Annotated in this window: 51 protein-coding genes (1 of these 51 cut by a window edge); 32 read left to right on the plus strand and 19 right to left on the minus strand. The window is 74.7% G+C overall.

Annotated features, from left to right (window positions below; translation table 11 throughout):
• Positions 1-219: 219 nt before the first annotated feature.
• The 3 genes from AB0M03_RS17200 (at position 220) to AB0M03_RS17210 (ending at position 3618) form a co-directional block, all read left to right on the plus strand.
• Positions 220-1860: a hypothetical protein gene (locus AB0M03_RS17200; RefSeq protein ID WP_363492347.1), complete on the plus strand. Its 1641-nt coding sequence runs from the start codon at positions 220-222 to the stop codon at positions 1858-1860.
• A gap of 619 nt (positions 1861-2479) precedes the next feature.
• Complete coding sequence (locus AB0M03_RS17205; protein WP_363492348.1) at positions 2480-3022, plus strand: SMI1/KNR4 family protein; 543 nt, start codon at positions 2480-2482, stop codon at positions 3020-3022.
• Positions 3010-3618 (plus strand): SMI1/KNR4 family protein, encoded by a 609-nt coding sequence (locus AB0M03_RS17210; RefSeq protein WP_363492349.1) that lies wholly within the window; start codon positions 3010-3012, stop codon positions 3616-3618. Before AB0M03_RS17205 ends, AB0M03_RS17210 begins: the two co-directional genes overlap by 13 nt.
• A 66-nt stretch (positions 3619-3684) precedes the next feature.
• On the opposite strand, the gene AB0M03_RS17215 is transcribed toward AB0M03_RS17210, so the two are convergent.
• Complete coding sequence (locus AB0M03_RS17215) at positions 3685-4128, minus strand: VOC family protein (RefSeq protein ID WP_363492351.1); 444 nt, start codon at positions 4126-4128, stop codon at positions 3685-3687.
• Between the two features lie 180 nt (positions 4129-4308).
• Here AB0M03_RS17215 and AB0M03_RS17220 point away from each other — a divergent pair, with 180 nt between their 5' ends.
• Together AB0M03_RS17220 and AB0M03_RS17225 are read left to right on the plus strand one after the other, a co-directional pair.
• Positions 4309-5442: a hypothetical protein gene (locus tag AB0M03_RS17220; protein WP_363492352.1), complete on the plus strand. Its 1134-nt coding sequence runs from the start codon at positions 4309-4311 to the stop codon at positions 5440-5442.
• A gap of 209 nt (positions 5443-5651) precedes the next feature.
• Complete coding sequence (locus AB0M03_RS17225; protein ID WP_363492353.1) at positions 5652-7103, plus strand: alkaline phosphatase PhoX; 1452 nt, start codon at positions 5652-5654, stop codon at positions 7101-7103.
• Between the two features lie 62 nt (positions 7104-7165).
• Here AB0M03_RS17225 and AB0M03_RS17230 read toward each other — a convergent pair whose 3' ends face one another.
• Positions 7166-8779 (minus strand): helix-turn-helix domain-containing protein, encoded by a 1614-nt coding sequence (locus tag AB0M03_RS17230; protein ID WP_363492354.1) that lies wholly within the window; start codon positions 8777-8779, stop codon positions 7166-7168.
• Between the two features lie 213 nt (positions 8780-8992).
• On the opposite strand from AB0M03_RS17230, the gene pruA reads away from it, so the two are divergent.
• Together pruA and AB0M03_RS17240 are read left to right on the plus strand one after the other, a co-directional pair.
• On the plus strand, positions 8993-10621 hold the full coding sequence (gene pruA, locus AB0M03_RS17235) for an L-glutamate gamma-semialdehyde dehydrogenase (RefSeq protein WP_363492355.1): 1629 nt from the start codon (positions 8993-8995) through the stop codon (positions 10619-10621).
• 90 nt (positions 10622-10711) lie between these two features.
• Entirely contained in the window at positions 10712-11641 is a 930-nt protein-coding gene (locus AB0M03_RS17240; RefSeq protein WP_363492356.1) for a proline dehydrogenase family protein, read from the plus strand.
• 112 nt (positions 11642-11753) lie between these two features.
• Here the strand turns inward: AB0M03_RS17240 and AB0M03_RS17245 are convergent, their stop codons facing one another.
• Positions 11754-12947, minus strand: a complete 1194-nt coding sequence (locus tag AB0M03_RS17245; protein WP_363492407.1) for a TerD family protein — start codon at positions 12945-12947, stop codon at positions 11754-11756.
• 164 nt (positions 12948-13111) lie between these two features.
• Between AB0M03_RS17245 and pepN the strand changes: the two genes are divergently transcribed.
• Positions 13112-15598: an aminopeptidase N gene (pepN, locus tag AB0M03_RS17250; RefSeq protein WP_363492357.1), complete on the plus strand. Its 2487-nt coding sequence runs from the start codon at positions 13112-13114 to the stop codon at positions 15596-15598.
• 142 nt (positions 15599-15740) lie between these two features.
• On the opposite strand, the gene AB0M03_RS17255 is transcribed toward pepN, so the two are convergent.
• Positions 15741-16679: a hypothetical protein gene (locus AB0M03_RS17255; RefSeq protein WP_363492358.1), complete on the minus strand. Its 939-nt coding sequence runs from the start codon at positions 16677-16679 to the stop codon at positions 15741-15743.
• 277 nt (positions 16680-16956) lie between these two features.
• Here AB0M03_RS17255 and AB0M03_RS17260 point away from each other — a divergent pair, with 277 nt between their 5' ends.
• On the plus strand, positions 16957-17451 hold the full coding sequence (locus tag AB0M03_RS17260; protein WP_363492359.1) for an SsgA family sporulation/cell division regulator: 495 nt from the start codon (positions 16957-16959) through the stop codon (positions 17449-17451).
• A gap of 271 nt (positions 17452-17722) precedes the next feature.
• Here the strand turns inward: AB0M03_RS17260 and AB0M03_RS17265 are convergent, their stop codons facing one another.
• The 3 genes from AB0M03_RS17265 to AB0M03_RS17275 form a co-directional block, all read right to left on the minus strand.
• Positions 17723-19042, minus strand: coding sequence for a GAF domain-containing protein (locus AB0M03_RS17265; protein ID WP_363492360.1), 1320 nt, complete (start codon positions 19040-19042; stop codon positions 17723-17725).
• A 219-nt stretch (positions 19043-19261) separates the two neighbouring features.
• Positions 19262-19894, minus strand: coding sequence for a response regulator transcription factor (locus AB0M03_RS17270; RefSeq protein WP_363492361.1), 633 nt, complete (start codon positions 19892-19894; stop codon positions 19262-19264).
• Complete coding sequence (locus AB0M03_RS17275) at positions 19891-21141, minus strand: sensor histidine kinase (protein ID WP_363492362.1); 1251 nt, start codon at positions 21139-21141, stop codon at positions 19891-19893. The genes AB0M03_RS17270 and AB0M03_RS17275 overlap by 4 nt, the downstream gene beginning before the upstream one ends.
• 171 nt (positions 21142-21312) lie before the next feature.
• On the opposite strand from AB0M03_RS17275, the gene AB0M03_RS17280 reads away from it, so the two are divergent.
• The 5 genes from AB0M03_RS17280 to AB0M03_RS17300 all read left to right on the plus strand — a co-directional run bounded on the left by AB0M03_RS17280 (position 21313) and on the right by AB0M03_RS17300 (position 25932).
• Positions 21313-22389: an FtsX-like permease family protein gene (locus AB0M03_RS17280; RefSeq protein WP_363492364.1), complete on the plus strand. Its 1077-nt coding sequence runs from the start codon at positions 21313-21315 to the stop codon at positions 22387-22389.
• Positions 22386-23069: an ABC transporter ATP-binding protein gene (locus tag AB0M03_RS17285; RefSeq protein WP_363492365.1), complete on the plus strand. Its 684-nt coding sequence runs from the start codon at positions 22386-22388 to the stop codon at positions 23067-23069. The genes AB0M03_RS17280 and AB0M03_RS17285 overlap by 4 nt, the downstream gene beginning before the upstream one ends.
• Before the next feature lie 56 nt (positions 23070-23125).
• Positions 23126-24016, plus strand: a complete 891-nt coding sequence (locus AB0M03_RS17290) for a PhzF family phenazine biosynthesis isomerase (RefSeq protein WP_363492366.1) — start codon at positions 23126-23128, stop codon at positions 24014-24016.
• Positions 24017-24121: 105 nt separating this feature from the next.
• Positions 24122-25243 (plus strand): TIGR03364 family FAD-dependent oxidoreductase, encoded by a 1122-nt coding sequence (locus AB0M03_RS17295; RefSeq protein ID WP_363492367.1) that lies wholly within the window; start codon positions 24122-24124, stop codon positions 25241-25243.
• An 11-nt stretch (positions 25244-25254) separates the two neighbouring features.
• Entirely contained in the window at positions 25255-25932 is a 678-nt protein-coding gene (locus tag AB0M03_RS17300; protein ID WP_363492368.1) for a phosphonatase-like hydrolase, read from the plus strand.
• 16 nt (positions 25933-25948) lie between these two features.
• Here AB0M03_RS17300 and AB0M03_RS17305 read toward each other — a convergent pair whose 3' ends face one another.
• Complete coding sequence (locus AB0M03_RS17305; RefSeq protein WP_363492369.1) at positions 25949-27277, minus strand: hypothetical protein; 1329 nt, start codon at positions 27275-27277, stop codon at positions 25949-25951.
• Positions 27278-27478: 201 nt separating this feature from the next.
• On the opposite strand from AB0M03_RS17305, the gene AB0M03_RS17310 reads away from it, so the two are divergent.
• The 3 genes from AB0M03_RS17310 to AB0M03_RS17320 all read left to right on the plus strand — a co-directional run bounded on the left by AB0M03_RS17310 (position 27479) and on the right by AB0M03_RS17320 (position 29924).
• Complete coding sequence (locus tag AB0M03_RS17310; protein WP_363492370.1) at positions 27479-27898, plus strand: ATP-binding protein; 420 nt, start codon at positions 27479-27481, stop codon at positions 27896-27898.
• A 91-nt stretch (positions 27899-27989) separates the two neighbouring features.
• The gene (locus tag AB0M03_RS17315) at positions 27990-29222 is read left to right on the plus strand and encodes a glycoside hydrolase family 3 N-terminal domain-containing protein (protein ID WP_363492371.1); all 1233 of its coding nucleotides are present in this window, start codon (positions 27990-27992) and stop codon (positions 29220-29222) included.
• 54 nt (positions 29223-29276) lie between these two features.
• Complete coding sequence (locus AB0M03_RS17320; RefSeq protein WP_363492372.1) at positions 29277-29924, plus strand: hypothetical protein; 648 nt, start codon at positions 29277-29279, stop codon at positions 29922-29924.
• A gap of 106 nt (positions 29925-30030) precedes the next feature.
• On the opposite strand, the gene AB0M03_RS17325 is transcribed toward AB0M03_RS17320, so the two are convergent.
• From AB0M03_RS17325 to AB0M03_RS17360, 8 genes are all read right to left on the minus strand, one after another.
• Positions 30031-31983: a phosphocholine-specific phospholipase C gene (locus AB0M03_RS17325; protein ID WP_363492373.1), complete on the minus strand. Its 1953-nt coding sequence runs from the start codon at positions 31981-31983 to the stop codon at positions 30031-30033.
• A gap of 11 nt (positions 31984-31994) precedes the next feature.
• On the minus strand, positions 31995-33401 hold the full coding sequence (locus tag AB0M03_RS17330) for an endonuclease/exonuclease/phosphatase family protein (RefSeq protein ID WP_363492374.1): 1407 nt from the start codon (positions 33399-33401) through the stop codon (positions 31995-31997).
• A 148-nt stretch (positions 33402-33549) separates the two neighbouring features.
• Positions 33550-33870, minus strand: coding sequence for a multidrug efflux SMR transporter (locus tag AB0M03_RS17335; protein ID WP_363492375.1), 321 nt, complete (start codon positions 33868-33870; stop codon positions 33550-33552).
• Complete coding sequence (locus tag AB0M03_RS17340) at positions 33870-34535, minus strand: HAD family phosphatase (RefSeq protein WP_363492376.1); 666 nt, start codon at positions 34533-34535, stop codon at positions 33870-33872. Before AB0M03_RS17340 ends, AB0M03_RS17335 begins: the two co-directional genes overlap by 1 nt.
• A gap of 160 nt (positions 34536-34695) precedes the next feature.
• The gene (locus tag AB0M03_RS17345) at positions 34696-35778 is read right to left on the minus strand and encodes an ABC transporter ATP-binding protein (RefSeq protein ID WP_363492377.1); all 1083 of its coding nucleotides are present in this window, start codon (positions 35776-35778) and stop codon (positions 34696-34698) included.
• Between the two features lie 12 nt (positions 35779-35790).
• Complete coding sequence (locus tag AB0M03_RS17350; RefSeq protein WP_363492378.1) at positions 35791-36636, minus strand: ABC transporter permease subunit; 846 nt, start codon at positions 36634-36636, stop codon at positions 35791-35793.
• Positions 36624-37595 (minus strand): ABC transporter permease subunit, encoded by a 972-nt coding sequence (locus AB0M03_RS17355; protein ID WP_363492379.1) that lies wholly within the window; start codon positions 37593-37595, stop codon positions 36624-36626. Before AB0M03_RS17355 ends, AB0M03_RS17350 begins: the two co-directional genes overlap by 13 nt.
• Before the next feature lie 8 nt (positions 37596-37603).
• On the minus strand, positions 37604-38776 hold the full coding sequence (locus tag AB0M03_RS17360; RefSeq protein ID WP_363492380.1) for an ABC transporter substrate-binding protein: 1173 nt from the start codon (positions 38774-38776) through the stop codon (positions 37604-37606).
• A gap of 286 nt (positions 38777-39062) precedes the next feature.
• On the opposite strand from AB0M03_RS17360, the gene AB0M03_RS17365 reads away from it, so the two are divergent.
• From AB0M03_RS17365 to AB0M03_RS17410, 10 genes are all read left to right on the plus strand, one after another.
• A complete protein-coding gene (locus tag AB0M03_RS17365; protein ID WP_363492381.1) occupies positions 39063-39830 on the plus strand; it encodes a GntR family transcriptional regulator in 768 nt (255 codons plus the stop codon).
• 183 nt (positions 39831-40013) lie between these two features.
• A complete protein-coding gene (locus AB0M03_RS17370) occupies positions 40014-41225 on the plus strand; it encodes a hypothetical protein (RefSeq protein ID WP_363492382.1) in 1212 nt (403 codons plus the stop codon).
• Between the two features lie 47 nt (positions 41226-41272).
• Positions 41273-41653 carry a hypothetical protein gene (locus AB0M03_RS17375; protein ID WP_363492383.1) on the plus strand — a complete coding sequence of 127 codons (381 nt, stop codon included), beginning with the start codon at positions 41273-41275 and terminating at the stop codon, positions 41651-41653.
• Between the two features lie 51 nt (positions 41654-41704).
• On the plus strand, positions 41705-42796 hold the full coding sequence (locus tag AB0M03_RS17380; protein ID WP_363492384.1) for an amidohydrolase family protein: 1092 nt from the start codon (positions 41705-41707) through the stop codon (positions 42794-42796).
• 82 nt (positions 42797-42878) lie between these two features.
• Entirely contained in the window at positions 42879-43556 is a 678-nt protein-coding gene (locus AB0M03_RS17385; RefSeq protein ID WP_363492385.1) for a uracil-DNA glycosylase, read from the plus strand.
• Positions 43557-43786: 230 nt separating this feature from the next.
• The gene (locus tag AB0M03_RS17390) at positions 43787-44701 is read left to right on the plus strand and encodes an SCO1860 family LAETG-anchored protein (protein WP_363492386.1); all 915 of its coding nucleotides are present in this window, start codon (positions 43787-43789) and stop codon (positions 44699-44701) included.
• Between the two features lie 183 nt (positions 44702-44884).
• Positions 44885-45907: a glutamine synthetase gene (glnII, locus tag AB0M03_RS17395; RefSeq protein WP_363492387.1), complete on the plus strand. Its 1023-nt coding sequence runs from the start codon at positions 44885-44887 to the stop codon at positions 45905-45907.
• A gap of 105 nt (positions 45908-46012) precedes the next feature.
• On the plus strand, positions 46013-47167 hold the full coding sequence (locus tag AB0M03_RS17400; protein WP_363492388.1) for a M48 family metalloprotease: 1155 nt from the start codon (positions 46013-46015) through the stop codon (positions 47165-47167).
• Positions 47168-47276: 109 nt separating this feature from the next.
• Complete coding sequence (locus AB0M03_RS17405; protein ID WP_363492390.1) at positions 47277-48014, plus strand: polyprenol monophosphomannose synthase; 738 nt, start codon at positions 47277-47279, stop codon at positions 48012-48014.
• Between the two features lie 132 nt (positions 48015-48146).
• Entirely contained in the window at positions 48147-48710 is a 564-nt protein-coding gene (locus AB0M03_RS17410; protein WP_363492391.1) for a hypothetical protein, read from the plus strand.
• Positions 48711-48719: 9 nt separating this feature from the next.
• Here the strand turns inward: AB0M03_RS17410 and cobC are convergent, their stop codons facing one another.
• Positions 48720-50198, minus strand: a complete 1479-nt coding sequence (gene cobC, locus AB0M03_RS17415; RefSeq protein WP_363492392.1) for an Rv2231c family pyridoxal phosphate-dependent protein CobC — start codon at positions 50196-50198, stop codon at positions 48720-48722.
• Between the two features lie 235 nt (positions 50199-50433).
• On the opposite strand from cobC, the gene AB0M03_RS17420 reads away from it, so the two are divergent.
• The 3 genes from AB0M03_RS17420 to AB0M03_RS17430 are packed head-to-tail and all read left to right on the plus strand — an operon-like array spanning position 50434 to position 53695.
• Positions 50434-51330 (plus strand): alkaline phosphatase family protein, encoded by an 897-nt coding sequence (locus AB0M03_RS17420; protein ID WP_363492393.1) that lies wholly within the window; start codon positions 50434-50436, stop codon positions 51328-51330.
• Between the two features lie 5 nt (positions 51331-51335).
• Positions 51336-52646, plus strand: coding sequence for an MFS transporter (locus AB0M03_RS17425; RefSeq protein WP_363492394.1), 1311 nt, complete (start codon positions 51336-51338; stop codon positions 52644-52646).
• Complete coding sequence (locus AB0M03_RS17430; protein WP_363492395.1) at positions 52643-53695, plus strand: TolB-like translocation protein; 1053 nt, start codon at positions 52643-52645, stop codon at positions 53693-53695. Before AB0M03_RS17425 ends, AB0M03_RS17430 begins: the two co-directional genes overlap by 4 nt.
• Positions 53696-53708: 13 nt before the next feature.
• Here the strand turns inward: AB0M03_RS17430 and AB0M03_RS17435 are convergent, their stop codons facing one another.
• Positions 53709-54872, minus strand: a complete 1164-nt coding sequence (locus AB0M03_RS17435) for an FAD-dependent monooxygenase (protein ID WP_363492397.1) — start codon at positions 54870-54872, stop codon at positions 53709-53711.
• Between the two features lie 114 nt (positions 54873-54986).
• On the opposite strand from AB0M03_RS17435, the gene AB0M03_RS17440 reads away from it, so the two are divergent.
• Complete coding sequence (locus AB0M03_RS17440) at positions 54987-55565, plus strand: TetR/AcrR family transcriptional regulator (RefSeq protein WP_363492398.1); 579 nt, start codon at positions 54987-54989, stop codon at positions 55563-55565.
• On the opposite strand, the gene AB0M03_RS17445 is transcribed toward AB0M03_RS17440, so the two are convergent.
• Positions 55538-56014 (minus strand): MarR family transcriptional regulator, encoded by a 477-nt coding sequence (locus tag AB0M03_RS17445; protein ID WP_363492409.1) that lies wholly within the window; start codon positions 56012-56014, stop codon positions 55538-55540. The genes AB0M03_RS17440 and AB0M03_RS17445 overlap by 28 nt on opposite strands.
• 174 nt (positions 56015-56188) lie before the next feature.
• On the opposite strand from AB0M03_RS17445, the gene AB0M03_RS17450 reads away from it, so the two are divergent.
• On the plus strand, positions 56189-56259 hold the beginning of the coding sequence (locus tag AB0M03_RS17450) for an ABC transporter ATP-binding protein (protein ID WP_363492399.1). Its footprint extends 850 nt past the window's final position; the window shows 71 of its 921 coding nt (coding positions 1-71); it begins with the start codon at positions 56189-56191; the stop codon falls past the right edge of the window.

Here is a 56259-nt window from a genome sequence, read left to right on the forward strand (position 1 = left end):
GGGCCCGCGCGGGGTGTGCACGGCGCCCGCAGCAGTTTACGCGGTCGTGCACGGCCCTCCGCCCGCTCGAACCCCCGTCCACCGGCGGTTTTCCGTCACACCCGGGGCGGCGCGCGCCCCGGGGCACGGCGGCGGGGCGCGGCGACCGATACGCTGAGTGGATGGGCCGACACGCGACAGGCCCTGGCCGGAACACAGCCACACGGGAGATCGCCAACGATGGCCGGACGACGCCGCAACACCCCTGACCACCCGGCCCGGTCCGGGCCGCAGGCGGCACCCGCCGAGAGCCTGCTGCCGGCCGACTACGACCTGGCCGAGCTGTACGGGGCGGGTGGCCGCGACGAGGACGACGAGGACCTCGACGACACCGCGGTGCTCGTCCCGCCGATCGCGCTGCCGCCCGAGGAGGAGCTCGCCGCCGCCGCCATGGCCGTCCCGCTGGTCGCCCATGCGGTGAAGCTGGCCCGCTGGTCCGCCCCGCACCGCGTGGTCGACGAGTTCGGCGACCTGGTGGAGGAGGACCGCGCCCCGGCCGCCCGGCTGCTCGGCCTCGCCGCCGAGGACGGCGAGGTGACCGAGGAGGCCGCGGTCGAGGTGCTGCGGGCCTGGTCGCTCGCCTGCGACCTCGACCTGGTCGAGCTCGGCACCACCCAGGCCGGGGAGCACGTCGCCGTCACCATGGAGGAGGCGGCCGACGCCGAGGCCGGCGACCCCGCCATCGTCCTCGACCTGTGGCTCACCGCCGCCGGCATCGTCCGCGAGCTCGCCGTCGACACCGACTCCCTCGACACCGAGGGCGAGACCCCGGACACGGAGGAGGACGAGGACGCCGCCGAGACCGGCCTCGCCGAGGTGGAGGAGGCCAGCGAGGCCGCCGCCGAACTCCTCGACGAGGCGATGCAGGTCCTCTACGAGCTCACCGCCTTCGCCGAGCCCGGCGACGAGACCGTGCCGCTCGGCGTGCTCGCCGCCCTCCTCGTGGTGCCCGAGGGCGAGGAGCCGGACGAGGAGATGCTCGGCGAGATCACCGACATCATGGTCGCCCTCGACCCGATGCTCGCCGACCTCGCCGAACTCGGCGTCGTCGAGCACAAGCCGATCGACCCGGACCTCTTCGAGGAGGAGGAAGAGGAAGAGGAGCCCGTCGAGGCCGCCGTGCCCGAGCGGGAGGCGACCGCCGAGGACGCCGCCCGCTTCGGCCTCGTCCGCCTCACCCCGCTCGGCCAGTACGGCGTCCGCGAGTGGCTGATCGCCGACGGGTACGACGCGCCGCTGATCGGCGACCTCGCCAAGGGCGACGCCGCGGCCCTGCTGCGCGGCCTCGCCGAATCGCCCAACGTCATGCCGGACCGGGAGATCGAGGTGTGGCTGGCCCGCCGCGAGCCGGTGGCGGCCGCCCGTGAACTCCTCGCCGCCTCCCGCGGGCTGGACGCGTACAGCCCGGTGCGGCGGCTGTACACCATGGCCGCGGTGATCTCCCTCGGCGAGCCGGGCGACACCGCCCTGGCCGAGTTCGTCGACGACCCCGAACTCGGCGGGATCGCCCGGGAACTGCTGCGCAACCACGGCAAGGACTACCCCGCCCCCGAGCGCGCGGACGTCCTCTGGGGGACGGTCGACCACTTCGCCGCCGTCCTGCTCACCACCCGCGGCGACGCCGCCCAGCTCCGCGACCTGGTCGCAGGCCTCCCCGTCACCGACAACCCGGCCAGCTACTTCGGCGAACTCTGGCGGGTACCGCACCCCTACACCGCCCAGGTCCTCGACACCGTCGGCGAACTCCACCTCGACCGCCAGGTCGCCAAGGAGGCCCGCAAGGCCGCCTTCAAGGCGAAGTCCCAGAAGGGGCACGGCTGACCCGGAGCCGAACGGCGGCGGCCGGTGTCGGCACCGGGCGGTAGCTTGTGCGGCCATGACGCACGACTGGATCGTCCGGCTCGTCGACGTCTCCCGCCTCGAACGGGAGGCCGGGCAGGAGAGGGAAGCTCTCCCGTGGCCCGGCCTCCGGGCACCCGCCACCCGGCAGGAGATCGCGGTCCTCGAGGATGAGATCGGCATGCCCGTGGAACCCGGGTACGCCGAATTCCTCGGGTTCACCGACGGGATGGAGGGTTTCTACCTGGGCATGTCGGTTCTCGGGTGCCGGGATCGGCTGGCCTCCGCCCTGCTGGCGCGGGCCGAGGAATTCCTGCAGATCGTGTTGGACACCGAGGTCCACCTCGACGAGGGCGTCCCCGAGGGGACGACGCTGGTACCGGTGGCCGTCAACGCCGAGGCGAGCGAGGGCATCTTCATGCTGAGCCCGCCCCGACCGTGCCATGGAGGTTCTTCTGGACCGGTAATGGATCCGCAGCGTTGTTCACGGCGTTCTCGGAAGTCTGTGACTACGCGTCCGGTGCCCGGCCGTGGTCGGACTTCTCCACCCTGTAGCAGGCGCCGATCGCGTCCGCCCCATCGGCCAGAAGTGAGGATGTGCATGAGCAGACCGACGCCCATGGCCCGGCTGAGGGGAATGATGCCCGTGCCCGCAGGTGGTGGCGACCGGGTGGACTGGCAGGCGGCGGAGGCGGCCCTCGGGACGGTGTTCCCCTCGGACTACCGGGAGTTCATCGAGCTGTACGGGGCCGGGTCGATCGGCGACCACCTCGGCGTCGTCCTGCCGATCGCACCGGACCTGCCGGGCCGGACCCTTCCGGACGTGGCCGACCATACCCTCGAAGCCCGTGGAGCGATGCAACGGAAGCGGGAGGGTCTGCCCGCGGGTCTCGACGAGTCGGCACTGGTGGGGTGGGGGTACGACGACGCCGCCGACGTGCTCTGCTGGATCACTGTCGGCCCCGATCCGGACCGCTGGCCGGTCGCCGTGTGGAGCCGCGGCGACCAGCGCTGGCTGGTCCACGAGATGGGCATGGTCGCTTTCCTGGTCGCGGTGCTGGCCGGTGAACTGGACGAGTGCCCGCTGAGCGACCTCTCGCTGTGGGACGAGCCCAGCCAGGAGTTCGTGCCGTGGAACGGCTAGTCACCTCCGGCTCCCCGTTGCCCCCGGCGCTGGCCGAGTTGCTCACTGTGTTGCCGCCGTTCCCCGGCAACGAGGGGGACCGGCGGGTCGACCTGGCCGGCGTGCCGGCTGCGGAGGCGGCGCTGGGTGTGCGGCTGCCCGGGGACTACGTGGAGTTCGTCGCCCTGTACGGAGCGGGGGACATCGGCGACCATTTCGCGATCGCTCGTCCCTTCGGGGAGCTCACCGACTCGCCGTACTCGCCGAGCATCGTGGACGTCACGGCCACGTACCGCGAGGCCGCCGAGCAGGAAGACGAACTGCGCTACCCGGGCCGGCCGGTGACAGACCTCGTCCAGTGGGGGACCGATGACAGTGCGAACAGCTTCCTCTGGCTGGTGACCGGGCCCGACAGCGATGCCTGGCCGGTGGTGGTCAACTGGCGGTCCGGAGGATTCACGGTGCACGAGGAGGGGTTCGCGGCCTTCCTCCTGGCGGCCTGCCGGGGCGCCGTCGGAGAGCGGCCCCGCAGGTTCGGCCTGGAAGGGGTCCGGCAGCTCCTGCCCTGGCGGGAGGTTCTGCAGGAGTATGAGCCGTACCCTGGCGAGTTCGCCTGAGCGGGTGGGCGGCGGCCTGCCGAGGAGCCGGACCGCCGCCATCCGCCGGACCGTACGGCCCCGGGCCTACGGCAGGTCGAGGCTGCCGTCCTCGGTGAAGGGGAAGAAGGGGTTGTGGGCCAGCTCCCAGAGGTGGCCGTCCGGGTCCTCGAAGTAGCCGGAGTAGCCGCCCCAGGAGGTGGCGGTGGGGGGCTTGACGACGGTGGCGCCGGCCTTGACGGCGGTGGCCAGGGCGGCGTCGACCTTGGCGGGGGACTCCAGGTTGACGGCCAGGGTCACCCCGCGGAAGGACGGCTCGCCGGTGGCGGGCACCCCGGCGTCCGCGGCCAGTTCCTCGGCGGGGAAGAGGCCGAGCACCGAGTCGGCGGTGCGGAACCAGACGATCTCCGGGCTGGACGCCGCCGACCTGCGCCAGCCGAGCGCCTCGTAGAAGGCGGTGGAGCGGGTCAGGTCGGTGACGCCGAGGGTGACGATGCTGATGCGGGCCGGGAAGTCGGTGGTCGAAGTCATGCGGCTCAGGGTAGGCAGCGCCGCCGACATCCGGCGGGTGTTCCCGGCCGGTCGGCGGGTCGTGCGCCCTGATGGCCCGCCAGGTGCGCCGACCCGTATCGTAGGCGGACGCGGTGCGGTGGTCGGGTCGGCCCGGCGGCGCCGCGGACGGCGCGGCGAGGACCCGGGGGTGCGGCGAGCATGACGAGGCAGGGCGCGAGCAGGCCCCACGACCCCGAGGGCGCCCCGGCCCGGGTGGCCGGGCACGAGGCACAGGACCGCCGGGTGCTGGCCGGTGCGGACTTCCCGCTGTACGCCGCCGAGGGCCTGCCCTCCCGCGGGGCCGCGGACCGGGACAGCCTGGCCGGGTACGAGGTCGTCGACGGCCGGCTCGGCTGGGTCGAGCTCCGCTCCGGGGACTGGGGCCGCCTGCAGGGCCCGTACGTCTCGGTGCGCACCCACCGCCCCGCCGACCCGGCCGGTCCCGAGCGGGCGCTGCCGGAGCTGGAGGACGCCGTCGAGGACGAACGCGACCGCGTCTACGACCAGTTGGAGGTCGACGAGGGCGACGGCCCGGGCCGGACCAGGGCGCTGCGCGGCTGGATCACCGTCGACGGCGAGCCCTGCCCGGTGCAGATCCACGAGGACCGCCGCCCGGACGCTCCCGGCGCCGGGGACGCCGGGGGCGCCCCGGTCTGGGCCGGGCGGCTGCACCTGGACGGTGTGGCCGTCACCGTCATCGCGCGGGGGCTGCCGCCGGCCGGGGTCGAGCTGCGCCGCGTCACCGACGCCGAGCCCTTCGTCCGCGGCCGGACCGCGCTGGCCCTGAGCCTGGCGGAACGTCAGCAGCGGCGCGCCGTACCGGTGGAGGAACGGGAGCTGCCTGCCGTCACCGGGCTGGAGGCGCACCGCGCCGTGGTTGAGCACGGCATCCACGAGGCGTTCGCGATGGAGGCGCAGCTGTGCTCGCGCCGTACCGGCCGGATACCCCGCAGGCTGCGCGGGGAGGCCGGGGCGGAGCGCTGGGAGGCCGCGGTGCGGCAGCAGATGCGGCTGGCCTCGGAGAGCCGCGAGGAGGCCGTGGAGGCGGTGTCCGCGATGGTCAACCAGCTGACCAGGCTGGCGCAGCGCACGGACTGGCTGGTGGGCACCGCCGAGGGCGAGGCGGCGGTGGCGGAGTCCGTCCGGTACACGGCGTTCGACAGCGAGGTGCCGAGCCTGGCCGCGCAGCGGGCCTGGGGGAGGCTGTGGGCGGGCGGCGTCCCGGGCGGCGCGGACGCGGCGGAGGAGGCCTGGCTGGAGGCCTGGGAGGACTGGCGGGGCGCGCGCCGCTGAGGGCCCGCTCGGGTCGCCCCGGCACGGCCGGCGGGCGGAACGGGGCCGGTGCTCCGGATGAGGCCGGTGCTCCGGTTGAGGACGTACTTCGAATGAGGACGGCAAAACACCACCGGGAGGCCGTGCCTGATTCATGCTCGGTTCACCCGCCGCGTCGAGTCTGCTGCGCGTCCCACCCCGTACGCCATCACCCTCAGGAGTGACCGACCATGTCGCTGTCCCGCCGGGACTTCGTGAACCGCTCGACCATGCTCGGGGCCGGTGTCCTCATCGCCGGCAGCGCCGAGGTGCTGGCCACCGCGCCCGGCGCGATCGCGGCCCCGGCCGGCGGCGACGCCCCGGCCGAGAAGGGTGCGCACACCGCGCTCGGCTACGGCCCGCTGGTGCCGGACCCGGAGGGCGTCCTGGCCCTGCCCAAGGGCTTCAAGTACCGGATCATCACCCACACCGGCAAGACCACCCTGGTCACCGGCGAGTCGACGCCGAGCAACCACGACGGCACGGCGGCCTTCCCGGGCCGGCACGGCGCCACCCTGTTGGTCAACAACCACGAGCTCAAGGGCGGGCGGAGCAACTGGCCGCACCCGGTGCCGCTGCTGGAGGGCTTCGTCTACGATCCGGCGGCGGCCGGCGGCTGCACCGTGGTCGAGGTGGCCAAGCGCGGCCGGCAGGTCCGCGAGTGGGTCGGCCTGGCCGGTACCTCCACCAACTGCGCGGGCGGCACCACCCCGTGGGGCACCTGGCTGTCCGGCGAGGAGACCGAGGACAAGGCCGGCAAGAACGGCATGACCAAGGACCACGGCTACATCTTCGAGGTGGACCCGTACGACCAGGACGCCAACCGCGACCCGAAGCCGATCAAGGCCTTCGGCCGCTACCCGCACGAGGCGGCCGTGGTCGACCCCAGGCGCGGCCACGTCTACCTGACCGAGGACGCGTCCGGTCCGAACGGCCTGCTGTACCGCTGGACCCCGCCGACCGGCTTCTGCCACGGCAAGGGCAAGCTCCGCACCCTGGCCGACGACGCCGGCGTGCTGGAGGCCTTCAAGTGCTTCGACTCGCACGGCAAGCTGGTCGACGACCTGTCCCGGGCCACGAAGATCGGCACCACCTACGGCGTCGACTGGGTGAAGGTGCCGGACCGCGACGCGAAGACGGTCTCCGTCCGCAAGCAGTTCAAGGACGGCGAGGTCACCCGCTCCCGCAAGCTGGAGGGCATGTGGTGGGGCGACGGCGGCACCTACTTCGTGGCGAGCTACGCCCGTGAGGAGAGCCCCGTCCAGCACGACGGCCAGGTGTGGTTCTACAACCCGGCCCGCCGCACCGTCACCCTGAAGGTGCTGCTCGGCGTCAACTCCGACGTCTGGGCGGACAACGGCAACTACGACGGCCCGGACAACATCACCGTCTCCCCGCACGGCGGCCTGGTGATCGCCGAGGACGGCGAGGGCCAGCAGCACCTGTTCGGCACCACGGACGACGGCCGGACCTTCCCGATCGCCCGCAACGAGTTCAACCTCGGCACCGCGGAGGAGCCGGAGTTCAGCGAGTTCACCGGCGTCACCTTCTCCGCCGACGGCGAGACGCTGTTCGCCAACATCCAGGATCCGGGCATCATGCTCGCCATCACCGGTCCGTGGCACCGCCTGCGCCGCCACTGACCGCCGCCGCCCCGCGGGGCCGGTGAACCCTCCCTCTGCGCGCTGCCCGTCGTCGACGCCCGTCAGGCGTCCTCGGCGGGCAGCCGCAGTTGCAGCATCGCCAGCAGCCGCTGCTGCGGCTGGGCGAGGTCCAGGCCGGTGAGCTGTTCGGCGCGGCGGACCCGGTAGCGCAGGGTGTTGGGGTGGATGTGCAGGGCGTCCGCGGCGACCCGCACCTCGCCGAGGGCGTCCAGCCAGGCGAGCACGGACTCGGCGAGCCGGGTGCCGTGCTTCCGGTCGTAATCGGCGAGCGCGGTGAGCCGCGCGTCGCGCAGGTGGGTGTGGTCCTGCAGCAGCGCCAGCACCTCGCTGACCAGGACCTCCGCCTGTACGTCGGAGAGCGCCGCGACCTGGTTCGGGACGCCGCCGCGGGCCATCGCGTCCAGGATGCGGTCGGCCTGCTCCCGGGAGTCGGGCACCCGGGCCAGCGTCTCCACGGTGGAGCCGATCGCCGCCAGCAGCCGCACCCCCAGGTGCTCGCGGGCCGCGTCGACCACCTCCTGCGCCCAGCCGCGCAGCGTCGCCGCGGGCAGGCCGGGCGGCAGCTCGGGCAGCAGCACGTACACCCGGGACTCGATCGGGGCTAGCAGTGCGCCGCGGTGCCGGGCCGCGGCGTGCACCGAGATCAGGCCGGTCACCTCGGCCCGGGTCAGCTCCAGGTCGGAGCCCTCGGAGGGGGAGTCCGCCGCGTACGCGAGGACGGTCGCCGGGCGGTGCAGCCCCAGGCCCAGGTGGGTGGCGAGCGACTGCGGCCCGGTGGAGCCCTCCAGCAGGCCGGTGAGCAGGGTGCGGGTGAGGCGGACGTCCGCGGACAGCTCGCGCCGGCGCCGCACCAGCTGTCCGGCGGCGACCCGGGCCGCGCCGACCAGCGTCTGCTCGGCCTGCTCGGCGAGCGGCTGTGCGCTCTCCTGCACCCAGATGGTGCCCAGCGGCTGGGCGCCGGCCCGGATGCCGATCGCCAGCCGGCGGCGGATGCCCAGGTCCGGGTGGGCCTCGATCTCGATGACCGCGTCGGAGCTGCGCAGGTGCTGGAAGACGCCCCACTCGCGGAGCTTGGACAGGTACGGCTCCGGGCCCTGCCAGCCGAGGATGGTCAGCCGCCGCAGGTCGTCCAGCTCGTCGGAGTCGGAGGAGCGCGAGTAGGCGAGGACCCGGCTGGTGGTGTCCTCGATGGAGACCACGCCGTGGGTGAGCACCGCGACCGTCTGGGCGAGGGAGAACAGGTCGCCGGCGTCGGGGTCGGCCGCCTCCGGGGCGTCCGGGCCGGCGACGAGCATCCGGGCGAGCCCGTCGAGGTGGTCCCAGCGGGTCTCCGGGCGCACCGACAGCAGCGCGACCCCGGCCTCCGCGGCGGCCTCGCGGAGCGCGTCCGCCGGGCCCTGGGCGTCCAGTTTGACGGCGACCGCGGCGGCCCCGGCCCGGCCGGCCTCGCGCAGCACGGGCAGCGCGGCCCGGCCGCGGACACCGATCGCCAGCACCAGTTCGCCGGGGCCGGCCGCGGGCGGCTCCTCCGGGTCGAGGATCGCCACGCCGCGCACCGGCACGTCCAGGCCGGCGGGGGCGGCCTGCAGCTCGACCAGCGGCTCGCCGAGCGACATCAGCAGCTGCCGCAGCGGCAGGCCGGGGGCGGCGGTCACCGGACGGCGCCCGTCGGCGCGGCCCGCAGCGGCGGGGCCGGCACCGGGGCGGCCGGCTTCGGCCGGTCGGCGGGTCTGTTCACACGTACAAGGGTATCGGCCGCACTTTGGCGGCCCGGCCAATCAAGTGGCCCCGTCCCGCGGCATAGCGTTGCCGCATGGCCGACGTGCGACCCTCGCCGGCCCCATGACGAGAAGGAGAGCGTGCGCGCCATGGATGCTGTGACCCAGGTCCCCGCGCCGGTGAACGAGCCGGTCCACAGCTACGCCCCCGGCAGCCCGGAACGGGCCCGCCTGGAGGCCAAGCTGAAGGAGCTGGGTGGCCAGGAGCCCCTCCAGCTCACCATGACCATCGGCGGCGAGCACCGCATGGGCGGCGGCGACGAGATCCACGTCGTCCAGCCGCACAACCACGCCGCCCGCCTCGGCACCCTGCGCAACGCGACCCGGGACGACGCGAAGGACGCCGTCGAGGCCGCCCTCGCCGCCGCCCCGGCGTGGCAGGCGCTCTCCTTCGACTCCCGCGCCGCGATCTTCCTCAAGGCCGCCGACCTGCTGGCCGGCCCCTGGCGCGAGACCCTGGCCGCCGCCACCATGCTCGGCCAGTCCAAGACCGCCCAGCAGGCCGAGATCGACACCCCCTGCGAGCTGGTCGACTTCCTGCGCTTCAACGTGCACTTCGCCCGGCAGATCATCTCCGAGCAGCCGATCTCCTCGGACGGCGTGTGGAACCGCAGCGACCACCGCCCGCTGGAGGGCTTCGTCTACGCGATCACCCCGTTCAACTTCACCGCGATCGCCGGCAACCTGCCGACCGCGCCCGCGCTGATGGGCAACGTGGTCATCTGGAAGCCGTCCCCCACCCAGCAGTTCGCCGCGCACTACCTGATGCAGCTGCTGGAGGCCGCCGGCCTGCCCAAGGGCGTCATCAACATGGTCACCGGCGACGGCCTGGCCGTCTCCGAGGTCGCCCTCAAGCACCCCGCCCTGGCCGGCATCCACTTCACCGGCTCCACCGCCACCTTCCAGCACCTGTGGCGCGAGGTCGGCACCAACATCGCCGGCTACCGCACCTACCCGCGGATCGTCGGCGAGACCGGCGGCAAGGACTTCCTGGTCGCCCACCCGTCCGCCGACAAGGCCGTGCTGAAGACCGCGATGACCCGCGGCGCCTTCGAGTTCCAGGGCCAGAAGTGCTCGGCGCTCTCCCGCGCCTACGTCCCGGCCTCCCTGTGGGCCGAGCTGAAGGACGACTTCCGCGACGAGGTCGAGTGGCTCACCATGGGCGACGTCTCCGACCTGTCCAACTTCATGGGCGCCGTCATCGACGACCGCTCCTTCGCGAAGAACAAGGCCGCGATCGACCGCGCCAAGGCCGACCCGAAGGTCGAGGTCCTGGCCGGCGGCACGTACGACGACTCGGTCGGCTACTTCGTCCGCCCGACCGTCCTGGTCTGCGAGGACCCGGCGAGCGAGTACTTCCGCGACGAGTACTTCGGCCCGATCCTCGCCGTGCACGTCTACCAGGACGAGAAGTACGACGAGATGCTCGCGCAGATGGAGTCCGTCGCCTCGTACGCCCTGACCGGCTCGATCATCGCCCAGGACCGCGAGGCCGTGCAGCACGCCATGCACGTGCTGCGCCAGGCCGCCGGCAACTTCTACATCAACGACAAGCCGACCGGCGCCGTCGTCGGCCAGCAGCCCTTCGGCGGCGGCCGCGCCTCCGGCACCAACGACAAGGCCGGCGCCAAGCAGAACCTGATGCGCTGGACGTCGACCCGCTCGATCAAGGAGACGTTCGTCCCGCCGACGGACTACCGCTACCCGCACATGGGCTGACCTCCCCGTGCACCCCGGGACGGCGGCCGACACCCCGTGGCCGCCGTCCCGTCCTCTCCGCCACCCGTGAAGAAAGCCCAGGAGTCACCGATGCTCCGTTCCGCCCTCCTTGCCGCCTCCCGCTCCGCCCAGGTGCGGACCGTCGTCGAGAAGTTCCCGCCCACCCAGGCCCTCGTCAAGCGCTTCGTCGCCGGCGACCTCCTGGAGCAGGGCATCGACGCCACCGCCGAACTCGTGGCCAGCGGCCGCAAGGTGACCCTGGACCACCTCGGCGAGGACACCCTGGACGCCACCCAGGCGGCGGGCACCGCGGAGGCCTACGAGCACCTGCTCGCCGCGCTGAAGGAGACCGGCCTCGCGGCGAACGCCGAGGTCTCGGTCAAGCTCTCCGCGGTCGGCCAGTTCCTCCCCGCGGACGGCGAGAAGATCGCACTGGAGAACGCCAGGCGGATCTGCGAGGCCGCCGCCGCGGCCGGCACCACGGTGACCCTCGACATGGAGGACCACACCACCACCGACTCCACCCTGGAGATCGCCCGCGAACTGCGCGCCGACTTCCCGTGGCTCGGCGTCGTCCTCCAGGCCTACCTGCGCCGCACCGAGGCCGACTGCCGCGACCTCGCGCACGCCGGCTCCCGCGTCCGCCTCTGCAAGGGCGCCTACAAGGAGCCCGAGTCGGTCGCCTTCCAGGGCAAGGAGCAGGTCGACCTCGCCTACGTCCGCGCGCTCAAGATCCTCATGGGCGGCGAGGGCTACCCGATGGTCGCCAGCCACGACCCCCGCATGGTCCGCATCGCCGGCCAGCTCGCCGAGTGGAACAAGCGCGACACCGACAGCTTCGAGTACCAGATGCTGTACGGCATCCGCCCCGAGGAGCAGCTGCGCCTCGCCGAGGCCGGCAACACCATGCGCGTCTACCTGCCGTACGGCCAGGAGTGGTACGGCTACTTCATGCGGCGCCTCGCCGAGCGCCCCGCCAACCTGGCGTTCTTCCTGCGCGCCATGGCCACCCGCGGCTGATCGCACCGTCTGCCGCGGGGACGTGGGACGGGCCGGCAATCGGGGTCCCGATTGCCGGTCGGTCCAAGGAGGGGACGGGCGTGTGGGCGCCCGTCCCCTCCGTCGTGCCGCGCTACAGCATGCGGGCGGCGGGGTCGACCATGCCCCGGGCGGTCTTGGCGTCGACGTACTCGCCGAGGGCGGTCATCACCCACTCGCCGGAGAACTGGCGGACCAGCTTGCACATGGCGACGCCGGTCCGCGGCTCGGCGTGGGTGAGGTCGAAGCGCACCAGCTCCTGGCCGCTGCCGGCGTCGAGCAGGCGGCAGTAGGCGTTCTTGACGTCGGTGAACTTCTGCCCGGAGAAGGAGTTGACGACGAAGACCAGGCCGGAGACCTCGGGCGGCAGGCCGTCGAGGTGGACGGTGATGGACTCGTCGTCGCCCGCGCCGGCGCCGGTGAGGTTGTCACCGGAGTGGGCGACCGCGCCGTTGAAGATCGACAGCTTCATGAACCACGCCGTCTCGATCTTCTTGCGCTGCGCGTCGAAGGCGATGCAGGAGGCGTCCAGGTCGACGTTGCGGCCGCGGCCGGCCGGCTCCCAGCCGAGGCCCATCCGGACGGCGGACAGGAAGGGCTTGCCGCCCTTCTCCAGCGAGACCGAGCCGCCCTTGGTGAGGCTGACCCGGCCCTTGTCCAGGGTCACCTTCGTCATCGACGGGGCGGCGGCCGGGGGAGCGGGCGGGGCGGCCGGCGGCGGGGGCACGGCCGGCTTCTGCATCGGCTGGGCGGGCGGTGCCGCGGGCACCGGCGGGGCGGCGGCGGCCGGCCCCGGGTCCTCCACCGAGACGCCGAAGTCGGTGGCGATGCCGGCCAGCCCGTTGGCGTAGCCCTGGCCTACGGCTCTGACCTTCCAGGCGCCGCCGCGGCGGTAGACCTCGACGACCACCAGGGCGGTCTCGGTGCTCAGCCGGGGCGGGGTGAAGGTGATCAGCACCTCGCCGCTGGCGGCGTCCCGCACGGTGGCGGTCGGCTCGGTGCCGGCGAAGGTGGCACCGGCCTCGTCGAGACTCGCGGTCACGACGATCTTCTCGATGCCGGCCGGCACGGAGGACGTGTCCACGGTGATCGCGTCGGGCGTGCCGGCGGCGGCCGGCCGGTGCGTCACCCCGGGGCCGTTCGGCGCGTTGAAGAACACGAAGTCGTCGTCCGAGCGGACCTTGCCGGCCTCGGTCAGCAGCAGGCCGGAGACGTCCAGCGCCTTGGGTGCCGTCACCTCCACCGTCACCCGGGCGGCGTTGAGTGGGGCGTTTCCGCCCTGGGTCAGGACCGTGGTCACGGTGCTCCTCCTTGCTCCTCGCGGCGTCCGGGCTCTCTTCCCGGCCACCCTAGGGCACCCCGCCGTCCGACGGCGGGTGACCCGCTGTCAGCGGCTTCCTGCTGTCAGAGAACAGGCTTGTGGTGCCCGTCCGGCTGGGAAAGCATGCTGGAATGCCAGCTCTGCAACGTACCGAGGCCGCCGTCCGTGCCCAGCTGCTCGATGTCCGGTCGTACTCCGTGGACCTCGACCTGACCCGCGGCGACCGCCTGTTCCGCAGCACCACCGTGATCCGGTTCGGCTGCGCCGAGCCGGGCCGCGACTCCTTCGTGGACATCGACCCCGCCGCGCTGCTCGGGGCCGAGCTGAACGGGAGACCGCTCGACCCCGCCGCACTCGACGGGAACCGCCTGGCACTGCCCGGGCTGGCGGCCGAGAACGAGCTGCTGGTCGAGGCCGACATGCCCTACTCGCACACCTGTGAGGGCCTGCACCGCTTCGCCGACCCGGCGGACGGCGCCGAGTACGTCTACGCCAGCTGCGGCCCCGACCTGGCCCCCCGGATGTTCGCCTGCTTCGACCAGCCGGACCTCAAGGCCCCGATCACCGTCACCGTGACCGCGCCGGACGACTGGACGGTCATCGGCAACGGCACCTCCTCCCGGCTGCCCGACGGCCGCTGGGAGATCGCCCCCGTCGGCCCGATCTCCACCTACCTGATCACCGTGGTCGGCGGCCCGCTGCACGCGGTGCACGCCGAGCACGACGGCATCCCGCTCGGCCTGTACGCCCGCCGCTCGCTCGCCGCCGAGCTGGACCGCGAGGCCGAGGAGCTGTTCGAGGTCACCCGGGCCTCCTTCGACCGGCTGCACGGCCTCTTCGACGAGCGCTACCCCTTCGGGAAGTACGACCAGGCCTTCGTCCCCGAGTTCAACTGGGGCGCGATGGAGAACCCGGGCTGCGTGGTCTTCCGCGACGAACTGCTGTTCCGCTCCGCGCCGACCGAGGCCCAGCGCGAGATGCGGGCCATGGTGGTCTGCCACGAGATGGCGCACATGTGGTTCGGCGACCTGGTCACCATGGCCTGGTGGGACGACCTGTGGCTCAACGAGTCCTTCGCCGAGATGCTCGGCTACCGGATCGCCGCCGAGTCCACCCGCTTCACCGGCGCCTGGACGTCCTTCGCGGTCAAGCGCAAGGGCTGGGGCTACGACGCCGACCTGCGCGGCTCCACCCACCCCGTCGCCGCCATCGCCATGGGCTCGGTCGCCGAGGCCCTGGTCAACTTCGACGGCATCTCCTACGCCAAGGGCGCCTCGGCGCTGCGCCAGCTCGTCCACTGGCTGGGCGACAAGGCGTTCTTCGCCGGCCTCAACGCCTACTTCGCCGAACACCGCTGGGGCAACGCCGACCTCGGCGACTTCCTGTCCGCGCTCGGCGCCGCCACCGACCGCGACGTGGCCGGCTGGGCCGAGGCCTGGCTGCGCACCAGCGGCGTCGACACCCTGCGCCTGGAGGTCGAGGCGGACGGCGACACCCTCCGCTCGGTGGTCCTGGTCAACGACGGCACCCGGCCCCACCGGGTGCGGATCGGCGCCTACGACCGGGTCGGCGACGCGGTGGTGCTGCGCGAGCGGCTGGACGCGGACGTCGCACCCGGCGGGCGCACGGCGATCCCCGAACTGGCCGGCGCACCCCGCCCCGCGCTGCTGCTGCCCAACGACGGCGACCTCACCTGGGCGCTGATCCGCCTGGACGAGCACTCCGCCGCCACGGTCGCCGCCTCGCTCTCCCGCATCGAGGACGAGCTCGCCCGCGCCGTGCTCTGGGAGCACGCCCGCGACCTGGTCCGCTCCGCCGAACTGCCCGCCGACGGCTACCTGCAGCTGGTCGCCGACCACCTGCCCGCCGAGACCGCGGTGACCATCGTCGAGGCGGTGCTCAAGTTCGCCGCCGACCACGTCGTCGCCCGCTACCTGCCGCCGGAGCAGCGGCCCGCCGCGCTCGTCCTGCTCGGCGACACCGCCCGCGCGGTGCTGGCCCGGCCGGACGCCGGGGAGAGCCTGCGGATCGCCGCCCTCCGCTGCGCCGTCGCCACCGCGTCCGGCGAGGAGCGGCTCGCGGAGCTGGCCGGCTGGCTGGACGGCCGGGACCTGCCCGGCGGCGTCCCCTTCGACGCCGACCTCCGCTGGGCCGCCCTGCTGCAGCTGGCCGCCGCCGGGGCGGTCGACGAACAGCGGATCGCCGAGGAGCTCGCCGCCGACGCCAGCAACATCGGCGAACAGGGCGCCGCCCGGGCCCGGGCCGCGCTGCCCGACCCGGCCGCCAAGGAACGGGCCTGGCAGGAGATGTTCACCCCGGACGCCCTGTCCAACCACCTGCTGGCCGCGACCGCCGAAGGCTTCTGGCACTCCGGCCGGCCCGACCTCCAGCAGGCCTACATGCGGCGGTACTTCGAGCAGGTGCCGACCACGGGGGAACGCGGCGGACAGGTCGCCAGGGTGCTCGGCCAGTCGCTCTTCCCGGCCGGCCTCGCGCTGCCGGGTACGGTGAAGGCCGCCGAGGCCTGCCTGGCCAAGCCGGACCTCTCGCCCACCCTGCGGCGGAAGCTCGCCGACGAGCTGGACGACCTGCGCCGCGCCCTCGCCCACCGCGTCTGATTGCCGGGGCAGGCTGCGCAGTCCGGGGCGGGCGTCACGACAGTACGGGCCGGCCATGGCCCGTACGACGACCCGCATCCGGATTGCGCAGCTCCCCGCGCCCCTTACTGCATACCCGCCGTGAGCGATCGGCGATCAGGCGTCAGCGGGTGGTGTCGAAGGTGCCGCGGACGGCGACCGCGTGCGGGTCGCGGCCGTCGGGGACGAATGCGGCGGCGCTCCACGTCTCCTCGCCGGCGGTACCGGGCCGGCCGGTGCCCGGCAGGCGGGCGCCGAGGACCTCGAAGGCGTACTCGCCGGGCTCGACGTCCAGGCCGGCGGGCAGCGTGTACCGGTAGACGAGCACGCCTCGCTCCTGGGAGACGGTGGTCACCACGCCGGGCAGGGTGCTCGACGGGACCGTGCCGGGCAGCACGTCCGGGCGGACCAGCCGCAGCTCCACCTGGAGTGCGGTCAGCTCCCGGCGGACCTCCAGGACGACGGTGTGCCGGGTGCCGGCCGGCCCGAGGAGCTCCACGTGCGCGCGGCCGGAGAGCGGGTCGATGCCGGTGGGCTTGACCGGGGCCGGGGCGCCGGTGGGCGGTGGGGCAACAGGCCGGCCGGGCTCCGGGGCGACGGGGCGCGCGGTCGGCGGGGCGCCGGTGGCGGCGGAGCCCGACGGCGAGGGCGAGCCGCTCGGCGCCGGGGCGGACGGCGAGCTGCTGCCGGACGGCGCGGCGGGCGACTGGGTGCCGGCCGGACGGCCCGGGGCGGTGCCGGTGTGCGAGCCGCGGGCCGGCGCGCTGCGCGCGGTGTGCGTGTCGGAGGCCGGGGCGGCGGTGGCCGTGCCCCGGCCGTCCTGGCTGGGCAGCGGCGGGCTGGCACCGACGTTGGACATGCCGGGGCGGCGGCCGACGCCCTGCTGCTCGTTCAGCAGCCACGTGGTGGCGACGCTGATCCCGACGACGGTGGACATCGCCATCGCCGCACCGGAGAAACGGATGGTGGGCAGCCGGAACCTGCCCCCGATCGGCTTGGGCCGACTGTGCCGGCCGTACCTGACGGCCGTGCGGACCGGCCCGGTGTCCTCGCGGAGCGCCAACCGGCTCCCCTCCTCCCCACCCGACGCCGCTGCCCCCCGGTGTCGTCACCGGCCCCCGGCCGCAGTGACAGGGGGACGAATGTACCAGCGGTGACCGACATCTCCGCCAGACCCGGAATGCAACGGATGTGTTAACCGTAATGACGTACTGTGGCGGATAATTGACGCACCGTCCAATCGTACGGTTCCCCGCGCGCTGCAACCCCTTGCAACCGTTGCCGCGGGCCCGGCGGTGCCGCAGGCTGGAGCGAACCCCAGCCGCCTCGGAGAGACCGTCATGCCGCGCGACCCGCTGTCCGTACCCTCCGACCCGATCGCCGCCACCCCCACGGGCGACGACTTGGGCCGACTCACCACCGCGAGGGCGGTGCTGGACGAGGTGATGACACTGCGGATCGCGCTCGACGACGACCAGGTGGGAGAGGTGCGTACCCGGTTCAGGTACGACACCGTGCGGCCCTGCGAGGTGCTGCTCACCTTCCACCTGGGCCGTCCCGACGAGGCGGACTGGGTGTTCTCGCGCGAACTGCTCCGCGACGGGCTCGGCACGATCAGCGGGCAGGGCGACATCAAACTGTGGCCGGCCTACTGCCCGTGCCACGGCTCGACCCTGCACATCGCCCTCGACTCCCCGCACGGCAGCGCCATGCTGGAGGCCTCCCGCCCCCGGGTGCGCTCCTGGCTGGACCGCACCTACGCGCTGATCTCCGCTGAGGAGGAGCTGGGCGCCGGCCCGACCGACGCCGAGCTCGCCGCCCTGCTCGCCGGCTGAGCCCGGGAGCGATACCCGCCCCGAGCCGAAGGGCCCGCCGACGCCGAAAGCGTGGGCCTCTCCTGCCCGTTGGCGGGCAAGGAGGGCGAGCGCGGAGTGCCCCGCCCCGAGCCGAAGGGCCCGCCGGCGTCGAAAGGGAGGAGCGAGGGAGCGCAGCGACGGAGCGACGAGTGTCGGCGCCGGGTCAGGAGGGCCCGGAGGCGAGCGGGCGACGATCAGCGCGACGACCGTCGGCGCCGGATCAGGAGGACCTGGAGGCGAGCGGGCGAAATTACGGCAGCCGGACGGTGCCCGCGTGCAGGGCGGACCGCAGTTCGCGGACGGCCGGGGCCGAGGAGGTCGCCAGCAGGTCCAGCGGCTCGGCGGGCCCGGTGACGGTGACGGCCGCGGAGGCGTTCAGCCGGTACGGCCGGTGGTCGAGCAGTGCGCCCAGGTAGCGGCGCAGCCGGGACATCTCGGCCCGGACGGTGACCGTCCGGGCCGGGTCGCCGAAGAGCGCCTCGGCGAGCTGGGCGGCGCTCATCCCGGTGCGGTGGACGGCGAGCAGCAGCAGCACCTCGGCATGGCGCGGGGTCAGCACGTGAGACCAGCTGCCGGCCGCCCCGGCGACGTGCAGTTCGGGCCGGCCGGGCTGCCGCAGGTCGAGCCGGATGCGGGCGCCGGCGTTCTGCTCGGCGACCGCGCCGGGCGAGGCCCCGAGCGGGCGGACCAGCCAGCCGCCGCCGAGCGGTTCGACGGCGCACTCGCCCAGCGAGGGCAGCCACTCCACCGGCCGGCTGCCCCAGCCCTCGGCGGGCAGCCGCAGCCGCTGCACCGGCGGCACGCCGACCGCGGCGGCCGTCCACCCGGCGCCGTCGACGACCAGGGCCGGGCCGCTGACCCGGGCCAGCAGGCCGGTGGCGAGGGTGCGCAGCCGGTGCAGCGACTCCAGTTGGGCGGCGCGCAGTTCGGCCTCGGCGAGGCGGGCGGCGGTGGCGGTGAGTCGCATCAGGTGCGGCTGCACCTGGTGAGCCGGGCCGCTGAGGTCGAGGATGCCGAGCAGCCGCCCGGTGCGCGGGTCGTGGACGGGGGAGGCGACGCACGTCCAGGTGTGGTGGCTGCGCAGGTAGTGCTCGGCGGAGTGGACGGCGGTGGGGCGCTCGATGCGCAGGGCCATGCCGATGCCGTTGGTGCCGACCTCGTCCTCCGTCCAGCGGGCGCCGGTCTCGAAGCCGATGCCGTCGGCGTTGCGGCGCAGGTGGCGGGCGCCGTCGAGCCAGAGCAGGTGGCCCTCGGGGTCGGTGATGGCGAGCAGGACGGGGGCGTCGTCGGAGGCGAGCAGGGTCGTCCTGAGCATGGGCAGCACGGTGTCCAGCTGCGACTGGTGGCGCCGGTGCTGGACCTCGGCGACGCCGATCCGGCGGACGTTGCGTCCGGCGTCCGGGTCGAGGCCGAGCCGGCGCAGCCGCTCCCAGGAGTCGGTGATCTCCGGTCTGGGGGCGGCGCCGCGGAGGTCCGGGCCGCCGCCGAGGGCGAGGTCGTAGGTGGCGGTGAGGGCGGCGGCGGTGAGCGGTGCGCGGTGTGCGCGGACAGCCCGGTGTGTGCTGTGCATTCCCGTCCCCCGCCCCGTCGTCGTGTCTCCCCGGTCCGCAGACAGGGTACGGCCGCTCGATCTGGACATGCCGAGGGAGTCGGAATTCTCATTTTTCCCGTCGGGGATCGGCCATGATGGCCGGTTCGCACGGTGGAAGGACCGGGCGCGGTGGAGGGAAGGCGGCGCGCGGGCAAGCCTGGTGACGGTGCGTCGGGAGTTGTGCGCGCCCTGCGGCCGTCAGCGCCGGATCAGGCCCCGGTCGGTGGCTGCGGCCACCGCGGCGGTGCGCGAGTCCACCCCGAGCTTGGCATAGATGTGCACCAGGTGGGACTTCACGGTGGCCTGGCTGATGTGCAGTTCGCGGGCGACGTCCAGATTGGCCAGGCCGCGGGCGACGAGTTCCAGCACCTGCACCTCGCGCAGGCTGAGCGCGGTCGCGGGGGTGCGCATCCGGTGCAGCAGCCGGTCGGCCACCGCGGGGGCGAGCGCGGTGCGGCCCGCGGCCGCGTCCCGGACGGCGGCGGCCAGCTCGGCCGGCGGGGCGTCCTTCAGCAGGTACCCGGTGGCGCCCGCCTCGATCGCGCCGAGCGTGTCCGCGTCGCTGTCGTAGGTGGTCACCACCAGCACCCGGGGCGCCCCGGGCCGCGCGGTGATCTCCGCGGTCGCCTGCGCGCCGTTCATGCCCGCACCGAACTGCAGGTCCATCAGCACCACGTCGACCCGCTCCTCGGCCGCCAGCCGGACGGCCTCCTCGGCGGTCGCGGCCTCGGCGGCGATCTCCAGGTCGGGCTCGGTCTCCAGGACGGCCCGCAGCCCGGCCCGGACCACCGGGTGGTCGTCGGCGAGCAGCAGCCGGATGCGCGCGGTCACGGGCGGTCCTCCACGGGTACGCGGCCGCCCGCGGCGGGCACGGCAGTGTCGGCGGGCACGGCGAGCTGGGCGGCGACCGCGGTGCCCCGGCCGGCGGCCGACTCCACGGTCAGGGTGCCGCCGAGGGCGTGCATCCGGGCCCGCATCGCGGCCAGCCCGAAGCCGCCGGTGTCGCCACCCGCGGCGCTCCCGCGGCCGGCGGGCACGGCGGCCGGGTCGAAACCGGCCCCGTCGTCGACCACGTCCAGCGCCACCTCCGACCCCATGTAGCTGAGGGTCACCTCGACCCGTCCGGCCCCGGCGTGCTGCGCCGCATTGGCCAGCGCCGACTGCGCCACCCGCACCAGCGCCGGTTCGTACGCGGCGGGCAGCGGCACGGCGTCCCCGGAGAGCGTGAAGTGCACCGGCAGCCCGTACCGGTCGGCGGCGGTCGCGCACAGCCGCTCCAGCGCACCCGCCAGCGGCAGGTCGTCCAGCACCGGCGGGGCCAGCGCGCGGACGAAGCGGCGCGCCTCGGCCAGGTTGTCCTGCGCCGCCTCCCGGGCCACCCGGACGTGCCGCCCGGCGGCCTCCGGGTCGGCGGGCAGCGCCCGTTCGGCCGCCCGCAGCAGCAGCTGGATCGAGGACAGGCCCTGCGCCAGCGTGTCGTGGATCTCCCGGGCCAGCCGCTCGCGCTCGGCGAGCACGCCCGCGGCGTGGTCGGCCGCGGCCAGGTCGGCGCGGGCCGCGGTCAGCTCGTCGATCAGCCGCCGCCGCTCCTCGCTCTCCCGGTACAGCGCCTGGTAGCCGAGCACGGTGGCGGTGGCGACGGCCGCGCCGAGCACCGGGCCGATGAACGCGGCCGGCTGCACGGCGCCCTGGTGCAGGGCGAACGCTCCGCCCGCCGCCAGCGCCGTGGCGAGCACCGCGGCCAGGGCGGGCCGGCGCGGCAGCAGGTGCAGTTCGACGAAGTACAGCGGGAAGGCCAGCCACAGCGCGTCCTTGGTGAGGACCAGCAGGACCAGCCACACGGCGCCCACCGCGGCCAGCCACAGCGCCGTCGCCCCCCGCCGGCGGCCCACCGCGGGCGTCAGCGGCCCCGCCGCGTACACCGCGCCGAAGCCCACGGCGGCCAGCAGCACCCCGGGGGCGCCCGGACCGCCGCCGGCGAGCGCGCGGACGGCGGCCAGCGCCAGCAGCCCGGCCACCAGCAGGTGCAGGCACCGGTTGACGACGCGCAGCACGGGGGTCAGGGCACGGGGGTTCATGGTGTCCCCACGGTACCCGGCAACACCCCGGTCGCCGATCGATCAAAAGGTTGATTCCGGTCACCACCCTTCGATTCCGGAGGATCGAACCCCGGCGCGATGTGAAGACAAGGCGCGATCACCAGAGTGGAGGCCATCTGCCGGCACACCGCGGAAGGAGCCCGCGCCGTCATGTTCGTCGCCTGGAGGGACCTCCGTTTCGCCAAGGGGCGGTTCGCCCTCATGGGGACGGTGGTCGTCCTGATCACCGTGCTGGTCGGGCTGCTGTCCGGCCTCACCGCGGGCCTCGCCCGGGGCAACACCTCCGCCGTCATCGGCCTGCCCGCCGACCACCTCGCCTTCGCCGCCCCCGCCGACGGCCGCAAGCCCTCCTTCGGCGACTCCGCCCTGCCCGAACAGGCCTGGCAGGAGTGGGCGCGTACACCCGGCGTCACCGCCGCTGAACCGCTGGGCATCGCCCCCGCCAAGGCCGCCGCCGGCACCCGCACCGCCGCCGTCTCGGCCTTCGGCTCCCGGCCCGGCGCCGGGCTCGCCCCCGCGCCGGTGCAGGACGGATCCGCGGTGCTCTCGGCCGCCGCGGCCGAGGAGCTCGGCGTCCGCCCCGGCGACACCGTCACCCTGGCCCGGCGCACCCTCGCCGTTGCCGCGGTCGCCGGGGACGCCGCCTACAACCACACCCCCGTGATCTGGACGAGCCTCGCCGACTGGCAGCGGATCGCCCCCGGCGCGGCCGGCGACACCCCGCACGCCACCGTCGTCGCCCTGCGCACCACCCCCGGCGCGGACCTCGCCGCCGCCGACGCCCGGATCGGCACCCGCACCCTCGGCCGCGAGGACTCGCTCGCCGCGATCGGCGCCTACACCTCGGAGAACGGCTCGCTGCAGCTGATGCGCGGCTTCCTGTTCGCCATCTCGGCCCTGGTCATCGGCGCCTTCTTCACCGTCTGGACGATCCAGCGCACCGGCGACATCGCCGTCCTCAAGGCGCTCGGCGCCTCCACCCGCCGCCTCACCCTCGACGCCCTCGGCCAGGCCGCCGTCCTGCTGGTGCTCGGCACCGCCCTCGGCAGCGCCGTCGCCGCGGGCGCAGGGGCCCTGGTCGCCGGCACGGTGCCGTTCGTCCTCGACGTGCCGACGCTGCTGCTGCCCGCTCTGGTGATGATCGCCCTCGGCTCGGCCGGCGCCGCCCTCGCCGTCCGCCGCATCACCTCCGTCGACCCGCTGACCGCCCTCGGGAGCCTCCGATGAGCCTGCACCTCGCCGACGTCACCCTCACCTACCCCGACGGCGACGGCCGCCTCACCGCCCTCGACCGGGTCGGCCTCGACGTCCCCCGCGGCAGCCTCACCGCCGTGGTCGGCCCGTCCGGCTCCGGCAAGTCCAGCCTGCTCGCCGTCGCCGCAACCCTGATCGCCCCGGACAGCGGCCGGGTCCTCGTCGACGGCACCGACACCGCGGGACTCACCGCCGCCGAACGCACCGCGCTGCGCCGCGACCGGATCGGCATCGTTTTCCAGCAGCCCAACCTGCTGCCCTCGCTCACCGCCGCGGAACAGCTCCAGGTGATGGCCCACCTCGCCGGCCGGCCCGCCCGTGCGGCCCGCGCCCGGGCACTCGAACTCCTCGACGCGGTCGGCCTCGCCGACCTGGCCGGACGCCGCCCGGGACGGCTCTCCGGCGGCCAGCGCCAGCGCGTCAACATCGCCCGCGCCCTGATGAACGAGCCGACGGTGCTCCTGGTGGACGAGCCCACCAGCGCCCTCGACCACGAACGCGGCGCCGCCGTGATCGACCTCCTCGCCGCCCTCACCCGCGAACGCTCCACCGCCACCGTGCTGGTCACCCACGACCGCACCCACCTCGCCGTCGCCGACCACGTCGCCGAAGTCACGGACGGCCGCCTCCGGCTGCTCACCGCGCTGCACTAGCCCGCAGCTCGTCGGCGGTCTTGCCGGGGGTCGGGGGCGGGTGCTGTTCTGGTCCGATGGTCGATGCCGTTGCCGGGGACGGGCGTGGTCTGCCCGTTGCGATCGTGCAGGCCTGTCTGCGGGAGGGCCGCGGTGGCAGTCCGACCGCGGTGGTGGTCGGGACGGCCCCGCCCGACGAGGAGTGCCGTGCGGTGCCCGCCCGGACCGGGACCTCGCACGCCGTGTTCGTGTCGGTCGAGGACGGCGGCCCGGACGGCCCGGACGTGTCGTTGCGATTCTTCACCGCTGCGGGGGAGCTGCCCGCGTGCGGCCACGGGACGCTGGCGGCGCTGGCCCTCCTGGCCGAGCACGCAGGGGGCGGGGAGTACCGGGCCACCGTCCGGACAGCGGCCGGTGTCTTCGCAGGCCGCGCCGTCCGGGCCGGCGGTGCGCTCACGGCCTCGTTCGACATCGGGGCCGTCGAGGTGCGCGGGCCCGCGGCGGCCGGTGAGCACGACGCGGTCCTGGACGCGCTCGGCCTCGCCCCGGGCGGGCTCGCCGGCGGCGTCCGGGTCGCTTCGACGGGGCGGCCGCGGCTGCTCGTCCCCGTGCCCGCACGGTCCGTGCTCGCCGCCCTGGCCCCGGACGCCGACCGGCTCCGCGCCGCCTGCGACCGCCTCGGACTGCTGGGCTGCTACGTCCACAGCGTGCCGACGGCCGGGGGCCGCCTGGCGGCCCGGATGTTCGCCCCGTCCATCGGCGTCCCCGAGGACATCGCCAACGCCAACAGCACCGCCTGCCTCGCCGCCCACCTGGCCCGTACCGGCCTCCCCGGCATCACCGTCGACATGGGCGACGCCCTCGGCGCCCCGGCCGCCGTCACGGCCGCGGTACGCGGGAACGCGCCCGGTTCGCCGGTCCGCGTCGGCGGCGCCGCAGCGGTGGCGCGCACCGTCCGGCTGCGCTGACGGAGGCTCGGCCCGGCCATCTTGTCTGTACAACTTTTCGACCGGTTCATGCGCAGTCCGCCCGCCGGACGGCCCGCGGACACCGGGGCGCCCCAGGCTGGCCGCATGAGAGTCATCGTCGTAGGAGCCGGGGTGCTCGGCACCATGCACGCCTGGCAGGCCGTCGAGCGCGGCCACGAGGTCGTCCACCTGGAGCGCGAGGCGGAGGCCCGCGGCGCGTCCGTCCGCAACTTCGGCCTGGTCTGGGTCGGCGGCCGGGCCTCGGGGGAGGAGCTCGCCGCCGCGCAGCGCGCCCGCGACCTGTGGCAGCGGATCGGCGAGCGCGTCCCCGGCCTGCACTTCCGGGCCAACGGCTCGCTCACCGTGCTCCGCACCGAGGCCGAACTCGCCGTCGCCGAAGAGGTGGTGAAGCGCGAGGACGCCGCCGACCGCGGCTACCGCCTGCTGGACGCGGCCGAGACCCGCGCCGTCAACCCCGCCCTGCGCGGCGACCACCTCGGCGCCCTGCACTGCACCCGCGACGCCGCCGTCGAACCCCGCACCGCCCAGCCCGCGCTGCGCGCCGCCCTGCAGGCGAGCGGCCGGTACACCTTCCTGCCCGGCCGCGAGGTCCGCGACCTGGTCGGCACCGCCGGCGTCCGGGACGACCACGGCGAGGTGCACCACGGCGACCTCGTACTGCTCTGCACCGGCGCCTGGACGGGCGGCCTCGTCCGCGAACTCGCCCCCGAACTCCCCGTCCGCCGGGTCCGCCTGCAGATGATGCAGACCGATCCGCTCGGCGAGCCGCTCACCACCTCCGTCGCCGACGGCGACAGCTTCCGCTACTACCCGGCCTACGCCGGCACCGCCCTCGACGCCCTGCAGGCCGTGCAGCCGCAGGGCCAGGTCGCCGCCGAGCACCGCATGCAGCTGCTGATGGTCCAGCGCACCGACGGCGGCCTGACCGTCGGTGACACCCACGAGTACGAGCAGCCGTTCGGCTTCGACACCGTCGAGGAGCCGTACGAGCACCTCGCCGCCGTCGCCGGACAGTTCCTCGGCCGACCGCTGCCCCGCATCCGCCGCCGCTGGGCCGGTGTGTACGCCCAGTGCCTCGACGCCGGCCGGGTCGTCCACCGCGAGCGGCCGAACGACGCCGTCTGGCTGGTCACCGGGCCCGGCGGCCGCGGCATGACCTGCTCCCCGGCGATCGCCGAGACCACCGCCGACCTCGCCGACCTGTGAGGAACACCCGCATGAGCACCGACATCCGCCTCGTCGTCCTCGACATGGCCGGCACCACCGTCGCCGACGGCGGCCTGGTCGAGCAGGCCTTCCGCGCCGCCGCGGCCGACCTCGGCGTCGCCGGCGGCAGCGCCGAGCACGCCCGCATGCTCGACCACGTCCGCGCCACCATGGGCGAGTCCAAGATCTCCGTCTTCCGGCACCTCTTCGGCGACGAGGACCGCGCGCAGCGGGCCAACCGCTCCTTCGAGGCCGCCTACCACGACCTCGTCGACGCCGGGCACTGCACCCCGCTGCCCGGCGCCGCCGAGGCGATCGAACGGCTGCGCACGGACGGCCGCAGGGTGGTCCTCACCACCGGCTTCTCCCGTGCCACCCAGGACCGCATCCTGAAGGCGCTCGGCTGGCAGGACCTCGCCGACCTCACCCTCTGCCCCGCCGACGCCGGCCGCGGCCGCCCCTACCCGGACATGGTGCTCACCGCGCTGCTGCGCACCGGCACCGAGTCCGTCCGGCAGATCGCCGTCGCCGGCGACACCGGCTACGACATGCTCACCGGCACCCGGGCCGGTGCCGCGGTCGTCGCCGGCGTCCTCACCGGCGCCCACGACGAGCCGCGGCTGCGCGCCGACGGGGCGACCCACGTCCTCCCCTCGGTCGCCGGGCTGCCGGACCTGCTGGCCGGCTGACGGGCTCGCACGTGCGTCAGGCGGACTTCAGCCGGGCGACCTCGCGCGCCCGCTGGTCGAGGTGGGCGACCGTCCGGTTGCCCAGGTGCGGGCGGATGCCGCTGCGCAGCGCACCGAAGTGCTCGTCGCCGCGGACGCTGCTGATCCCCGCGTAGTCGTCCAGGAAGGACGACCAGGTCGCGGCCGCCGCCTCGACGTGGCCGTACTCCATCTGACGGCGGGCCAGCAGGCCGAGCCCGTGCACCCGGCCCTGCCGCTCCGTCGTCGGCCGGACCCGGTTGGAGGTCTGCAGCGCGGCGATCGAGCCCGACAGGTCGCCGAGTTCGTACAGCACGTGCGAGACGTGGAACTGGTACGCCGCCAGGTCGTAGCCGCCGACCGCCTCGTTCTGCCCGTCCGCCCGGGACAGTGCCGTCTCGGTCTCGGAGAGCCGGGCGAAGGCCTGCCGCCGGTCCTTCACCATCGCCGCGCCGTGCGCCTGCTGGCCGCGCAGGAACGCGGTGAGGCGGGGGCCGGCGGCGGGCGCGGCCTGGGCGGCGGAGTCCGCGTACTCCAGCGCCCGCGGGCCGTGCCCGAGGCTGGACGCCTGCAGCGACATGCCGCGCAGGGTGCGGCAGTAGGTCGCGTGGTCGCCGGCCTGGTCGGCCAGCCGCAGCGCCTGGACGTAGTACGACTGGCCGAGGCCCTGGGCGAGTTCGTAGACCGCGGACCAGCCGGCCAGGTAGGTCAGGTCGGCGGCCGCGGCGAGCATCCCGCTCTTCGCCCGCTCGGTGCCGGACGCCTGCAGCCAGGGGCCGACGCTGTTGACCAGGAAACTCGCCATCATCGGGCGGGCGTGCGCCGCACCCAGTTCGTCCAGGATGCCGGCCAGCCGGTCGGTCATCGTCCGGACGGTGGTCACCTCGCCGTCGCCGATCCGCACGGTGCGGCCGGCCGTGACCCGGTCGATCCGCCCGGCCGCCTCCCCGAAACCGGGCACGGCCAGCGCGGCCGAGTACAGCCCGGCGGTGAGGATGCTCCGGCGGGACGGGTCCATGTCGGCCCGGCCGAGCGCGACCAGCCCGGTCACCGGGTCCGTCCCGTCCCGGTCGCCCAGCCCGGTCTCCTCCGCCGCCACCGGCCGGCCGAGCCGCCGGGCGAAGGCCTCCCGCACCACCCCGGCCACTTCGGGGCGCGGCCGCGAGCCGGCCAGCCAGTGCGACACGGTGGTCTTGTCGTAGGTCAGCCGCAGGCCGCACTCCGCACCCGTGCGGCGGACGGCTCTGGCGAGCTGGTCGTTACCCCAGTCCGCCTCGCGCATCAGCGCGGCAAGGGCGGCGTTCGGTGTGCGCGTGCGTCGTCCCATAGTCGGCCCCCGACTGTGTTCAACCGGTTCAACCCTGACCACAGCATGGACCGTTCTCTACTGCCGCGTAAACGCGTTGACTGAACGTGAGCCGTTGGAGGGACTGGTTCCTGCGGCTCTCGGCGGCCTGCCCCGGTTTCCCCCCCCCACCGGCGGCAGGCCGCATTCCGCCCGCCGTCCCGGGAGAGCAGGAGCGCGCCGATGACGACCGCCGCGAGAGCCGCGACCGCCGTGACCGGCCACGCGCCGCCCGCCGCCGCCGAACTCCCGTGCGAGGAGCGCTCGGCGCAGCTCGCCCGGGGGCTCGTCCGGGCCCGTCTCGCCCACCTCGGCCTCGCCGACCTGGTCGAGGACGCCGAGCTGCTGGTCTCCGAACTCGTCGGCAACAGCGTCCGGCACTGCGGCGGCCCCCGGATCACGGTGACCGTCCGCCGTCGCTTCGACGGCCGGGTACGGCTGAGCGTCGAGGACGCCTGCCGCACCCCGCCCGTCCTGCTGACCGCCGCCGAGGACGACGAGTGCCACCGCGGCCTCGCCCTGGTCGACACCCTCGCCGACCGCTGGGGCGCCGCCCCCACCCCGTACGGCAAGGTCACCTGGGCCGACCTGCGCGACTGTTGACCGGCGCCGCGTGCCGTTGCGGCGCGAACCGTCGGACAGGCCCTAGCCTGCAGGAACAGGTCGGGTCCGGTCGCGGCAGAGGAGAACGCCGGTGTCGTTGCATGCCCGCTGGGTGATCGTCTGCCTCGTCCTGCTGGCGGCCGCGTGCTCGACCGCGCCGCAGACCCGGGCCGGACAGTCCTCCGCCGCCCGGGCCGTGCCGTCCGGGGGCGCCACCGCCGCGAGCCCCACACCGCCGCCCTCGGCCGACGACGCGCAGAACGGCAGGCCCGAGCCCCGGCCCTCGTGGCGCACCGAGCCGGGGCCGGGCGCCGGGCCCGTCGACGACGCGCAGCTCGCCGGGCAGCGGATCATCTGGTCCTACCCCGGCCCGACCGTGCCCGAGCCGCTGCTCGCGGCCGTCCGGGCCGGCCGCGCCGCCGGGGTGATCTTCTTCAAGGAGAACATCCCCGACACCGCCACCCTCCGGGCGGCCGTCGACCGGCTGCGCGAGGCCCGGCGGCAGAGCCCCGTCCGGGCGCCGCTGCTGCTGATGACCGATCAGGAGGGCGGCAAGGTGCGGCGGCTCCCCGGAGCACCCGAACTGTCGGCCCGCCAGGTCGGCGATTCGCCCGACGCGGTCGCCACCGCTGCCCGCACCGGCACCGAGGCCGGGGACAACATCGCCGCGGCCGGCCTGAACACCAACCTCGCCCCCGTGCTCGACGTGTACGAGACCCCCGGCAACTTCATCGACACCAAGCAGCGCTCCTACGGCCAGGACCCGGCCGTCGTCGCCGACCTCGCCGCGGCCTTCGCCGTCGCCCAGCGGCAGCGCGGCGTGCTGGCCACCGCCAAGCACTTCCCCGGCCTCGGCACCGCCCCGGCCGGAAGCAACACCGACACCGGGCCGGTGACCCTGCCGGTGCCGCTGGAGCGGCTCCGCGCGGTCGACGAGGCGCCGTACCGGGCGGCCCTCTCGGTCGGCGTGCCGCTGGTGATGCTCTCCTGGGCGGTCTACCCGGCCCTGGACGCCGAGCGCCCTGCCGGGATGTCGCCCGCGGTGGTGGGCGGGGAACTCCGCGACCGCCTCGGCTTCCGCGGGGTGACCGTGACCGACGCACTGGAGGCCGGCGCACTCGACGCCTTCGGCGGCACCGGGGAGCGGGCGGTGGCGGCCGCCGCAGCAGGCATGGACCTGCTGCTGTGCTCGGCCCGGGACACCGCACAGGGCGAGCAGGCGGCCGCCGCACTCGCCCGCGCCCTGGCCGACGGCACCCTGGACCGCATCGGCTTCACCGCAGCCGCGGCCCGGATCAACGCCCTGCGGGGGACGCTCGGCTGAACCAGGTGTCCCCCCACCTACCTCAACAGCGCCGGGGCTTGGGCCACCGCCGACATGACCGACTACGTCGGCACCCCCGTCTCCGCCGGTGGCGCGCCCTCGGCGTTCGTGCAGAAGGACGGCACGGTCGGTGTGGTGACGGCGAACGCGGCGAACGGTCACGTCTACATGACCTACCTGCCGAACGGCGGGCAGTGGATGGGTGACGACATGACCACCCTCGCCGGCACCCCCGTGAGTGACGGCAACATCAGCAACGTCAACGCTCCCGACGGCACGCACTACATCTTCAGCCGGGGCTCGACCAACGGCGGGCACCTCAGCGCCACTTACGCCGCCCCCGGCTGGGCCACCGTCGACATGACCGACTACGTCGGCACCCCCGCCTCCGCCGGCGGCGCGCCCTCCGCGTTCGTGCAGAAGGACGGCACCTTCGGCGTGGTGACGGCGAACGCGGCCAACGGCCACATCTACATGACCTACCTGCCCAGCGGCGGGCAGTGGATGGGTGACGACATGACCACCCTGGCCGGCACCCCCGTCACCGGCGGCAGCATCAACAACGCCGTTGCCGCCGACGGCACCCACTACATCTTCACCGTCGGCTCGACCAACGGCGGCCACCTCAGCGCCACCTACGCCGCCCCCGGCTGGACCACCACCGACATGACCAACTACGTCGGCACCCCCGCCGCCGGCTGACACGCGGACAAGGGGCGGTGCGCACCACCAGGTGCGCACCGCCCTTCGTCGTCCAAGGGTTCCCGGGCCTCGAGCCCCGGCCCCCGGGCGCCCCGCGGGCGGAACGTCAGTGCAGGGTGCCGGCGTAGCGGTGGAGGAGGCGGGTGCCGGTTCCGGCGGTGACCACGACGTCGTAGCGGCCCTGGTCGAGGGGCCAGTCGACGGTGGTCTCCGTACCGGGGGCGACCCAGACCGTCCGGGCGGTGCCGGCGAAGTCGTTCGGGGTGAGGGTGAAGGAGCATTCCGTACGGCCGCCGTTGGCGAGCCGCAGGGTGATGCCGGTGGTGCCGGCGGTGGCGGTCACCGAGGGCACGGCGGTGTCGTCCTGCGGGGCGCGGACGACGGTGCCGGCGAAGCGGCGGACGAAGCCGTCCGGGCCGTGCACGGTGAAGTCGTAGCGTCCGTCGGTGGCCGCGGCGTCCCAGGTGTACGTCCGGCTCGCGCCCGCGGGCACGGTGAACGGCGTGCCGGCGAAGGGCAGCAGGATGTTCGGGTAGACGGTGTACGGGAAGGCCGTTGCACCGGAGTTGGCCATCGTGCAGGTGACGGTGCCGGTGGTGCGGTCGACCGCGGCGTCCGCCCACGGCCGGTAGGGGAGCCGCCGGTGCGGGCGGCTGCCCGGCTCCTGGACGGGCATCGCCTGGGCGCCGGTCGCGGGCAGTTTGACCGCGGGCAGTTTGGCGCCGGCGTCGGCCTTGGCCATCAGGGCGACGGTGTCGGGCAGCGCCGGGACGGTGAAGTCCGGTGCGGTGAAGTCGAGGCAGCTGGTGAGGTCGCCGCAGACGGCCCGCCGCCAGGGGGAGACGTTGGGCTCCCGGACGCCCGTCACCAACTCCAGGAAGCGCAGCACCGAGGTGTGGTCGAAGACCTGCGAGTTCACCCAGCCGCCGCGCGACCACGGCGAGACCACCCAGAGCGGTACCCGGTTGCCGAGGCCGATCGCCCGGCCCTGGGTGTACTCCTCGGGCGTGCCGGGCTCCGGGGTGGGCGGGACGACGTGGTCGAAGTAGCCGTCGTTCTCGTCGTACATCACCAGGAAGACGGTGTGCTGCCAGACCGCCGGGTTGGACATCAGCGACTGCAGCGCCGTGTTGACCCAGTGCGCGCCGTAGTCCGGGCTGGCGCTGGGGTGTTCGCAGAACAGGTAGGGCGCCACCAGCCAGGAGACGGTCGGCAGGGTGCCGTCCTTGCAGTGCCGGTCGAAGGCGGCCTGGTCCCACTTGGTCATCGCGTTGACGTACCGCGGGTCGTTGGCGGGGAAGTCGTGGAACTGCTTGAAGTAGGAGAGCGCGTTGTCGTCGTAGTCGCCGGTGCGGTCGTCCTTGCTGGGGTTGTGGTAGACCCGCCAGCTCACCCCGGCGGTCTGCAGCCGTTCGGCGTAGGTCGTCCAGTCGGCCACCGGGTTGTCGGTGACCGGGGTGTTGTCGATCCACGGGCCGGTGGTGCCGTCGCGGCCGGGGCCGGCGGTGCCCGTCCACAGGTAGAGGCGGTTGGGGTCGGTCGGGCCGGCCATCGAGCAGAAGTAGGCGTCGCAGAGCGTGAACTCGTCGGCCAGCGCGTACTGGTAGGGGATGTCCTCGCGGGTGAAGTAGCCCATGGCGCGCTCGCCCTTGGCGGCGATCCACTTGTTCATCGCGCCGTTGTTGATCGCCTGGTGGCCGGTGGCCCAGTCGTGCGGGAGGCCGCCGGCGTTCTGCGCGTTGTACTTGGTGGTGTCCATCCGGTACGGCAGCATGGCGCCGCCGTCGCTGCGGCCCGCGTCGGGCTGGCGGAACACGTCGGTGCCGTCCGGGAATTGCAGCGCCTGCCGGTCGCCGAACCCGCGGACGCCGTTCAGGGTGCCGAAGTAGTGGTCGAAGGAGCGGTTCTCCTGCATGAGGATCACCACGTGCTTCACATCGGCGATCGAACCGGCCGCACCTGCCGCCCGGGCGGCGGACGCGGGCAGGCCGACGGCGGCGGCCGCGCCGGTGGCCGCCGTCGCGGCGACGAAGCTGCGGCGGCTGAGCTGGGGGGTCATGGCACGGCCTCTCAGAGGGTGAAGGTGGCGACGGCGGCGGCGGTGTCGCTCGGCCAGCCGTTGGCGGCGGCGTTCGGCTCGGCCTGCGGCCAGCCGGTGGCGAGGGTGTGCGCCTCGACGAGGGTCAGCGCGCCCGCGAAGAGGACCTGGTCGATCCGGTCCTGCGGCTCCGGCTTGCTGCCGCGCACCCGCCGGGTCGGCGACCAGGTGTTCCCGGGGAAGGCCACCGGGTCGGGGTGCGCGCCGCGGTAGGCGTCGGTCAGGCCTGCGTCCTGCAGGGCCACCGTGACCGGCCAGGCGAGGGCAGGGCGGCCGTCCTGGCCCGTCCAGTCCAGGTGCGAGGGCGAGGCGAGGTCGGCGGCCAGCACCACCCGCTGCCCGGCGGCGATGTCGGCCTTCACCGCGGCGGCCAGTGCGGTCGCCTGCTTGCCGCGGGTGGAGGCGGCCTCGGCGGCCTGCACCTGGGCGGCGCTCTGCCCGTCCTGGATCGCGTACGGGCCGTAGCCGCCCTCGTCCAGGTGCGCCGACCAGAAGCGCACGGTGCGGCCGCCCGGCAGCTGCACGGTGGCGCCGGCGGCGGGCAGCGAGGCGGTCGGTGCGGTGACCGCGGTGAGCGGCCAGCGGCTGAGGATGCCGACGCTGCCGGAGCTCTGGTGGGCGTACCAGCCGAGTGCGGTCGCCAGGGTCTGCGCGGCCGTCCCCTCGGTCTCCTGGAGCGCGAGGACGTCCAGGCCCTGGGTGAGCACGACGCGCAGCTGCTTCTCCAGCGCGTCGGTGAACGCGGCACCGGCCTTGGCCAGGTTCCAGGTCGCGGTCTTCAGGGTGAGCGGGCCGGCCGGGTCGAGCACCGGGACCTGCACGGTCACCGTGTCGGTGGCACCGGACGGGTCCTTGATGCCGACGGCCACCACCGCCGGGTGCGCCTGTGCGGTCGGCGCGGTGCCGACGACGGTGCCGTCGGCGGCCACCGACAGCCAGGCGTCACCGGACACCTTGCGGTACGCGGCGGTGCCGGTGCCCTTCATCCACAGTCCGGCCGTCCGCACCGAGACGGCGGCCCCCGGCGCCGCTCGGGTCGCCGTCAGGGCGTCCACCGCGGCGTGCGGCCGGGGCGCCGCCGGCCTGGGGCGGAAGCTGAACGGTGCGGTCTGCGCGAGGATGCCGTAGCCGTCCTTCGCCAGCAGGTACGCGGTGTACGGGCCGCCGGTCAGCGCCGAGGTGTCCAGCTGGACGTCCCCGGAGCTGCCCGGCGTGTACTTCCACAACAGCGAGGACCCGCTGCCGGGCAGCCGGGTGCCGTCGTAGATCCCCACCCAGTTCTTCGGGTCGGGGGAGCCGGTCGTCCAGTGGAAGGTGATCCGGTCGCCCTCGGTCGGGTCCGCCGGTGTCGCGATGACGAGCGTCGAGCCTGCCGCCACGGAAGTCCTGTCCGCCGCACCGCCGTTGGTGCGGCTGGTTCGAGTTGGCTGAACAACTCGAACCATTGACCCGGCCCCCGGCGGCATGCGCGTGAACACGACATGACGCCCCGTCGGAAGAACCGCGAACCCTGGCGGCGGGCGGTGCTCAGTGGCCGCCGCGGAGGTTGATGACGACGACGCCGGCGATCACCAGGGCGATGCCCAACCACTGGAGGCGGCCCAGGGGTTCGGCGAAGAAGGTCGCACCGATCGCGGCCACCGCGGCGGTGCCGGCGCCGGACCAGACCGCGTAGGCCACCGACACCGGGATGTGCTTCAGGGCGCGGCCGAGCAGCAGGAAGGAGAGCGCATAACCGATCGCCACGCCCACGCTGGGCCACAACCTGCTGAACCCGTCGGTGAGTTTGAGCAGGCTGGTGGCGCAGACCTCGCTGGTGATGGCCAGCGCGAGCAGCAGGTACGGCATCAGGCGCGCCGGTCGGCGGCGAGGCTGCCCAGCAGGTCCAGGTCGGCGTGCTCCAGGCTGTCCAGCAGGGTGATCCGGCCGTCCGCGGCGATCGGCACGGTGGAGGGGACGGCCAGCACCGCGCAGCCGGCGGCCACCGCCGAGGCCACCCCGGCCGGGCTGTCCTCGACGGCCACGCAGGCCGCCGGGTCGAGGCCCAGGCGGTCGGCCGCGGCCAGGTACGGGTCGGGCTCGGGCTTGGTGCGCTCGGTGTCCTCGGCGGCCAGGGTGGTGGTGAACCAGCGGTCGCCGATCGCGCCGAGCACCAGGTCGACGACCCGCCGCGGCGAGGCGGAGACCAGGGCGGTCGGGACGGCGGCGGTCCGCAGGGCGGCGAGCAGGTCGAGGGCGCCCGGCCGGGGGACGACCTCGGCGGCGACCTTGCCGGCGAAGACGCCGTTCAGCCGCTCGACGAGCTCGGCCTCGGCGCGGTCGGTGCCGCTGGCCCGGTGCAGGTGGGCGGCGGTGTGTTCGGCGGCCCGGCCGAGCACGTGCGGGAGGTCGGCGTCGTCGAGGGAGAGGCCGAGCTCGGCCGCGGTCTCGGCGGCGGCCTGCCACCAGAGGGGCTCGGTGTCGACGAGTGTGCCGTCCATGTCGAACAGGACGGCGGCGGGGGTGTGCGGCATGGGTGAACCTTACGCAGTCGGATGAAATGAGGGGCGCGGGGGACTGCGCAGTCCGGGTGCGGGTGTCGCGACGGCACGGGCCGAGCCCGGATCCGTACGGTGACCCGCATCCGAATTGCGCAGTTCCCCGCGCCCCTGATGGGTTGCCCGGGTGCGGACGTCAGCGTCGGCGGTCGACGAGGACGGGGCGGTCGGGGAGGGTGACGTCGGCGCGGCTGCCGGGCGGCAGGGCGGCGGCGGCCTCGGTGGTGAGGTCGGCCTTGACCTCGGTGCCGTCGGGGAGGCGGACGGTGAGCCGGGTGACGGCGCCGAGGAAGGAGGCGCCGGTGACCTGGGCGGGGCCGTCGGCGGCGGGCACCAGCGCCACGTTCTCGGGGCGGACGAGCACGTCGAGCGGCCCGTCGGCGGGCAGGGTGCCGTCGACCGGGTGCGTCCGGCCGAGCAGGGCGACGCCGTGGCCGGAGCGCTCGCAGGGGATGCGGCTCATGGTGCCGACGAACTCGGCGACGAAGGCGGTGGCCGGGCGTGCGTACAGCTCGGCGGGGGCCGCGCACTGCTCCAGGCGGCCGGCCCGCAGCACGGCGACCCGGTCGGCCATGGAGAGGGCCTCCTCCTGGTCGTGCGTCACGAACAGGGTGGTGATGCCGAGTTCGCGCTGCAGGCGGCGGATCTCCTCGCGCAGGGTGAGCCGGACCTTGGCGTCCAGGGCGGAGAGCGGCTCGTCCAGCAGCAGCACCCGGGGCTTGAGAGCGAGGGCGCGGGCGAGCGCGATCCGCTGCTGTTGGCCGCCGGAGAGCTGGTGCGGGTAGCGGGCGGCGTGCTGCGGCAGGCCGACGAGTTCCAGCAACTCCTGCGCGCGGGCGCGGCGTTCGGCCTTGGCGGTGCCGCGCATCCGCATCCCGAAGGCGACGTTGTCGAGCGCGGTGAGGTGCGGGAAGAGGCTGTACGACTGGAAGACCATGCCGGCGTCGCGACGGTGTGCGGGGATGCCGGTGACGGACTGCCCGTCGACCAGGACGTCGCCCGCGTCGTGGGTCTCGAAGCCGGCCAGGATGCGCAGCGCGGTGGTCTTGCCGCAGCCGGACGGGCCGAGCAGGGCGAGGAGTTCACCGGGCCGGACGTCCAGGTCGAGGCCGTCCAGGGCGGTGGTGGCGCCGAACGCGCGGCGCAGGCCGCGGAACTCGACGGTGGCGCCGCCCACGGCGGTCTCGGCGGACGGGGCGTGCGGGGTGGCGGTGCTCATGCGGGTCTCCGGTCAGGATTGGGCGGGCGCGGGGCGGCGCTCGCGGCCGGCGGCGGCGAGCAGGAGCAGCAGCACCCAGGTGATCAGCAGGCTCAGTACGGAGACCGCGACGGACATCTGGCCCTGGCTGTTGCCGACCGAGTACACCCAGACCGCGAAGGGCTGGTAGCCGAGGATGGAGGCGGCGGTGAACTCGCCGAGCACCAGCGCCAGGGTGAGGAAGGCGGCGTTCAGCAGGGCGCCGCGCAGGTTGGGCAGCACGACGGTGAGGACGGCGCGCGGCCAGCTCGCGCCGCAGCTGCGGGCGGCCTCGACCAGGGTGCGGACGTCGACCGCGCGCAGCCCCGAGTCCAGGGCCCGGTAGGCGAGCGGCAGCGACATCAGCACGTACGCGATGACCAGGACGAGCGGGAACTCGGGCTGCTGGATGAAGACGATCGTCTGGAAGAACGGCGTGTCCATCAGGTGGTCAGGTCCCCAGCGCAGCACGCCGATCACGCCGGCGGTGAAGGCGACCGGCGGCACCACCAGCGGCAGGGTGCAGACCACTTCGAGGACGGCGCGCATCCGCGGGGTGCCGAGCCTGGCGGCGATCAGTGCCGGGACGAGCAGGACGAGCAGCACCACCACGGTGGCGGCGGCGAGTTCGAGGGTGAGCAGCAGGGCGTCGGTGAAGCCGGGGGCGCCCAGCAGGCCGGTGTAGGCGTCGAAGCGGATGCCGCCGCCCGGGTTGTCGATCGAGAACCACACCGAGGCGGCCATCGGGACGAGGAAGTACAGGCCGGCGACCAGCAGCACGGTGCCGCGCCACAGGCGCGGGCGTCGGCCGGCGAGGGCCCTCGGGGTCAGCTGAGCCATCGGGCGCTCCGGCGCTGGAGGGGCAGGTAGACGGCCATCACCAGGACGGCGACGACGATCATGTCGAGGCTGAGGGCGAGGGCGAGGTTGCCCTGGCCGACCAGCACGTTGCCGGAGAGCGCGTCGGCGATCGACCGGCTGATCAGCGGCACGGTCGCGCCGACCATGGCGGCGGCGGTGGCGTACGCGGCGAAGGCGCTGCCGAACAGCAGCACGTAGCCGCCGAGCAGCGAGGGCAGCAGGATCGGCAGGGCGACGTGCCGCCAGTACTGCAGGGCGGTGGCCCGGTTGTTGGCGGCGGCCTCGCGCCACTGCCTGCGCAGCCCGTCCAGGGCCGGGGTGATGGTGAGGACCATCAGCGGCACCAGGAAGTACAGGTAGGCGATGCTCAGGCCGGTGAAGCCGTAGAGCGTCCAGCCGTGGTCGGTGAGGTGGAACAGCTTGGTGATCTCGCCGGCGTTGCCGAGGGTGGCGACGAAGGCGAAGGCCAGCGGGAGTCCGCCGAAGTTGGCGAGCACGCCGGAGGCGGTCAGCACCGCCTCGCGGACGGCGCGGAACCGGGAGGTCACCACCGCCTGCGCCAGCGGCAGGCCGACGACGGTGCCGATCAGCGCGGTGAGCGCGGAGAGCTTGACGCTGCTGAGCAGGGCCGTCCAGTACGCGCCCTGCACCGAGTCGGTGAGGTTGGCGGTGCTGAACGTGCCGGCGCCGGCCTCGGCGTCCGAGGACAGCGTGAAGGCGCCGGTGGCGATGGCGATCGCGGGCAGGCCGAAGCCGACCGCGAAGAAGGCCAGCAGCGGCAGCGCGGTGAGCCAGGGGCCGCCGCGCGGGCGGCGGGCCCGCGCGGCGGGCGCGGGTGCCGCGGGTGGGGGAGCGGAGGGGCCGGCGGCCACGGCGCCCGGGCCGCCGCTGGGGTCAGCGGCGGCCGGGGCCGGCACCGGGGTGGGAGCCGTGGTCATGGTGTCGATCAGCCCGCGATCGCCTTGGTCCAGTTCTCGGTCACGACCTTCTTGGCGGCCGTGATCTGGTCCTGGCTCGGGAAGGTGGTGAAGGGCTTCTCGACGGCCGGCAGCTTGGCGGCCGCGGCGGTGTCCAGCGTGCCGTCCTTCTTCATGGCGTCGAACAGCGCCGGGGTGGCGTAGCCGCCCAGGTAGAGGTTCTGGCCCTCGGGGCTGAACAGGTACTCCTGCCAGAGGCGGGCGGCCGCCGGGTGCGGGGCCCACTTGTTGACGCCCTGGTTGTAGAACTGGGCGTAGGAGCCGTCGGAGGGGACGGCGACCTGCCAGTCGACGCCCTTGCCCTTGAACTCGTCGGTGTAGCCGGCGTTCAGGTACGACCAGTCGATGGAGATCGGGGTCTCGCCCTTCTCGACGGTGGCCGGGGTCGACTCGACCGGGTTGAAGTTGCCGGACTGCTTCAGCTTGGCGAAGAAGTCGATGCCGGGCTGGATGTCGTCCAGCGAACCGCCGTTGGCCAGAGCCGCCGCGTACACGCCGCCGAAGGCCGAACCCGACTTGGTGGGGTTGCCGTTGAGCGCGACCTTGCCCTTGTACTCGGGCTTCAGCAGGTCGGCGAAGGTCTTCGGGCAGGTGCCGACGCGCTTGGCGTCGCAGCCGATCGAGATGTAGCCGCCGTAGTCGTTGACCCGCAGGCCGGCCGGGTCCTTCATGGTGTCGGCGATCTTGTCGAACGCGGCGACCTTGTACGGGGCGAGCAGTCCGTCCTTGGCGGCCTGCAGGGCGAAGGCGCTGCCCAGGTCGACCACGTCGGGGGCGCGGTCCTGGCCCTTGCGGGAGGTGATCGCGTTGATCTCGTCCTGGCTGGAGCCGTCCGGGTTCTCCTCCTCGATCTCGATGCCGTACTTGGCCTTGAAGCCCTCGAGGAGCTTGCCGTAGTTCGCCCAGTCGTGGGGCAGCGTGATGACGTGCAGCTTCCCCTCCTTCTTGGCGGCGGCCACGAGGGCGTCCATGCCGCCGAGGTCGGCCGCCGAGGTGGCGTCCTTGGCGGCCTTGGCGCCGGCCGCCTTGCCGGCGTCGCCGGACGCCGCGGAGGAGCCCGCGGAGCCGCAGGCGGACAGGGAGAGCGCTGCGGCGGTCAGTACGGCCGCGAGGGCGGCGGCACGGGCGCGGTGCACGGTCACGGAAGGTTCTCCAGGGTGAGGGCGCTGCAGTGGGGTTCGCGCGGATGCGCGTGGATTCGCTCGGTGATGCCGCCCGGCCCGGCCAAGTTGGCCAGCCAACTTTCGGCGACGCCGGTAAGTACGCCGGAGACCGGTGACGGGAAGGTGAACGGACGGCCCAGGCCGGGGGGCGGCTTCGGGAACGGTGGAGACCGGCCCGCCGATCGGTGATCCACAACGGTTACAGTCGGTGCCGTCCGCCCGAATTCGGAAGCGCCGGACATCCCGCAGAGAGGACCCCACCGCCGTGCCAGCAGACCCGGACCGAACCGCCGGCGCCCTCTACCGCACGGTGGCGGCCGACCTTCGGGAGTCCATCACCACCGGCCGGTTCGGCGAGGCCGGCCGGCTGCCCGCGGAGGGCGCCCTCGCCGAGCAGTACGGCGTCTCCCGCGGCACCGTCCGGCAGGCCCTCGCCCTGCTGCGCGCCGACGGCCTGGTCACCTCCCGCCGCGGCACCCGCCGGGTGGTGCTCGGCACCGCCCGGGTGCAGAGCTTCTCCGAACTGCTCAGCTTCACCCACTGGGCCCGCTCGATGGGCGAGGAGCCCGGCGGCCGGCTGGAGTCGATGGTCCGCCGCCCCGCCGACCCCGCCGAGTGCGAACTGCTCCGCCTGGAGCCCGGCACCGAGGTGTACGTGATGCTCCGTCTGCGCACGCTCTCCGGCACCCCGGTGATGGTGGAGCGCACCGTCTACCCGCCGCGGGTCGGCGAGATCGTCGCCGAACTCCCCGCCGACGCCGTCTCCCACACCGAACCGCTGCGCGAGCACGGCATCCTGTTCACCGACGCCGACCACACCATCGACGTGGTCGCCGCCAACACCGAGGACGCCCGCCTGCTCGGCTGCCGCCGCGGCAGCCCGCTGCTGCGCGAGAAGCGCCGCACCACCGACCCCACCGGCACCCCCGTGGAGTGGTCGCAGGACCGCTACCTCCCCGGCACCGTGGCCTTCAGCATCCACAACTCGCTGGCCTCCTCCGCCCTTTCCCGCCACGCCCGGGACGGAGACTGAGGAACCCGGCCCCGGCCCGGAACGATCCGGACCCGTGCCGCCGCGGCTCCAAACCTCCCTCCGTGTCACCCGATCGGGTCGACTGTGCGGCGACTCGGCCGCTGTGGCTCGCCCCGCCGCCCGCGGATTGGTGCACTCGTCCTGCACGGCCCGGGCGGGCCGGTGGGCGAGGGAGGGGAACCGATGGCACGGACCGCACCGACCGGACGGAAGGGGCGGCTGCTCCGGCGCGCGGTGGTGCTGGCCCTCGCCTGTGCGGCCGCCACCGCGGCCGCCCCGCCCCTCCCGGCCGCCGACGGCACGCCGGCCGGGCCGGCCGCGGCCCCCGCCGCCGGGGGCTGGCGCGGGTGGCGCACCCCGCCCGCCGTCCGCAACCAGGAGCTGCGCGCGGTCGCCGCACTCGGCCCGGACGCCGCCTGGGCGGTCGGCTACGAGGACAGCGCCGCGGGCGGCGCCCCGCTGGTCGAGCGGTTCGACGGGCGCTCCTGGCGCAGGCTGCAGGTCCCCGGCCACCGCGGCACCGGCAGCCTGGAGGCGGTGCTGCCCTTCGGCCCGTCCGACGTCTGGGCGGTCGGCAGCCGCAGTGACCCGGCCGTCGGCGAGGACCGCGGCCTCGCCCTGCACTGGGACGGCCGCGGCTGGCGCGAGGTGCCGCTGCCCGCCGGGCCGGCCGACCGCTCCTCCCACCCGCTGGCCCTCGCCGGGGCCGGCCCGCACGACCTGTGGGCGGTCGGCGCGACCGCCCACGACCGTACGACGGCGCCCCGCCCGCTGGTCCACCACTGGGACGGCAGGGCCTGGCAGACCGTCCCCACCCCGGGGACGGAGGGCGACGCCCTGCTGCTGGGGGCGGCCACCGACGGGGCCGGCGGGGTGTGGGCGGTCGGCGCCGCCTACGACCCGGACGGCACGGCCCGCCCGCTCGCCGAACACTGGGACGGCACCGCCTGGCGGATCGTCGACGTCCCCCGGCCGGAGGGCCGCAGCACCACCCTGGAGTCGGTGGCCGCGGTCGCCCCGGACGACGTCTGGGCGGTCGGCTCCACCACGACGGACGACGGCCCGCCGCACCCCTACCTGCTGCACTGGGACGGCACCGCCTGGCGCCCCGCCGAACCCCCGGCCGAGGCCGAGGGCCAACTGCACGCGGTGGCGGCCGGCCCCGACGGCACCGTCTGGGCGGCCGGCGAGCAGCCCGGCGCCGACATCCCGGGCTTCGTCCTGCGCCGCCGCGACGGAGCCTGGACGTACCACCCGGCCGCCCCGTCCGCGGCCGGCGCCTCCTTCTTCTCGGTCGCCCCGGTGCCCGGCACCGGCACCGCCTGGGCGGTCGGCTCCACCCAGCCCCGCCTCGAGGACACCTGGCGCCCCGTCATCGGCTCCTACACCCCCTGAGGGGGTCCGCGGGGCCGGCCGTCCGGCCGCCGTGGCACAGCGGCCGCGTGCTCCTGCCTCTTGAGAACGCCCGCTTCGTCACGGGCCCGGTGCCGCCGCTGCTGCTGCTCGGCGCGACGCCCGTCCACGCCGCCCTGCCCCCGTTGAACGGCCCCGGCGAAGGGCTGCCCGTCTGCGAGGGGTGGACGCCGGTGCCGAGTCTCATCATGTGCGTGGTCGACGGGCCGGGCGAGGCCGGCTGCGTGATCCCCGCGCTCACCGCACCGGGCGACCCGGAGGAGGCCGAGCACATCGACGCCTGGTGCGCCGCGGTCGAGGAGGCCGGCGGAGCCGTGGTGGTCTCCCTGGACGCGATGCCCGAGCAGGTGGACCGGGCCGAGGTGTTCGGCGGGGACGCTTCCCGCGGCGGGTTCGTCCCGCTCGCCTGACACCTGCTTCCCCGGGCCGGGCCGCGGCGGGGCGTCGGTAGAGTGCGGGACATGAGCGATGGCGCGGTGCTGCACATCAAGGGACGGGTGCTGGTCGGGCCCGAGGACGTCCGGGACGAGCTGTGGGTGGTGGACGGGCGGGTCTCCTTCGACCGCCCCGCGCACGCCGCCGACGTCCGGACGGTCACCGGCTGGGCGATGCCCGGCCTGGTCGACGCGCACTGCCACGTCGGTCTGGACGCGCACGGCGCCGTCGACGAGGCCACCAGCGAGAAGCAGGCCGTCACCGACCGGGACGCCGGCACCCTGCTGATCCGCGACGCCGGCTCGGCCGCCGACACCCGCTGGATCGACGACCGCGAGGACCTGCCCCGGATCATCCGGGCCGGCCGCCACATCGCCCGCACCCGCCGCTACATCCGCAACTACGCGCACGAGATCGAGCCCGGCGACCTGGCGGCGTTCGTCCGGCACGAGGCCCGCCGCGGCGACGGCTGGGTGAAGCTGGTCGGCGACTGGATCGACCGCGAGCAGGGCGACCTGACCGCCTGCTGGCCCGGGGACGCACTGCGCGAGGCGATCGCCGCCGCGCACGAGGAGGGCGCCAGGGTCACCGCGCACTGCTTCGCCGCCGAGTCGCTGCCGGACCTGATCGCGGCCGGCATCGACTGCATCGAGCACGCCACCGGCCTCACCGAGGAGCTGATCCCGCAGTTCGCCGAGCGCGGGGTGGCCATCGTGCCGACCCTGGTGAACATCGCCACCTTCCCGAAGCTGGCGGCGGGCGGCGAGCAGAAGTTCCCGGCCTGGTCCGCGCACATGCGGCGGCTGCACGAGCGCCGGTACGACACGGTGGGCGCCGCGCACGACGCGGGCATCCCGGTCTTCGTCGGCACCGACGCCGGGGGCTCGCTCGCCCACGGGCTGGTCGCGGACGAGGTGGCCGAGCTGGTGAAGGCCGGCCTGTCGGCCACCGAGGCGCTGTCGGCGGCGAGTTGGGCGGCCCGCGAGTGGCTGGGCCGGGACGGCCTGACCGAGGGCGCCGCCGCCGACCTGGTGGTGTACGCGGAGGACCCGCGGGCGGACGTCCGGGTGCTGGCCGACCCGCAGGCCGTGGTGCTGCGCGGCCGCGTGGTGGCCTGAGCACCGGGCCGGTGAGTGCCGCCGCGGGCCCTGCGTCAAGCTCCGCGGCGGCGTGTCGGCGGGGGCCGCTAGGGTGATCACCATGGCACCCCGTCCCCTGCACGAGATCGTCGAACCCGGCTGGGCCCGCGCCCTGGAGCCGGTGGCCCCCCGCGTCGCCGCGATGGGCGACTTCCTGCGCGCCGAGCTGGCCGCCGGCCGCACCTACCTGCCCTCCGGCCCGAACGTGCTGCGCGCCTTCCAGCAGCCCTTCGACCAGGTCCGGGTGCTGATCGTCGGCCAGGACCCGTACCCGACGCCGGGGCACGCGGTCGGCCTCAGCTTCTCCGTGGCGCCCGAGGTCCGGCCGATCCCGGCCAGCCTGGTCAACATCTACCGCGAGTACGGGACGGACCTGGGCTTCCCGCCGCCGTCCAACGGCGATCTCACCCCGTGGACGCAGCAGGGCGTGCTGCTGCTCAACCGCGTGCTGACGGTGGCGCCGCGCACGCCCAACGCGCACAAGGGCAAGGGCTGGGAGGACGTCACCGAGCAGGCGATCCGGGCGCTGGCAGCCCGCGGCGGCCCGATGGTGGCGATCCTCTGGGGATCGGCCGCCCGCAACCTCCGCCCGTTGCTCGGCGAGATCCCGACGATCGAGTCCGTGCACCCGAGCCCGATGTCCGCGGACCGCGGCTTCTTCGGCTCCCGGCCGTTCAGCCGGGCCAACGAACTGCTGGCCCGCCAGGGCGCCCAGCCGGTGGACTGGCGCCTGCCGTAGGGCGTGGTGTCGGGCGCCGTGGCCCGGGATGTCAGGCTACGGCGTCAACCTCACTCGAAATAGTGAACTGACGCTCTGTGGTGCTCATGTGACGGATCGTCCGCATGAGACTGAGTGTCAGTCCAGAGCACGAGCCCCTTCCCCCGGACCGGTGTGCGCCATCGCTGCACCCGCGCGGGGTGATGCCGGTGGCGCGCTCTTCCGAGTACACGTGTGGGGGTCCATCCGTCATGCCGTCCCGTTCGTCCGTCCGCGCCGTCGCCGCGTCCCTGGCCGCCTCGGCGCTGGCCGTCTCCCTGCCCGCCGCCGCAGCGCACGCGACCGGCCCCACGCCGTCCGCGGGCAGTGCCAGGGCGGTCACCGCCGAGGTCGACCTGGACGTGTCCCTCCTCGACAAGGCGGTGCACATCCCCGTCGAGGCGACGCTCAACAAGGTGCAGACCCCGGCGCAGCGGGACGCCTCGATGCTCACCGCCGCCGTCGACGGCGTGGACCGCGGGCGCCCGGTCACCCTGGTCAAGGCGGACGTCGGCCGCTCGGTCACGCGCGTCGACGAGCACGGCACCTTCGCCTCCGTCACGCTCGCCGACGCCGACCTGCACGCCCCGGGCCTGCCCGCCACCACGCTGCTCGGCCTGCAGGCGCTCTCCGCCGAGGCGACCTGTCCGGTGGACGGGCAGCCCTCCGCCAAGGTCACCTCCCCGCTGAAGCTGACCGTGCTCGGCCGCCCGGTCACGGTCGGCCTGAACAGCCCGAGCCGGGTGACCGTGCCCGCGGTGGGCACCGTGGAGGTGGAGTTCTCCAAGAAGACGGTCACCTCCGCCACGGCCGCAGCCTCCGCCCTGGAGGTGTCCGTGGACGTCAATCCGCTGAACCTGAACGTGGCCCGCGTCACGGGCAGGGTGACGGTGGCCTCCGTTTCCTGCGAGAAGCCCGGCCCGAGCCCGGTGGTCCAGACCTCCAAGGCCGCCCAGAAGCCCACCGCGGCCGATCTGCAGGGGCCCGCCGAGCAGGCCGGCGCGCTGGCTGCAACCGGCAGCAGCGGCACCGGCTTCATGGCCGGCGGAGCCGTGACGCTGCTGGTCACGGGGGGTGCGGTGGTGTGGGCGAGTCGGCGCCGCCGGGGTCGGGCGCGGCACCGCTGACCGCCCCGGCCGAACCAGCCGTCCCACCGATTCGTTCGCATGATGAGACGTGCACTGTCCGACGGTGAGCGTGCCGCCGCGGACGGTTGGTTCACATGGGCGTTACATAGGAGGAACAACCGGGAAACGGCGGCTTGCAACGCTACGCGGGCACCCACCACCCAAGCAGTGAGGTTCACCGCAATGGCAATCAAGGCCGAGTACATCTGGATCGACGGCACCAAGCCGACCGCCAAGCTCCGTTCCAAGACTCGGGTGCTGCCGAACGCGGACAAGATCCCCACCTGGGGCTTCGACGGTTCCTCGACCAACCAGGCCGAGGGCCACGCCTCGGACCGCGTGCTCGAGCCGGTGAAGGTCGTGCCGGACCCCATCCGCGGTGGTGACAACATCCTGGTCCTGTGCGAGGTCCTCGAGATCGACGGCACCCCGCACGAGTCCAACACCCGTGCCCTGCTGCGCGAGGTCGCCGAGAAGTACGCCTCCCAGGAGGCGATCTTCGGCATCGAGCAGGAGTACACCTTCTTCAAGGGCTCCCGCCCGCTCGGCTTCCCCGAGGGCGGCTACCCGGCCCCGCAGGGCGGCTACTACTGCGGCGTGGGTGCCGAGGAGGTCTTCGGCCGCGAGATCGTCGAGCTCCACCTGGACCGCTGCCTCGACGCCGGCCTGGCGATCTGCGGCATCAACGCCGAGGTCATGCCCGGCCAGTGGGAGTTCCAGATCGGCCCGGTCGACGCGCTGACCGTCTCCGACGACCTGTGGCTCGGCCGCTACCTGCTCTACCGCACCGCCGAGGAGTTCGGCATCGACGCCACCCTGGACGCCAAGCCGGCCCGTGGCGACTGGAACGGCGCGGGTGCCCACACCAACTTCTCCACCAAGGCGATGCGCGAGGGCTACGAGGCCATCATCACCGCCTGCGAGTCGCTCGGCGCCTCGGAGGAGAAGGTCATCGAGCACGTCAGCCAGTACGGCGACGACATCCAGTCCCGCCTCACCGGCAAGCACGAGACCGCCCCGTGGAACGTCTACTCCTACGGCGTCTCCAACCGCGGTGCCTCCGTCCGCATCCCGTGGCAGGTCGAGGTGGAGCAGAAGGGCTACATCGAGGACCGCCGCCCGAACGCGAACGTCGACCCCTACGTCGTCACCCGCCTCCTGGTGAACACCTGCTGCGAGGCCCTGGAGAAGGCCGGCCAGGTCTGATCCACGCTCTTCCCGGAGCTTCCCGCCCGCCGCTCCCTCCGCACCGGAGGCGAGCGGCGGGCGGTTCCGTACCCGCAGTGCTCCGCCTTCCGTAGGGTGGGAACCATGGCGGACGACCCCGACTTCACCCCCGAGCAGGTGGCCCGCGGCCGCGCCCTGCGGCGCGAGCAGCTGCCCTGGATGCTCGGCGGCGCCCTCACCGCGCTCGCCCTCACCCTGGTGCTCGGCCTCACCCCGGCCGGCGCCGGACTCGTCACCCGGGCCGGCGACCTCTTCGGCGGCTCCCGCACGGCCGAGGTGCTCGGCGGCGCCGCCGCACTGGCCGTCCTCGGCCAGCTCGTCCGGCTGCCGTTCGGCGCCCGGGTCCGCACCGTCCGCGCCCGCTACGGACTGGTCACCCAGGGCTGGGGCGGCTGGGCCCTCGACGCCGTACGCGGCCTCGCCCTCGGCCTCGCCCTCCTCCTCCCCGCCGCACTCGGCCTCTACGCCCTCACCGACCGGTCCCCGACCCGCTGGTGGATCCCCGGCGCCGCCCTCGCCGCCCTGCTGGTCGCCGCCCTCTCCTTCCTCCACCCGCTGCTGATCGAACCGGTCTTCAACCGCTTCACCCCCATGCCCGAGGGCCCGCTGCGGGGCGCCCTGCTCGGCCTCGCCGAGCGGGACGGCGTCCGGGTGCGGGAGGTTCTCGTCGCGGACGCCTCGCGGCGCACCACCGCCCTCAACGCCTATGTCTCCGGCCTCGGTTCGACCCGCCGCATCGTCGCCTACGACACCCTGCTCGCCACCGCCGAACCCCGCGAGGTCGAACTCGTCGTCGCCCACGAACTCGGCCACGTCAAGCACCGCGACGTCCTGACCGGCACCCTGCTCGGCGCCCTCGGGGCCGCCGCGGCCGTCGCCGTCACCGGCCTCGCCGCCAGCTGGCAGCCCCTGCTGGACGCCGCGGGCGCCGACAGCGCCGCCGACCCCCGCTCACTGCCCCTGCTCGCCGCCCTGGTCGCCCTGATCGCCGCCGCAACCGGCCCCCTGCAGGCCGCGGCCAGCCGCCGCATCGAGGCCCGCGCCGACCGCCACGCCCTCGAACTCACCAACGACCCCGCGCAGTTCATCGCCATGCAGCGCCGCCTCGCGATCACCAACGTCTCCGACGTCGACCCGCCCCGCCTCCTCGTCCTCCTCTTCGCCACCCACCCCAGCACCACCCGCCGCATCACCGCCGCCCGCACCTGGCGCCCCGCTGAAGGACCGGCCAACCCGTAGGGGCGCGGGGGGCCGCTCGTCCACCGTGGGTCTGCCGGAAGGTGGTTCGGCGGGCGGTCGTAGACTCGCAACTGCCGTCCCGGAACGAACCGACCAGAGGAACTGATTCATGCTGGACGCCGCCCCCAAGGTCGTCGTCGTCGTACCCACGTACAACGAGCGGGAGAACCTGCCCGTCATCGTCGGCCTGCTCACCGACCTGGAGATGCCCAACCTGCACGTGCTCGTCGTGGACGACAACTCGCCCGACGGCACCGGCGAGGTCGCGGACAAGCTCGCCGCGGACTCCCCGGAGACCGTCGGCGTCCTCCACCGCACGGACAAGGACGGTCTCGGCCGCGCCTACATCGCCGGCATGACCCGCGCCCTCGCCGAGGGCGCCGACATCGTCGTCCAGATGGACGCCGACCTCTCGCACCCGGCCTCGGTGCTCCCCACCATGGTCGAGACCCTGCTCGGCGGGGACGCCGCCGTCGTCCTCGGTTCCCGCTACGTGCCGGGCGGTTCGACGGCCGCGGAGTGGCCGTGGCACCGCAAGGCGCTCTCGGCGTGGGCGAACTTCTACGTCAACACGATCCTCCGCCTGCAGGTGAAGGACGCCACGGCCGGGTTCAAGGCGTGGAAGGCGGAGGCCCTGCGGGCGATCGACCTGGAGTCGGTGCACAGCAACGGCTACTCGTTCCAGGTGGAGATGAACCACCGTGTCGTCCGCCGCGGCCTGCGGATCGCGGAGGTGCCGATCCGCTTCGAGGAGCGGGTCAAGGGCGCCTCGAAGATGAGCTTCGGCGTGCAGGTGGAGTCGGCGCTCGCACCGTGGAAGCTGCTGCTCGGCAAGTCCGGCCGCTGACCGCCCGCCACTCCCACCACCACTGACGGACGACCTCCGGGAGGCGCGGGGACCGCACACGGCCCCGCGCCTCCCTCCGTGCCCGTGCGATATTCGATTGGCCCGGGCGCGCGGGCACCGGAGAATCGGGCCATGGAGCAATCGGAGGGCGACGGGCGGCCGTTGCTGCTGCTGGACGTGGACGGGCCGCTCAATCCGTACCGGGCGAAGCCGCAACGCCGCCCGGAGGGCTACCTCACCCACCGGGTGAAGCCCGCCTCCTGGATCGCCCGCCACCCGGGCACACCGGCGGCGTACGTGAAGCCGCTGCGCCTGTGGCTCAACCCCGGGCACGGCCCCGCCCTGCTCGCGCTGCCCTTCCAATTGGTCTGGTGCACCACGTGGATGGACGAGGCCAACGAGTGGATAGCCCCGCGGATCGGGCTGCCCCGGCTGCCGTACGTCCCGTGGCCGCGGGTGCACCACGGCGACCCGGACGACCTGCACTGGAAGACCCGGTACCTGGTCGAGTGGGCGGCGGGCCGCCCGTTCGCCTGGGTGGACGACGAGATCGGTCCGCAGGACACCGCCTGGATCGCCGCGAACCATCCCGCCCCGGCGACGACCCTGCTGGTCGACCACCGCCACGGCCTGCGCCCGGACGACTTCACCGCCCTGGCCGACTGGGCGGACCCCCTCGCCGCGAAGACCCGGTGACGGGCGCGGTCAGGGCGCGGTGACCGCGGCCAGGGCGGTGAGGAACCGGTCGCTGGTGGCGGGGTCGCGGACGGCGATCCGCAGCCAGTCCGGCCCCAGGCCGGGGAAGGTGTCGCCGCGCCGCACGGCGAACCCGGCCTCGCGGAGCCGTTCCCGGACCTTCGCCGCGCCGTCCAGCTCGACCAGCAGGAACGAGGACGCGGGCTCGCCGTGCACCCGCACACCCGGGATGCGGGCCAGACCCGCCAGCAGATGCGCCCGGTGCCCGGCCAGGTCCCGGGCGGCGGCCTCGGCCTCCGCCAGGGCGGCCGGTGCCGAGCACTCCTCGGCGGCGGTCAGCGCGGGGGAGGAGACCGGCCACAGCGGCTGGGCGGCGGCGAGTTCCGCGATCAGGTCGGCGGGGCCGAGGACGTAGCCGATCCGCAGGCCGGCCAGGCCCCAGGTCTTGGTGAGGCTGCGCAGCACGACGACCCGCCCGGGCAGGTCGCGCCGGCCGGTGAGGGCGGCGCTCTCGCCGGGCACGGTGTCCATGAACGCCTCGTCGACGACGAGCGTCCGGCCGGGCCTGGCCAGGCCCGCCACGTCCTCGGCCGGGTGCAGCACCGAGGTCGGGTTGGTGGGATTGCCGATCACCACCAGGTCGGCCTCCTCCGGCACGGCGCCGGGGGTCAGCCGGAAGCCCTCGGCGGCGCTCAGCACGGCGCGGTGCACGGTGTGCCCGGCGTCCCGCAGGGCGGCCTCCGGCTCGGTGAACTGCGGGTGCACCACGCAGACGTGGCGGGCCGTCAGGACCCGGGCGAGCAGCACGAAGGCCTCGGCGGCGCCCGCGGTGAGCAGCACCTCCTGCACCGGACGGCCGTGCCGGGCGGCGACCGCGGCGCGGGCGGCCGACGGGTCGGGGTAGGCGGCGAGGTCGCCCAGGGCGGCGGCGAGGCGGTCGCGCAGCCAGCCGGGCGGGGTGCCGGTGCGGACGTTCACGGCGAGGTCGACCAGGCCGGCGGAGCGGACCTCGGCGTCGCCGTGGTGGCGCAGGTCGAATTCGGTGCTCATCGCGGTGCTCTCCTCGGTCGGCGGTGTCTGCCCGGCGTCCCGCTGGTGTGCGGTGCTGCGCCGCGCGATCGCGACCGTGGCCCGGGCGGACGCCGTCTTGGGCACCAGCAGGACCCCGCCGGGCGCCTCGGCCAGGGCGGCGGCCTCGGCCACGCCGGGGGTGCCGACGGCGGCGCGGACGGCCTCGGACGGGTGCGGCACGGGTACGGCGGCGAGGGCGGCCGCGGGGTGGGCGGCCAGCGGGACGCCGAGGGTGCGGGCGGCCTCCTGCAGGCCCGGTTCGGCGGCCCTGGCCTCGACGGTGGCGAGCAGGACGAGCGCAGTGCGGTGCAGACCGGCGCCGGCCAGTGCCTCGTCGAGCAGGCGGAGGATCTCCTCGGCGGGGGTGCCGGGGCGGGCGCCGACGCCGGCCACCAGCGGGCCGTCCAGCTCCTCCACCGCGTCCTCCGCACCCCTGTGACCTGCCCGGAATCCCACCACGGGCGCGACGGGCGGGTCAATCGGGGCGGATGTGAGATGGAACGTACCGGCGTCGGGTGCTGTTCTCCCGTTCTTCATTTCCGCGGCGCGGCCCCGGCCATCGGGCCGGGCCTAGGGTTTGGCCGCTCGACCGGTCGCAGCACGCAGTACCCCCTGCTCCACCCCAACTGCACCCCCTCGTACGGAGGACAGCATGACCGCCGCTCGGACCCCGAAGCGCACTCGGCACACTTTCACCGCCCTCGCGGGCGCGGTGGCGATGGCCGCCGGGTCACTCGGACTCTGGGCCGTCACCGGCGCCACCGCCCAGGCCGCCACGCTCCCCGCCCCGGACCACGTGGTGGTCGTGGTGATGGAGAACCACGCCTACTCGCAGGTCATCGGCAGCTCCAGCGCGCCGTACATCAACAACACCCTCAAGGCCGGCGGGGCGAACCTGACCCAGTCGTACGGCCTCACCCACCCCAGCGAGCCCAACTACTACCAGCTGTTCTCCGGCTCCAACCAGGGCCGCACGGACGACAGCTGCGTGCCCGTCGGCTCGATCTCCGCGCCGAACCTGGCCTCCGAGCTGATCGCCGCCGGCAAGACCTGGGCGAGCTACAACGAGGGCCTGCCGAGCCAGGGTTCGACCGTCTGCAGCAGCAGCGCGGGCAAGTACGCGCAGAAGCACAACCCGTGGTTCGGCTTCTCCAACGTGCCGACCTCGACGGCGAAGACGATGACCCAGTTCCCGACCGACTACACGACCCTGCCCAAGGTGTCGTTCGTCATCCCGAACCTGTGCAACGACATGCACGACTGCTCGGTGGGCACCGGCGACACCTGGATCAAGAACAACCTGGGCGCCTACGCGACCTGGGCGAAGACCCACAACAGCATGCTCGTGGTGACCTTCGACGAGGACAACCGCCTCTCCGGCAACCGCATCCCGACGGTCTTCTACGGCGCGCACGTCATCCCCGGCAGCTCCACCGCCACCACCTACAACCACTACAACGTGCTCCGCACCCTGGAGGACCTGGCCGGCCTGTCCGCCCACGCGGGCAACGCCGCCACGGCCTCCGACATCACCGGCATCTGGAACTGACGCCCGTGTACCTCGCGGACTCCCGCTCCGGCAAGGCCGGCAGCACCGCGAGCAGCAGCACCGAGGCCGCCGCCGTCCCGGGCCCCCGCCCGGGGCGGCGCGCCGCCGCCGTGCCCGGCACCGTCCTGGCGCTGGGCGCGGTCAGCCTGATCACCGATGTCTCCTCGGAGATGGTCAGCGCGGTGCTGCCGCTGTACGTGGTCGCCGGCCTCGGCCTGTCCCCGCTCGGCTTCGGCCTGCTGGACGGCATCAACAACGGCGTCGGCGCCCTCGTCCGGCTGGCCGGCGGACACGCCGCCGACCGCGGCCGGGGCCGGCACAAGGCGGTCGCGGCGGTCGGCTACGGCCTGTCGGCGCTCTGCAAGCCGCTGCTGCTGCTCGTCCACACCGTCCCGCTGATCGGCGCCGTGCTCGCCGTCGACCGCACCGGCAAGGGCCTGCGCACCGCCCCGCGCGACGCCCTGATCTCGCTCGCCACCGCACCCGAGCACCGCGGGCGCGCCTTCGGCGTGCACCGGGCGATGGACACCGCCGGCGCGCTGCTCGGCCCGCTGGTCGCCTTCGCCCTGCTTCGGGCGGCGGCCGACGGCTACGACGCCGTGTTCGCGGTCTCGGCCTGCGTGGCCGCGATCGGCGTCCTGGTGCTGCTGCTGTTCGTCCCCGGCCGGTCGGGCGAGCCCGCCGACGGGCCCCGCCCGGGGCTGCGGGACTCGCTGGCCCTGCTGAAGGTGCCGGCGCTGCGGCGACTGACCCTGGCCGCCGTGCTGCTGGGCCTGACCACCGTCAGCGACTCCTTCCTGTACCTGCTGCTGCAGCGCAGGCTCGACCTGCCGACGCACCTCTTCCCGCTGCTGCCGCTGGGCACCGCGGCGGCCTTCCTGCTGCTGGCCGTGCCGTTCGGCATGGCCGCCGACCGGCTGGGCCGCCGCCGGCTGTTCCTGCTCGGCCACCTGGTGCTGCTCGCCGGGTACGGGCTGGTGCTCGCCCCGCTGCACGCCGGGTGGGTGGCCGTCGCCGTCCTGCTGCTGCACGGCTGCTTCTACGCGGCCACAGACGGGGTGCTGGCGGCGGCCGCCGCCGGCACGGTGCCCGCCGAGCAGCAGGGCGCGGGCCTCGCCCTGGTCGGCACCGGGCAGGCACTCGCCCGGTTCGGCTGCTCGCTGGCGTTCGGCGCCGGCTGGACCCTCTGGGGCGGGCAGACCGTGCTGGCGGCCGCCGCCGTCGCCCTGGCCGTCGCCGCTGCGGCGGCGACCCCGCTGATCCGCACCCCCGACTCCCCCCGTACCACCGGCACCACCGAGGAGCACCCTGCATGACGCTCCCCCAACCTTCGGCCGGGGGTGCCCCCATCACCCGCCTGCTGATCCTGCTGGCCGCCGTCGTCCTGCTCGGCGCGGTCGGCACCGGGGCGGTGCTGCACGCCGCCGACCGCTCGGGCCGCAAGGACCAGGAGCAGGCGGGCGGTCCGCGGATCACCCCCGGCGCCGTCGCGCTCACCGCGGACGGCGGCCGCCGGCTGCTGTTCCGCTCGACCGCCTGGGGCCCGCACCGCGACGAGATCACCGCCGTCCCGGCGGACCGCCCGGACGGCCCGCGGACGGCCTCCGGCGTCAAGTGCCTGCGCTTCCACGCCGCGGCGGGCACCGGCATCTGCCTGCAGGGCGAGCAGGACGGGCTGACCGACCGCTACAGCGCGGTCGTCCTGGACCCCGCCCTGCACGAGCTCAAGCGCTACCCGGCCGCCGGCATCCCGACCCGGGCCCGGGTCTCCCCGTCCGGGCACCTCGCCGCCTGGACGGTCTTCGTCAGCGGCGACTCCTACGCCGGCACCGACTTCTCCACCCGCACCTCGATCGTCGACACCCGCGGCTGGGAACTCCGGGACAACCTGGAGGCCTTCACCGTCCTGGACGGCGGCAGGCCGCTGCAGGCGCCCGACATCAACGTCTGGGGCGTCACCTTCGCCGACGACAACGGCTTCTACGCCACCGTCGCCACCGGCGGTCGCACGTACCTCGTCCGCGGCGACCTGGCGGCGAGGACGCTCACCACCCTGCACCAGAACGTCGAGTGCCCCTCGCTCTCCCCGGACGGAACCCGGGTCGCCTACAAGAAGCGGGTGGCCGGCGCCTCTCCGGACGCCCCGTGGCGGCTCTACGTGCTCGACCTCGCCACCATGACCGAGACCGCCACCGCCGAGCAGCGCAACATCGACGACCAGGCCCTCTGGGCCGACGGCCACACCCTGCTCTACGCCCTGGCCGGCGACTACGGCGCCGACCTCTGGACCGTCCCCGCCGACGGCACCGGCACCCCCGCCGTCCTCACCCGCTCCGCCCTCGCCCCCGCCTACCCGGGCGGCTGACCGGGAGGGTCCCTCACCCCACCGGCGGCCGCCAGTCCAGCAGCGCCGCGGCCGCCCGTACGGCCGTCCGCTCGGGAAGCCGGCCGACCGCCGCGAGGAAGGCGTCCCTGAGCGCGACCGGGAAGGGTCCTCGCAGTGCGACCAGCCGGCCGACCTGCCGGGAGCGGGTGGCCACGGTGGTGGTGCGGGCCTGCCGGGCCGCCGTGTAGGCGGCGAGGGCGTCGGTGACGTCCGCCCCGGCGAGGGCGTGCGCGAGGACGACGGCGTCCTCGACGGCCTGGCAGGCGCCCTGGCCCTGGAAGGGGGTCATGGCGTGGGCGGCGTCGCCGAGCAGGGCGACCCGCCCGTGGTGCAGGGCGGGCAGCGGGTCGGCGAGTTCCCACACGTCGTGCCGGAGCACCCGGGCCGGGTCGGACGACTCGAGCAGGGCGACCAGCCCGGCGTGCCAGGTACCGAACCGCCGCAGCAGTTCGGCCCGCTCGTCGCCGTCGGCGGCGCTGCCGCCGGGCGGGGTGAGGGCGGCGGCGTACAGGTAGACGCGGTCACCGGTGAGCGGGATGACGCCGGTGAGGGCGCCGCGGCCCCAGGTCTCGCCGGCCGGGACGGGCCGGCCGGGGGCGGGTACGACGGTGCGCCAGGTGGTGAAGCCCGAGTAGCGGGGCCCGGGGTGGCCGGGCAGCAGGGTGGTGCGGGTGGCGGAGCGCAGGCCGTCGGCGGCGACCACCAGATCGGCCCCGGTCTCCCGGTCGCCGACCGCGACCAGGGCCGGGCGCCGGGCGCTGCCGGGGTCGGTCAGCGCGGCGGGGGAGTCGGTGCGCACGGTGCCGGGCGGCAGTTGCCGGTGCAGGGCGTCGACGAGTTCGGCGCGGTGGACGGCGACCACCGGGTCGCCGTAGGCGCGGGCGATCGCCTCCTGGTCGGCGGTGGCGAGCCGGCGGCCGTTCGGGCGGCGCAGGGCGGCCTCGCCGTGCAGCCCGGCCAGCTTGCGGACGTCGTCGCCGACCCCGAGGACGTCGAGGGCGCGCAGCGCGTTGGGGGCGATGCCGAGGCCCGAGCCGACCGGGTCGAGCGAGGCGGAGCGTTCGTGGACGGCGACCTGCCAGCCGCGGCGGTACAGGGCGAGCGCGGCGGCCAGCCCGCCGATGCCCGCGCCGATGACGACAGCCTTCTGCTCCATCGCAGACCTCCTCGGTCACTACGCCTGTAGTGTCACGCTACTACATCTGTAGTGAACCGTCCGCGGCGACTGCCGGACACGGGACGGGCCGCCGGACACGGGATGATCGGTGCCATGAGTACGCCGCGCGCCGCCCTGATCGCCGACACCGCCATCGCCCTGATCGCCGAACGCGGCCTGCGCGGGCTCACCCACCGCGCCGTCGACGAGGCCGCCGGGCTGCCGGCCGGCTCCACCTCCAACCACGCCCGCACCCGGGCCGCCCTGCTGGCCGCCGCGCTCACCCGGATCGCCGACCTGGAGACCGCGGCGTTCGGCGCCGTGACACCCGAGCCCGGCCGGCCGCCGCGCGAGGTGCTGCTGGACGCGCTCGCAGCCGGCGTGCACGGGGCACTGACCACCGGGCTGCCGCTCACCCTGGCCCGGCTGGAGCTCGCCCTGGAGGCCACCCGCCGTCCCGAACTGCGGGCCGTCTACGACCGGTTGGGCGGGGGCTTCGCGGAGGTGGCGGCGGGGCTGCTGGCGGCGGCCGGCTCCCGCGGCGCCGCCGCGGACGCCCGCAGGCTCGTCCGCTGGTGCGACGGCGTCATCTTCCACACCGCCGCGGGCGCGGGCCGGGCCGGCGGTGTCCCGCAGCCGCAGGAGCTCCGCGCCGAGGCCGCCCGCTACCTGGACGCGCTGCTCGCCCCCTGAGTCGCCGCCCGGGTCGTCTCCCGGGCCGCCGCCGCGCGCAGCTGTTCGCGCCGGTCGTGCCAGCGGCCGAGCAGACCGGGCAGCTCCTCGCGCATGAAGCCGAAGAAGGCGAGCGACTCCGCCAGCCGCTCCCCGGCCGGGGTCTTTTCGCCGAGCGCCTCGATGCCCTCGCGCAGGCCGGCCTCCCAGCGGACCAGCTCCCGGTCGCGGTGCACCGAGGCCTCGTACCAGGCGTCGTCGTGCACCCGGTAGCGGTCGCGGCGCGAGCCGGGCTCGCGCTCGCGGGTGACCAGGTTGATCTGGCTCAGGAAGCGCACCGCGCCCGACACCGCGGCCGGGCTGACCCGGAGCGAGTCGGCGAGTTCGGCGGCGGTGAGGCGACCCGAGTCGGTGGCGAGCAGGGCGGTGAACACCCGGGCGGGCATCCGGGGGAAGCCCGCGTCGGCCATGACGGCGGCGAAGCGCTCGATGAAGGCGCCGACGGCCGCCTCGTCCCGTTCCACCGCGCTGCCTCCCGTACCCGCTGCGACTGTCGGACCATCATCGGGGACCGAACGGCCCTTCCGGAAATCCATCGGATTCACGAACTTCACGAATCCGTGAATCGAGAGTACCGTCGAGCCATGACGACCGCCATCACGGTGACCGGCCTGGTCAAGGACTTCGGCCGGACGCGCGCGCTCGACGGGCTGGA

The organism is Kitasatospora sp. NPDC051914, assembly GCF_040680995.1.
Lineage (GTDB): Bacteria > Actinomycetota > Actinomycetes > Streptomycetales > Streptomycetaceae > Kitasatospora.

Excerpts from the sequence above, each read along its gene's own strand:
- AB0M03_RS17225 (WP_363492353.1), top strand. The coding sequence starts at position 5,652 with ATGTCGCTGTCCCGCCGGGACTTCGTGAACCGCTCGACCATGCTCGGG.
- AB0M03_RS17435 (WP_363492397.1), bottom strand. The coding sequence starts at position 54,872 with ATGGAGCAGAAGGCTGTCGTCATCGGCGCGGGCATCGGCGGGCTGGCC.
- AB0M03_RS17300 (WP_363492368.1), top strand. The coding sequence starts at position 25,255 with ATGAGCACCGACATCCGCCTCGTCGTCCTCGACATGGCCGGCACCACC.
- AB0M03_RS17280 (WP_363492364.1), top strand. The coding sequence starts at position 21,313 with ATGTTCGTCGCCTGGAGGGACCTCCGTTTCGCCAAGGGGCGGTTCGCC.
- AB0M03_RS17380 (WP_363492384.1), top strand. The coding sequence starts at position 41,705 with ATGAGCGATGGCGCGGTGCTGCACATCAAGGGACGGGTGCTGGTCGGG.
- AB0M03_RS17355 (WP_363492379.1), bottom strand. The coding sequence starts at position 37,595 with ATGACCACGGCTCCCACCCCGGTGCCGGCCCCGGCCGCCGCTGACCCC.
- AB0M03_RS17275 (WP_363492362.1), bottom strand. The coding sequence starts at position 21,141 with ATGAACCCCCGTGCCCTGACCCCCGTGCTGCGCGTCGTCAACCGGTGC.
- AB0M03_RS17265 (WP_363492360.1), bottom strand. The coding sequence starts at position 19,042 with ATGCACAGCACACACCGGGCTGTCCGCGCACACCGCGCACCGCTCACC.
- AB0M03_RS17290 (WP_363492366.1), top strand. The coding sequence starts at position 23,126 with ATGGTCGATGCCGTTGCCGGGGACGGGCGTGGTCTGCCCGTTGCGATC.
- AB0M03_RS17335 (WP_363492375.1), bottom strand. The coding sequence starts at position 33,870 with ATGCCGTACCTGCTGCTCGCGCTGGCCATCACCAGCGAGGTCTGCGCC.
- AB0M03_RS17220 (WP_363492352.1), top strand. The coding sequence starts at position 4,309 with ATGACGAGGCAGGGCGCGAGCAGGCCCCACGACCCCGAGGGCGCCCCG.
- AB0M03_RS17430 (WP_363492395.1), top strand. The coding sequence starts at position 52,643 with ATGACGCTCCCCCAACCTTCGGCCGGGGGTGCCCCCATCACCCGCCTG.
- AB0M03_RS17285 (WP_363492365.1), top strand. The coding sequence starts at position 22,386 with ATGAGCCTGCACCTCGCCGACGTCACCCTCACCTACCCCGACGGCGAC.
- AB0M03_RS17320 (WP_363492372.1), top strand. The coding sequence starts at position 29,277 with ATGACCGACTACGTCGGCACCCCCGTCTCCGCCGGTGGCGCGCCCTCG.
- AB0M03_RS17260 (WP_363492359.1), top strand. The coding sequence starts at position 16,957 with ATGCCGCGCGACCCGCTGTCCGTACCCTCCGACCCGATCGCCGCCACC.
- AB0M03_RS17295 (WP_363492367.1), top strand. The coding sequence starts at position 24,122 with ATGAGAGTCATCGTCGTAGGAGCCGGGGTGCTCGGCACCATGCACGCC.
- AB0M03_RS17240 (WP_363492356.1), top strand. The coding sequence starts at position 10,712 with ATGCTCCGTTCCGCCCTCCTTGCCGCCTCCCGCTCCGCCCAGGTGCGG.
- AB0M03_RS17340 (WP_363492376.1), bottom strand. The coding sequence starts at position 34,535 with ATGCCGCACACCCCCGCCGCCGTCCTGTTCGACATGGACGGCACACTC.
- AB0M03_RS17385 (WP_363492385.1), top strand. The coding sequence starts at position 42,879 with ATGGCACCCCGTCCCCTGCACGAGATCGTCGAACCCGGCTGGGCCCGC.
- AB0M03_RS17370 (WP_363492382.1), top strand. The coding sequence starts at position 40,014 with ATGGCACGGACCGCACCGACCGGACGGAAGGGGCGGCTGCTCCGGCGC.
- AB0M03_RS17420 (WP_363492393.1), top strand. The coding sequence starts at position 50,434 with ATGACCGCCGCTCGGACCCCGAAGCGCACTCGGCACACTTTCACCGCC.
- AB0M03_RS17410 (WP_363492391.1), top strand. The coding sequence starts at position 48,147 with ATGGAGCAATCGGAGGGCGACGGGCGGCCGTTGCTGCTGCTGGACGTG.
- AB0M03_RS17440 (WP_363492398.1), top strand. The coding sequence starts at position 54,987 with ATGAGTACGCCGCGCGCCGCCCTGATCGCCGACACCGCCATCGCCCTG.
- pruA (WP_363492355.1), top strand. The coding sequence starts at position 8,993 with ATGGATGCTGTGACCCAGGTCCCCGCGCCGGTGAACGAGCCGGTCCAC.
- AB0M03_RS17445 (WP_363492409.1), bottom strand. The coding sequence starts at position 56,014 with ATGGCCGACGCGGGCTTCCCCCGGATGCCCGCCCGGGTGTTCACCGCC.
- AB0M03_RS17205 (WP_363492348.1), top strand. The coding sequence starts at position 2,480 with ATGAGCAGACCGACGCCCATGGCCCGGCTGAGGGGAATGATGCCCGTG.
- AB0M03_RS17310 (WP_363492370.1), top strand. The coding sequence starts at position 27,479 with ATGACGACCGCCGCGAGAGCCGCGACCGCCGTGACCGGCCACGCGCCG.
- AB0M03_RS17305 (WP_363492369.1), bottom strand. The coding sequence starts at position 27,277 with ATGGGACGACGCACGCGCACACCGAACGCCGCCCTTGCCGCGCTGATG.
- AB0M03_RS17390 (WP_363492386.1), top strand. The coding sequence starts at position 43,787 with ATGCCGTCCCGTTCGTCCGTCCGCGCCGTCGCCGCGTCCCTGGCCGCC.
- AB0M03_RS17325 (WP_363492373.1), bottom strand. The coding sequence starts at position 31,983 with ATGACCCCCCAGCTCAGCCGCCGCAGCTTCGTCGCCGCGACGGCGGCC.
- AB0M03_RS17345 (WP_363492377.1), bottom strand. The coding sequence starts at position 35,778 with ATGAGCACCGCCACCCCGCACGCCCCGTCCGCCGAGACCGCCGTGGGC.
- pepN (WP_363492357.1), top strand. The coding sequence starts at position 13,112 with ATGCCAGCTCTGCAACGTACCGAGGCCGCCGTCCGTGCCCAGCTGCTC.
- AB0M03_RS17400 (WP_363492388.1), top strand. The coding sequence starts at position 46,013 with ATGGCGGACGACCCCGACTTCACCCCCGAGCAGGTGGCCCGCGGCCGC.
- AB0M03_RS17215 (WP_363492351.1), bottom strand. The coding sequence starts at position 4,128 with ATGACTTCGACCACCGACTTCCCGGCCCGCATCAGCATCGTCACCCTC.
- AB0M03_RS17350 (WP_363492378.1), bottom strand. The coding sequence starts at position 36,636 with ATGGCTCAGCTGACCCCGAGGGCCCTCGCCGGCCGACGCCCGCGCCTG.
- AB0M03_RS17200 (WP_363492347.1), top strand. The coding sequence starts at position 220 with ATGGCCGGACGACGCCGCAACACCCCTGACCACCCGGCCCGGTCCGGG.
- AB0M03_RS17405 (WP_363492390.1), top strand. The coding sequence starts at position 47,277 with ATGCTGGACGCCGCCCCCAAGGTCGTCGTCGTCGTACCCACGTACAAC.
- glnII (WP_363492387.1), top strand. The coding sequence starts at position 44,885 with ATGGCAATCAAGGCCGAGTACATCTGGATCGACGGCACCAAGCCGACC.